The sequence below is a fragment of the Caballeronia sp. ATUFL_M2_KS44 genome, from assembly GCF_023630965.1.
Taxonomy (GTDB): Bacteria; Pseudomonadota; Gammaproteobacteria; order Burkholderiales; family Burkholderiaceae; genus Caballeronia; species Caballeronia concitans.
This window is the reverse complement of sequence record NZ_JALQEA010000051.1, coordinates 342776-399055: the sequence shown is the minus strand read 5'-3', so window position 1 is coordinate 399055 and position 56280 is coordinate 342776. Positions and strand designations below refer to the sequence as shown.

55 protein-coding genes and 1 pseudogene (2 of these 56 only partly in view) are annotated in these 56280 nt (G+C 62.6%); 15 read left to right on the top strand and 41 right to left on the bottom strand.

Annotation, left to right across the window (positions count from 1 at the left end; all coding sequences use genetic code 11):
- The 12 genes from NCR39_RS22545 to NCR39_RS22490 all read right to left on the bottom strand — a co-directional run.
- Positions 1-776, bottom strand: partial view of a dihydroxyacetone kinase subunit DhaK gene (locus NCR39_RS22545; RefSeq protein ID WP_250454285.1) — the 5' portion only. 235 nt of this gene lie to the left of the window's left edge; 776 of the gene's 1011 nt are visible here — the first part of the coding sequence; the start codon lies at positions 774-776; the stop codon falls past the left edge of the window.
- Positions 777-811: 35 nt separating this feature from the next.
- Positions 812-1813: an ABC transporter permease gene (locus NCR39_RS22540; protein WP_250454284.1), complete on the bottom strand. Its 1002-nt coding sequence runs from the start codon at positions 1811-1813 to the stop codon at positions 812-814.
- Complete coding sequence (locus NCR39_RS22535; RefSeq protein ID WP_250454283.1) at positions 1810-3345, bottom strand: sugar ABC transporter ATP-binding protein; 1536 nt, start codon at positions 3343-3345, stop codon at positions 1810-1812. The genes NCR39_RS22540 and NCR39_RS22535 overlap by 4 nt, the downstream gene beginning before the upstream one ends.
- Positions 3346-3400: 55 nt before the next feature.
- Positions 3401-4528 carry a sugar ABC transporter substrate-binding protein gene (locus NCR39_RS22530; RefSeq protein ID WP_250454282.1) on the bottom strand — a complete coding sequence of 376 codons (1128 nt, stop codon included), beginning with the start codon at positions 4526-4528 and terminating at the stop codon, positions 3401-3403.
- A gap of 58 nt (positions 4529-4586) precedes the next feature.
- Positions 4587-5255 carry a class II aldolase/adducin family protein gene (locus tag NCR39_RS22525; protein WP_250454281.1) on the bottom strand — a complete coding sequence of 223 codons (669 nt, stop codon included), beginning with the start codon at positions 5253-5255 and terminating at the stop codon, positions 4587-4589.
- Positions 5252-6331: an S-methyl-5-thioribose-1-phosphate isomerase gene (mtnA, locus tag NCR39_RS22520; protein WP_250454280.1), complete on the bottom strand. Its 1080-nt coding sequence runs from the start codon at positions 6329-6331 to the stop codon at positions 5252-5254. The genes NCR39_RS22525 and mtnA overlap by 4 nt, the downstream gene beginning before the upstream one ends.
- Before the next feature lie 11 nt (positions 6332-6342).
- A complete protein-coding gene (gene mtnK / locus NCR39_RS22515) occupies positions 6343-7611 on the bottom strand; it encodes an S-methyl-5-thioribose kinase (RefSeq protein ID WP_250454279.1) in 1269 nt (422 codons plus the stop codon).
- Positions 7612-7657: 46 nt separating this feature from the next.
- Positions 7658-8353 (bottom strand): GntR family transcriptional regulator, encoded by a 696-nt coding sequence (locus NCR39_RS22510; RefSeq protein ID WP_250454278.1) that lies wholly within the window; start codon positions 8351-8353, stop codon positions 7658-7660.
- 544 nt (positions 8354-8897) lie between these two features.
- Positions 8898-9365 (bottom strand): thioesterase family protein, encoded by a 468-nt coding sequence (locus tag NCR39_RS22505; protein WP_250454277.1) that lies wholly within the window; start codon positions 9363-9365, stop codon positions 8898-8900.
- A gap of 3 nt (positions 9366-9368) precedes the next feature.
- Entirely contained in the window at positions 9369-10316 is a 948-nt protein-coding gene (locus NCR39_RS22500; RefSeq protein WP_250454276.1) for an L-carnitine dehydrogenase, read from the bottom strand.
- A gap of 19 nt (positions 10317-10335) precedes the next feature.
- On the bottom strand, positions 10336-11265 hold the full coding sequence (gene cdhC, locus NCR39_RS22495) for a 3-dehydrocarnitine:acetyl-CoA trimethylamine transferase CdhC (RefSeq protein ID WP_250454275.1): 930 nt from the start codon (positions 11263-11265) through the stop codon (positions 10336-10338).
- 69 nt (positions 11266-11334) lie between these two features.
- On the bottom strand, positions 11335-12273 hold the full coding sequence (locus NCR39_RS22490; protein WP_250454274.1) for a choline ABC transporter substrate-binding protein: 939 nt from the start codon (positions 12271-12273) through the stop codon (positions 11335-11337).
- Between the two features lie 179 nt (positions 12274-12452).
- On the opposite strand from NCR39_RS22490, the gene NCR39_RS22485 reads away from it, so the two are divergent.
- Positions 12453-13424, top strand: a complete 972-nt coding sequence (locus NCR39_RS22485; protein ID WP_250454273.1) for a GlxA family transcriptional regulator — start codon at positions 12453-12455, stop codon at positions 13422-13424.
- Positions 13425-13427: 3 nt separating this feature from the next.
- Here the strand turns inward: NCR39_RS22485 and NCR39_RS22480 are convergent, their stop codons facing one another.
- Entirely contained in the window at positions 13428-14549 is a 1122-nt protein-coding gene (locus NCR39_RS22480) for a porin (protein ID WP_250454272.1), read from the bottom strand.
- Positions 14550-14868: 319 nt separating this feature from the next.
- Between NCR39_RS22480 and betI the strand changes: the two genes are divergently transcribed.
- From betI to NCR39_RS22455, 5 genes and pseudogenes are all read left to right on the top strand, one after another.
- Positions 14869-15456: a transcriptional regulator BetI gene (betI, locus tag NCR39_RS22475; protein ID WP_250454271.1), complete on the top strand. Its 588-nt coding sequence runs from the start codon at positions 14869-14871 to the stop codon at positions 15454-15456.
- Between the two features lie 29 nt (positions 15457-15485).
- Positions 15486-16955 carry a betaine-aldehyde dehydrogenase gene (gene betB, locus NCR39_RS22470; protein WP_250454270.1) on the top strand — a complete coding sequence of 490 codons (1470 nt, stop codon included), beginning with the start codon at positions 15486-15488 and terminating at the stop codon, positions 16953-16955.
- Between the two features lie 11 nt (positions 16956-16966).
- Positions 16967-18694, top strand: a complete 1728-nt coding sequence (betA, locus tag NCR39_RS22465; protein ID WP_250454269.1) for a choline dehydrogenase — start codon at positions 16967-16969, stop codon at positions 18692-18694.
- On the top strand, positions 18691-19641 hold the full coding sequence (locus NCR39_RS22460) for a choline ABC transporter substrate-binding protein (RefSeq protein ID WP_250454268.1): 951 nt from the start codon (positions 18691-18693) through the stop codon (positions 19639-19641). The genes betA and NCR39_RS22460 overlap by 4 nt, the downstream gene beginning before the upstream one ends.
- Positions 19642-19662: 21 nt before the next feature.
- A pseudogene (locus tag NCR39_RS22455) lies at positions 19663-20016 on the top strand (DMT family transporter); the annotation flags it as partial.
- Positions 20017-20061: 45 nt separating this feature from the next.
- On the opposite strand, the gene NCR39_RS22450 reads toward NCR39_RS22455, so the two are convergent.
- From NCR39_RS22450 to NCR39_RS22435, 4 genes are all read right to left on the bottom strand, one after another.
- A complete protein-coding gene (locus tag NCR39_RS22450; RefSeq protein ID WP_250454266.1) occupies positions 20062-20421 on the bottom strand; it encodes a ribbon-helix-helix domain-containing protein in 360 nt (119 codons plus the stop codon).
- A 113-nt stretch (positions 20422-20534) separates the two neighbouring features.
- Positions 20535-22118 (bottom strand): GMC family oxidoreductase, encoded by a 1584-nt coding sequence (locus NCR39_RS22445; protein WP_250454265.1) that lies wholly within the window; start codon positions 22116-22118, stop codon positions 20535-20537.
- Positions 22119-22173: 55 nt separating this feature from the next.
- Positions 22174-22809 (bottom strand): twin-arginine translocation signal domain-containing protein, encoded by a 636-nt coding sequence (locus NCR39_RS22440; RefSeq protein ID WP_250454264.1) that lies wholly within the window; start codon positions 22807-22809, stop codon positions 22174-22176.
- 60 nt (positions 22810-22869) lie between these two features.
- A complete protein-coding gene (locus tag NCR39_RS22435; protein ID WP_250454263.1) occupies positions 22870-23268 on the bottom strand; it encodes a VOC family protein in 399 nt (132 codons plus the stop codon).
- 357 nt (positions 23269-23625) lie between these two features.
- On the opposite strand from NCR39_RS22435, the gene NCR39_RS22430 reads away from it, so the two are divergent.
- Positions 23626-24936, top strand: a complete 1311-nt coding sequence (locus tag NCR39_RS22430; RefSeq protein ID WP_250454262.1) for an SGNH/GDSL hydrolase family protein — start codon at positions 23626-23628, stop codon at positions 24934-24936.
- Positions 24937-25020: 84 nt separating this feature from the next.
- Here NCR39_RS22430 and NCR39_RS22425 read toward each other — a convergent pair whose 3' ends face one another.
- Genes NCR39_RS22425 through NCR39_RS22400 form a run of 6 tightly spaced genes read right to left on the bottom strand, consistent with a single transcriptional unit; the run spans position 25021 to position 30883 of the window.
- A complete protein-coding gene (locus NCR39_RS22425; RefSeq protein WP_250454261.1) occupies positions 25021-25704 on the bottom strand; it encodes an SDR family NAD(P)-dependent oxidoreductase in 684 nt (227 codons plus the stop codon).
- A 13-nt stretch (positions 25705-25717) separates the two neighbouring features.
- Entirely contained in the window at positions 25718-27058 is a 1341-nt protein-coding gene (locus tag NCR39_RS22420) for an NAD(P)/FAD-dependent oxidoreductase (protein ID WP_250454260.1), read from the bottom strand.
- A gap of 23 nt (positions 27059-27081) precedes the next feature.
- A complete protein-coding gene (locus NCR39_RS22415; protein ID WP_250454259.1) occupies positions 27082-27879 on the bottom strand; it encodes an amino acid ABC transporter permease in 798 nt (265 codons plus the stop codon).
- Positions 27880-27933: 54 nt separating this feature from the next.
- Positions 27934-28746: a substrate-binding periplasmic protein gene (locus tag NCR39_RS22410; protein ID WP_250454258.1), complete on the bottom strand. Its 813-nt coding sequence runs from the start codon at positions 28744-28746 to the stop codon at positions 27934-27936.
- A gap of 33 nt (positions 28747-28779) precedes the next feature.
- Positions 28780-29505, bottom strand: coding sequence for an amino acid ABC transporter ATP-binding protein (locus NCR39_RS22405; RefSeq protein WP_250454257.1), 726 nt, complete (start codon positions 29503-29505; stop codon positions 28780-28782).
- A 52-nt stretch (positions 29506-29557) separates the two neighbouring features.
- Complete coding sequence (locus NCR39_RS22400; protein WP_250454256.1) at positions 29558-30883, bottom strand: NAD(P)/FAD-dependent oxidoreductase; 1326 nt, start codon at positions 30881-30883, stop codon at positions 29558-29560.
- A 149-nt stretch (positions 30884-31032) separates the two neighbouring features.
- On the opposite strand from NCR39_RS22400, the gene NCR39_RS22395 reads away from it, so the two are divergent.
- Positions 31033-31935 (top strand): LysR substrate-binding domain-containing protein, encoded by a 903-nt coding sequence (locus tag NCR39_RS22395; RefSeq protein ID WP_250454255.1) that lies wholly within the window; start codon positions 31033-31035, stop codon positions 31933-31935.
- A 10-nt stretch (positions 31936-31945) separates the two neighbouring features.
- Here NCR39_RS22395 and NCR39_RS22390 read toward each other — a convergent pair whose 3' ends face one another.
- Both NCR39_RS22390 and NCR39_RS22385 read right to left on the bottom strand, forming a co-directional pair.
- Positions 31946-32338, bottom strand: a complete 393-nt coding sequence (locus tag NCR39_RS22390) for a cupin domain-containing protein (protein ID WP_250454254.1) — start codon at positions 32336-32338, stop codon at positions 31946-31948.
- A gap of 2 nt (positions 32339-32340) precedes the next feature.
- Complete coding sequence (locus NCR39_RS22385; protein WP_250454253.1) at positions 32341-32934, bottom strand: LysE family translocator; 594 nt, start codon at positions 32932-32934, stop codon at positions 32341-32343.
- Positions 32935-33035: 101 nt separating this feature from the next.
- Here NCR39_RS22385 and NCR39_RS22380 point away from each other — a divergent pair, with 101 nt between their 5' ends.
- Positions 33036-33923: a LysR substrate-binding domain-containing protein gene (locus NCR39_RS22380; RefSeq protein WP_250454252.1), complete on the top strand. Its 888-nt coding sequence runs from the start codon at positions 33036-33038 to the stop codon at positions 33921-33923.
- 161 nt (positions 33924-34084) lie between these two features.
- Positions 34085-36349 (top strand): two-partner secretion domain-containing protein, encoded by a 2265-nt coding sequence (locus NCR39_RS22375; RefSeq protein ID WP_250454251.1) that lies wholly within the window; start codon positions 34085-34087, stop codon positions 36347-36349.
- On the opposite strand, the gene NCR39_RS22370 is transcribed toward NCR39_RS22375, so the two are convergent.
- Genes NCR39_RS22370 through NCR39_RS22360 form a run of 3 tightly spaced genes read right to left on the bottom strand, consistent with a single transcriptional unit; the run spans position 36323 to position 39195 of the window.
- Complete coding sequence (locus NCR39_RS22370; protein ID WP_250454250.1) at positions 36323-36844, bottom strand: ureidoglycolate lyase; 522 nt, start codon at positions 36842-36844, stop codon at positions 36323-36325. The two genes, NCR39_RS22375 and NCR39_RS22370, sit on opposite strands and share 27 nt — an antisense overlap.
- On the bottom strand, positions 36841-37851 hold the full coding sequence (gene alc, locus NCR39_RS22365; protein WP_250454249.1) for an allantoicase: 1011 nt from the start codon (positions 37849-37851) through the stop codon (positions 36841-36843). The genes NCR39_RS22370 and alc overlap by 4 nt, the downstream gene beginning before the upstream one ends.
- 24 nt (positions 37852-37875) lie before the next feature.
- The gene (locus NCR39_RS22360; protein WP_250454248.1) at positions 37876-39195 is read right to left on the bottom strand and encodes a C4-dicarboxylate transporter DctA; all 1320 of its coding nucleotides are present in this window, start codon (positions 39193-39195) and stop codon (positions 37876-37878) included.
- Positions 39196-39422: 227 nt separating this feature from the next.
- On the opposite strand from NCR39_RS22360, the gene NCR39_RS22355 reads away from it, so the two are divergent.
- Positions 39423-40121 carry a FadR/GntR family transcriptional regulator gene (locus NCR39_RS22355; RefSeq protein WP_250454247.1) on the top strand — a complete coding sequence of 233 codons (699 nt, stop codon included), beginning with the start codon at positions 39423-39425 and terminating at the stop codon, positions 40119-40121.
- Positions 40122-40136: 15 nt separating this feature from the next.
- Here the strand turns inward: NCR39_RS22355 and NCR39_RS22350 are convergent, their stop codons facing one another.
- Entirely contained in the window at positions 40137-41033 is an 897-nt protein-coding gene (locus NCR39_RS22350; RefSeq protein WP_250454246.1) for a LysR family transcriptional regulator, read from the bottom strand.
- A gap of 86 nt (positions 41034-41119) precedes the next feature.
- Here NCR39_RS22350 and NCR39_RS22345 point away from each other — a divergent pair, with 86 nt between their 5' ends.
- Positions 41120-41896: an NAD(P)H-dependent oxidoreductase gene (locus tag NCR39_RS22345; protein WP_250454245.1), complete on the top strand. Its 777-nt coding sequence runs from the start codon at positions 41120-41122 to the stop codon at positions 41894-41896.
- A gap of 35 nt (positions 41897-41931) precedes the next feature.
- Here the strand turns inward: NCR39_RS22345 and NCR39_RS22340 are convergent, their stop codons facing one another.
- The 6 genes from NCR39_RS22340 to NCR39_RS22315 all read right to left on the bottom strand — a co-directional run bounded on the left by NCR39_RS22340 (position 41932) and on the right by NCR39_RS22315 (position 47287).
- A complete protein-coding gene (locus NCR39_RS22340; RefSeq protein WP_250454244.1) occupies positions 41932-42588 on the bottom strand; it encodes an HAD family hydrolase in 657 nt (218 codons plus the stop codon).
- Between the two features lie 39 nt (positions 42589-42627).
- On the bottom strand, positions 42628-43569 hold the full coding sequence (locus NCR39_RS22335) for a hypothetical protein (protein ID WP_250454243.1): 942 nt from the start codon (positions 43567-43569) through the stop codon (positions 42628-42630).
- Positions 43570-43622: 53 nt separating this feature from the next.
- Positions 43623-44288: a TerD family protein gene (locus NCR39_RS22330; RefSeq protein ID WP_250454387.1), complete on the bottom strand. Its 666-nt coding sequence runs from the start codon at positions 44286-44288 to the stop codon at positions 43623-43625.
- A gap of 73 nt (positions 44289-44361) precedes the next feature.
- Positions 44362-45372 carry a DUF475 domain-containing protein gene (locus tag NCR39_RS22325; protein WP_250454386.1) on the bottom strand — a complete coding sequence of 337 codons (1011 nt, stop codon included), beginning with the start codon at positions 45370-45372 and terminating at the stop codon, positions 44362-44364.
- Positions 45373-45428: 56 nt separating this feature from the next.
- Positions 45429-46196 (bottom strand): VWA domain-containing protein, encoded by a 768-nt coding sequence (locus NCR39_RS22320; protein ID WP_250454242.1) that lies wholly within the window; start codon positions 46194-46196, stop codon positions 45429-45431.
- Positions 46197-46219: 23 nt separating this feature from the next.
- A complete protein-coding gene (locus NCR39_RS22315; RefSeq protein ID WP_250454241.1) occupies positions 46220-47287 on the bottom strand; it encodes a toxic anion resistance protein in 1068 nt (355 codons plus the stop codon).
- 756 nt (positions 47288-48043) lie between these two features.
- Between NCR39_RS22315 and NCR39_RS22310 the strand changes: the two genes are divergently transcribed.
- The 3 genes from NCR39_RS22310 to NCR39_RS22300 are packed head-to-tail and all read left to right on the top strand — an operon-like array spanning position 48044 to position 50969.
- Positions 48044-49162, top strand: a complete 1119-nt coding sequence (locus NCR39_RS22310; protein WP_250454240.1) for a sugar ABC transporter substrate-binding protein — start codon at positions 48044-48046, stop codon at positions 49160-49162.
- Positions 49162-50172, top strand: a complete 1011-nt coding sequence (locus tag NCR39_RS22305; protein ID WP_250454239.1) for an ABC transporter permease — start codon at positions 49162-49164, stop codon at positions 50170-50172. The genes NCR39_RS22310 and NCR39_RS22305 overlap by 1 nt, the downstream gene beginning before the upstream one ends.
- Positions 50169-50969 (top strand): ATP-binding cassette domain-containing protein, encoded by an 801-nt coding sequence (locus NCR39_RS22300; protein WP_250454238.1) that lies wholly within the window; start codon positions 50169-50171, stop codon positions 50967-50969. The genes NCR39_RS22305 and NCR39_RS22300 overlap by 4 nt, the downstream gene beginning before the upstream one ends.
- A 55-nt stretch (positions 50970-51024) precedes the next feature.
- Here NCR39_RS22300 and NCR39_RS22295 read toward each other — a convergent pair whose 3' ends face one another.
- From NCR39_RS22295 to NCR39_RS22270, 6 genes are all read right to left on the bottom strand, one after another.
- Entirely contained in the window at positions 51025-52413 is a 1389-nt protein-coding gene (locus tag NCR39_RS22295) for an FAD-binding oxidoreductase (protein WP_250454237.1), read from the bottom strand.
- Positions 52414-52582: 169 nt separating this feature from the next.
- The gene (locus NCR39_RS22290) at positions 52583-52885 is read right to left on the bottom strand and encodes a DUF4148 domain-containing protein (protein WP_250454236.1); all 303 of its coding nucleotides are present in this window, start codon (positions 52883-52885) and stop codon (positions 52583-52585) included.
- A 193-nt stretch (positions 52886-53078) separates the two neighbouring features.
- A complete protein-coding gene (locus NCR39_RS22285) occupies positions 53079-54371 on the bottom strand; it encodes an MFS transporter (RefSeq protein WP_250454235.1) in 1293 nt (430 codons plus the stop codon).
- 26 nt (positions 54372-54397) lie between these two features.
- Positions 54398-55234 carry an NAD-dependent epimerase/dehydratase family protein gene (locus NCR39_RS22280; RefSeq protein ID WP_250454234.1) on the bottom strand — a complete coding sequence of 279 codons (837 nt, stop codon included), beginning with the start codon at positions 55232-55234 and terminating at the stop codon, positions 54398-54400.
- Between the two features lie 255 nt (positions 55235-55489).
- Complete coding sequence (locus NCR39_RS22275) at positions 55490-55930, bottom strand: MarR family winged helix-turn-helix transcriptional regulator (RefSeq protein ID WP_250454233.1); 441 nt, start codon at positions 55928-55930, stop codon at positions 55490-55492.
- Positions 55930-56280, bottom strand: partial view of an FAD-binding monooxygenase gene (locus NCR39_RS22270; protein ID WP_250454232.1) — the end only. 1563 nt of this gene lie beyond the right edge of the window; 351 of the gene's 1914 nt are visible here — the last part of the coding sequence; its start codon lies beyond the right edge, outside the window — the gene reads right to left on this strand; its stop codon occupies positions 55930-55932. The genes NCR39_RS22275 and NCR39_RS22270 overlap by 1 nt, the downstream gene beginning before the upstream one ends.

Here is a 56280-nt window from a genome sequence, read left to right as displayed (position 1 = left end):
AGCAGCGCAAGACGCGAACTCTTCGGCGCGGCGAGATCGTCGAGAATCTGGCGCATCAGACTGTCCGCGATGCTATCCGCCGATTGCAGCGCGCCGCGATGCGTGCCCGGTTCGCCGTGAATGCCGATGCCGATCTCCATCTCGCCATCCGGCAACGTGAACGTCGGCTTGCCCGCTGCGGGGAGAATCGTCGGCGAAAGGCCCACGCCCATGGTGCGGCAATTCGCGTTGGCCTTCGCGCAGATGCGCGCCACTTCGTCGAGCGAATCGCCGCGCTCGGCCGCAGCACCGGCGCACTTGAACGCGAACACCATGCCCGCCACGCCGCGACGGTCGGCAGCGCGTTCCTTCGGCGCCGATGCCACGTCGTCGGTCAGCACGACCGTTTTGATGTCGATGCCTTCCGCATCCGCGAGATCGGATGCGAGATCGAAGTTGAGCACGTCGCCGCCATAATTGCCGTACACGTACAGCACGCCCGCGCCGCCGTTCACCGCCTTGGTCGCTTCGAATATCTGTTCGGATGACGGCGACGAGAACACGTTGCCCACCGCCACGCCGCCGCACAAGCCCTCGCCCACATAGCCGAGAAAGCCCGGCATATGCCCCGAGCCGCCGCCCGTCACGATGCCCACGCGGCCTTGCTTCGGCGCATCGGCGCGAACGAGCGCGCGCTTGTCGGCGTTCGCGGCCTTGATCCATTTCGGATGCGCGAGCAACAACGCATCGATGATTTCGTCGACGAAGGTTTCCGGGTTATTGATGATCTTCTTCATTGCCGCGTCTCCTTGTTTTGCGTTGATGGCGTGCGTCACAGCTTTTTGCGCTGGCTCAATGCGTCGAGCAGGACCGCCGCGAAAATCACGCCGCCCTGAATGAATTGCGTCCAGAACGGATTCACGCCGAGCAGCGAGAGACCGACGTTGATGACGCCGATCAGCACCACGCCGATGAACGTGCCGACGATCGATCCGCGTCCGCCCGCGAGCGACGTGCCGCCGATCACGATGGCCGCGATGACCTGAAGCTCCAGTCCGTTCGCCGCCGAAGGCAAGGCGGAGTTCAGCCGCCCCGCGAGCACGATGCCGGCAATGGCGGCCGTCACGCCCGCGAGCATGTACGTGAAGAACACGACGCGCCGCACCGGAATGCCCGCGAGCCGCGCGGCTTCCTGATTGCCGCCGACCGCGAAGACCTGATGCCCGAAGGTCGTCTTGCGCAGCAGCACATGACCGATGACGAACACGACGAGCATCACGATCATCGGCATGGGCAGGCCCGCGATCGCTTTCGCGCCGAACACGGTGAACGCGTTCGGGAAATCGAACTTCGTGCGGCCGTCGGAGATGGCGAGCGTGAGGCCGCGCGCCATGGCCATCGCGGCGAGCGTGACGATGAACGGCACGAGACGCAGCCACGAAATCGCGAAGCCGTTGATGGCCCCGACCGCCGCGCCCGTCGCGAGCGCGATGAAGAGTCCGCCGATGCCGAGACCGACCGCATCCGGGCTCGATCCCGCCATGAAGGTCGCGGCGACCATGCCGCTCAGCGCGACGAGCGATCCCACTGAAAGATCGATGCCCGATGTGATGATCACGAAGGTGCCGCCGACCGCCGCGATGCCGACGACGGACACCTGCACCATGATGTTGGTGAGCGTGCTCGTCGTCAGAAATTCGGGCGATGCGATCGACAACGCCACGCAGATGATGATGAGCGCGGCCAGCAATGGCCCGATGCCCGTTCTCAGTTGACGGATCACGCGGCGCGAGAGCGCTTCGGTGTCCGCCCGGTTGGCTGCGGTGGATGTCATGCGCCTGCTCCTGTCGTTGCCCATTGAATCACCGTTTCGGAGTCCGCCTTGTCGCGCGCGATCTCGGTCACGATGCTGCCGCGATACATCACGAGCACGCGATCCGACATGCCGAGCAGTTCCGGCAACTCCGAACTCACCATGATGACCGCCGCCCCCGCGCGCGCCATCTTCACCATGTGCGCGTAGATCTCGGTCTTCGCGCCCACGTCGATGCCGCGCGTGGGTTCATCGAGCATGATGACGGCGGGATTCGTCGCGGTGGCGCGGCCAAGAATGACCTTCTGCTGATTGCCGCCCGATAGCGTCCCCGTGACCTGAAGCACCGACGAAGCGCGCACGCCGAAACGCGCGCTCGCGTCCTGCGCGAGCTTGCGCTTTCTCGCGCGGCTCACGAAGCCGCCGCTCGCGAGCGCCTTGAGGCTCGACAGCGCGACGTTCTCTTCGATGCTCGCATCGAGCACGAGCCCTTCCAGCTTGCGATCCTCCGACGTATAGACGAGCCCGTGACGCACGCCTTCTGTCGGCGAATGATTCGTGACCTTCCTGCCTTTCACCGCGATCTCGCCGTGCGTCGCGGGCAGCGCGCCGAAGATCGTCTTCAGCAACTCCGTGCGTCCCGCGCCCGCAATTCCCGCAATGCCGACGATCTCGCCCGCGCGCACCGTGAAGCTCGCGTTGCGCAGAATGGGCGCGCTCGCGAGGTCGCGCACGTCGAGCACCACGTCGCCATACTCGCGCGGCTCCCACGGATAGAACGATTCGAGATTGCGCGCGACCATCGCCTGCACGAGTTCCGCTTCGGTCCATTCGGACATCGGGCGTGCGCCGACGGTCGCGCCATCGCGCATCACGACCGCCGAATCGGCCAGCTCGAACACTTCTTCCAGATGATGCGAAATGAAGATGATGCCCATGCCTTCTTCGCGCAATCGACGCACGACCGCATACAGGTTCTCGATGTCGTGGCTTTGCAGCGCGGCGGTCGGCTCGTCCATCACGAGAATGCGGGCATCGCGCGCAATGGCCTTCGCCACTTCCACCAGTTGCCGCTTGTTGAGCGGCAGGTCGCCTAAGCGCATCCACGGCGGCACGTTGTCGAGGCCCACGCGCGCGAGCGCCTCGCGTGCCATCGCATGCGCCTCGCGCTGTCGCACGAAGCCGTTCCGCGCGGGCATGCGCCCGAGGAACAGGTTCTCCGCGACCGTCATGTCGTTGATGAGCGACAGCTCCTGATAGATGACGGCCACGCCTGCATCGATTGCCGCATTCGTGCCGCGCGCGAGCGGCTTGCCGTCGATCTCGATGTCGCCTTCATCCGGCTCGTACGCGCCCGAAAGCGTCTTGACGAGCGAGGACTTGCCCGCGCCGTTCTCCCCGACGATGGCCATCACGTGACCCGCGTGCAGTTCGAGGCTCACGCCGCGCAGCGCCTTCACGCCGGGAAAGCTCTTGACGATGCCCTGCATGCGCAGAAGCGGCGCCTTCCCGCTCGAAGGCTTGCGTGCCTGCGCTTCGGTTTCGACTGTCATGTTCGCATTCCGCTCGCGGCCGCGCGATGCCTGCACACGCGGCCGCCGGTTGGCCTTACTGCTTCACTTCCTCGGACCACAGGCCGTATTGCTTGACCGCATCCGAGTCGATGTTGGACTTGTCGATGAGCATGGTCGGCCACGCATAATTCGCGGGCACGTCCTTCTTCGCGTTGTAGTCCGCGATGAACTGCAGCGACTTCGCCGCCATCTTGATGGGGTTCTGCGAGATGGTCGCGTCCTGCTTGCCTGCGCGAATGGCCGAGAGCGCCTGCGCGGTTCCGTCCGCGCCGATCACCATGATGTGCGCCTTGTCGTCGAGCGGCTTGTAGCGTCCCGCGTTGTCGATGGCCTTTTCCGCGCCCACCGTGTTGTCGTCGTTCGCGCCGAATACCGCGTCGATCTGCGGGTATTTCTGCAGGATGTTGGTCATCGCGTTGAGCGACTTCTCCTGATCGAATGCGCCTTCCTGACGCGCCACGACCTTGATGTCCGGATACTTCGCGATCTCGTCGCTGAAGCCCTTCTCGCGGTCGGTCGCCGCCGTGGTGCCGACGAGACCGATCAGATCGACGACGTTGCCCTTCTCCGATCCGTAGCGCTTCTTCAATTGCTCCGCGATCCACTTCGCCGCCGTCTGCCCGAGCGCGACGTTATCCGACGCGACGAACGACGTCACCTTGCCGCCGTCCGATCCGCGATCCAGCGTGAACACCGGAATGTTCATCTGATTTGCCTTCTCGACCGCCGGAATGATGGCCTTCGAATCGATCGGATTCAGCACGAGCGCGGTCACGCCCTGGCTCAGCAGATTGAGCGCGTCGTTGACCTGCTGTTGCGCATCGCCGTTCGCGTTCGTCTGCACGAGGTCGAAGCCCTGATCCTTCGAGCCGCGCTCGACACCCGCTTTCAGGCCCACGAAGAACGCGTTGTTCAGTGTCGCGATGGAGAAGCCGATCTTCGGCTTCGCACCGTTCGATGCCGCCGCTGCGGGCGCGCTTGCCGGTGCACTCGCCGGTGCGCTTGCGCTCGCGCTGTCGCTTGCGCGCTGGGCGGTGCTGCCGCCCGACGACGCGTTCTCGCTCTTGTTGCATCCCGCGAGCGCCGCTGCGCACAGCAGCAACGCGCCGGTGGACTTGCCAAATGCGCCCCAACTATCGAACCGTGCCGAACTCCAGGCCATGACTGTCTCCTTTGTACGAGTTGTTCATTGCAGTGAGCTTGATGTCTTGTCGCGGATTTCAATCGTCCTTGCTGCGCTTGCCATACGTCTTGAATCTCTCCAGCACTTCATGCATCTGATCGTCTGTGAGGACGGGCGGCGCACCGAATTGCAACGCCAGCAGATACTGCCTCGCGAGCACTTCCACTTCATGCGCGAGCCACACCGCGCGCGAAAGATCCACACCGAGCGCGACGACGCCGTGATGCGCGAGCAGGCACGCACGCCGTCCTTCGAGCGCGGCCAGTGCATGATCCGACAGCGCCTGCGTGCCGAAGAGCGCATACGGCGCGCAGCGAATCGATGTTCCGCCCGCTGCCGCGACCATGTAATGCACGGCCGGAATCTCGCGGCCATGCATGGCGAGCGCCGTTGCCGCCGTCGAATGCGTATGCACGACGGCATGCATGTCCGGGCGCGCGCGCAGCAGGTCGCGATGAATGCGCCATTCCGATGATGGCCGCGCGGTGTGAAGCACGTCGTCGGCGTCGCATACGTCGAGCGGCAAATAGACGATGCTTTCCGCGCTCAACTCGCGCGCGGGCACGCCGCTCGGCGTGATCAGGAAGCCATCACGGAAGCGCGCGCTGACGTTGCCCGACGTGCCCTGATTGATGCCGAGCCGTTCCATGTCGAGCGCCGTATCGACGATGCCCCGGCGCAGCGCGCCCTCATCCGCCGCGCTCATGCCGCGTTGCCCTCGGCGGCGAAGAGACGCTTGAGCGAACGTTCGAACGGCGCCGTGACGATCCCGCGTTCCGTGATGAATCCGGTGACGAGTGCATGCGGCGTCACATCGAATGCGGGATTGCGCGCCTTGATGTTCTCGGGCGCGACACGCTGCCCCGCGAGATGCGTGACTTCGGTGCCGGACCGCTCCTCGATCTCGATGCGCTCGCCCGTCGCCGATGAAAAGTCGAGCGTCGACGACGGACACGCGACATAGAACGGAATGCCGTAATGACGCGCGGCGATGGCGAGTCCCAGCGTGCCGATCTTGTTCGCGAAGTCGCCGTTTGCCGCGACGCGATCCGTGCCGACGATCACGAGATCCACGAGTCCTTGCGACATGATCGACGCCGCCGCGCCATCCATGATGAGCGTGACGTCCACGCCCGCCTGCTGCAACTCGAATGCCGTGAGGCGCGCGCCCTGCAATAGCGGCCGCGTCTCGTCGGCGAAGACGCTGAACGCGATGCCCGCGCGATGCGCCGCATAGATCGGGGCCGTGGCCGTGCCGAGTCCGGTCGTCGCGAGCGCGCCCGCATTGCAGTGCGTGAGCACGCCGTTGCCCGGCGCGATCAGCGACATGCCGTGTTCACCGATGCCTTCGCATAACGCGATGTCTTCTTCGTGGATGCGCCTCGCTTCATCGACGAGCACGTCGTAGAGCGCGGCGGAATCTTGCGCGTTGCATTCACGCGCGCGCCTCGTCATGCGCTTGAGGCTCCAGCTTAGATTCACCGCAGTGGGACGCGCGGTATCGAGCCATGCCGCGCGCCGTTCCAGTTCCGCGCGAAACTCCGCGGCAGGCAACGCGCGCGCATCCTGCATCGCGACGCACAAGCCGTATGCCGCCGCCACGCCGATGGCAGGCGCACCGCGCACGCGCAACTCGTGAATGGCACGCCACACGGCGGCAGCATCGGTGACATGCTCCACGACGATCTCATGCGGCAGGCGCGTCTGATCGAGCAGCAACAGCGTGTCGTCACGCCATTCGATGGTCGGAGCGAGCGTCGGGAACAAGGTCTGCGAATTCATGCGTGCTCCGGTCAGCGTTGTGCGATGGCGTCGTGCTCCACGTCGCGCGCGAGCAGCACGACGTGTTCGATATCAGTCAAGGCGGTTCGCTGCACGAGCAACGCTTCGGCGCAGCGCAGCGCGCGCACTTCGATTTGCGCGCGCAGTTCGGCATCGGGAATGCGCGTGATTTCCGCGACCTTCGCCATGCCGACGATGCGCCGGATCATCTTGCAGCCCGCGAAGCCCAGCGTGTCCGCGAGCAATCGCCGCATGAAGTGCGCGCGATACGCATCGGCCGCGCGGCTATCCGCCGATCCGCCGATGAAAGGCCGACCGCTGCGGCTTTCGTGATCGCGCCACAACGCGAGGAACTTCGCGCTGAAGCCGTTCCAGATGCGCACGGTCTGATCGAGCAGCCATTCCTGATACGCAGCGGGATCGCCGCCATTGAGCCGCCCGTGATAGTCGCGCGAGAAGTACGCGAGCAGCAGATTGGCGATCAGCGCGCCGATGTCGAAGCCCATCGGTCCATAGAAGGCGAACTCGGGATCGATGACATAGGTCTCGCGTTCGTTGACCATGATCGAGCCGGTGTGAAGATCGCCGTGCAGCAGCGTTTCGGCGTGATTCATGAACGCCCACTTCATGTCGGCCGCTGCCATGCGCAACGCGTCGTTGGTACGCAGGCGTTCGAGCGCGGACTTCGGCAATGCGGGACTGTAGACATTCGAAGGATGATCTTCGAACGGAAACGTGAAGACCAGGTCTTCCGTGATCTTGCACAGTTCGGCATTGACCGCGCCGCTCATCGCCTGCTTCTTGATGTCGGGCGCGAGATACAGATCCGAGCCGAAGAAGAGCGTCTGCGCGAGATACGTCGAGAGATGCTCGGCCATCAGCGGATACGTGACGCCATCCATCAGTCCATGCCGCAAGATGCGATGCGACGAGAGATGCTGCATGACCATCAGGAAGCGCTTGCCGTCCGCGTGATAGACCTGCGGCACGTGCTGCGGACACAGCGCGCCGAAGCGGCGCAATGCGGCGACTTCATGGTCCATGCGCTGGCATGACAACGGCCAGTTCTTGCCGACGAGGCGCAAAAATGGCGGCGCCTGCTTGACGACGACGCTGCGCTCGCGCGCCTTCGCATTGGTCACGAAGTACACGAAGTTCAGATTGCCGTCGCCTACTTCGGCGACTTCGAGATCGCCGGGATCGCCCAGACGATTGCGCACCTCAGGAATGCCGCCCAGGTAATCGGCGAGCGCGGATGCGGTGAATGCTTCGAACTCCATCGGTGTCTCCTCCGATGTGTGATAGCGCGCAGCCCATCGAAACGCTTCAGCGACGTTTGCGCACCAGATCGAACCTGAAGATGCTTGCGTTGTAGTAGTCGTTGCTATAACAAAGCGGCTGGCCGCTCTGATCGAAATCCACTTCGTCCAGCAGCAGAAACACACCGAAGCCATCGCCCAGTTCGGGCAGGTCGCGCGGCGTGAGAACGGTCGGCTGTATCGACGTATGCGTGTGCGACAAGCGCCGCCCCGTACGCGCGAACATGCCGAACAGCGATTCCCCTAACTCTCCATCCGCGGCATCGAAGAGCGTCTTCGGAATGGTGTCGATGCAATACGCTGCGATCGCCTCGTTCGCGCGACGCACGCGTTCGATGCGCACACATGCGTCGCCCACCGCGATACCCAACTTCTCCGCAAGACTCTCCGATGCCGCGATGGTGTCCGTCTGAATGCGGCTCGTCGATGGTACTGCGCCCACGCTCTTGATCATGTCGGTCACGGACATCAGATCATCCAGCCCGCCGTGCAGCTTGAGCGAAATTTGTCTGATGAAGGTGCCTCTTCCCTGCACGCGTTCGAGCAGGCCGTGCGAGATCATCTGAGCGACTGCTTCACGCAAGCTGGAGCGTCCGACCCCGAGCAGGTCGCATAGCTCGATTTCCGTGGGAATCTGGTCGCCGGGCTTGAGCTTGCGCTCGCGGATCATCGTGAGAAGCGAGTCCTGAATCTTGTCGCTCATCGACCGTTCGACGCTTAGACGCATAGGGCTCTCGCAGGTGGCCTGGCGTGAAATATACATCCGACGTCTGATGTTTTTTCTAGGGCTTTCCCGTAGGTACTTAGGTTTTTGCCAGTGAGTTTTTCTAACGCGTGCGCAGCAATTTCACTCACGCAGCGAAGCCGCTATTAGTTCGCGCGACTGACGCAATGCAATAAAGCCGACTTTTATCTCTCAGGACAACGCGCGGTAAAACACACTCGCGGACCGTGCATTGAGAAAGCGCATTGCATGGAGCTATATCGACTGGCGCGAACAAGTGGCGAAGTAGCCCTCGTCGCTCCTTTCATTCGAGGCTAAACCTTTGCGCGCGCCTGCCGTAAATCAGGCCAGAACATGCGCGCGATTGCGTGAATAACCTTGCGCCGCTTCATCGCGGCGGCTTTGGAAGGAGAAAGACCGTGAGTGCAATGGACTGGATGGTAGCCGGCGTTTATCTGGCCGCGCTCGTGAGCGGCACGCTGCTCATGAGCGTGCTCGCGCGCCGGAGCCTGAAACAAGGGCACTAACCCGCACGACGCGCCGGCAAGCCGATCACGCACCCCGCATGGCTTGCCTCCGACGCTGCAATGGTCGCCTGCGCGGCGATGTTCGCGGCGATGTCGTCGTCGAACGAAGCGGCTTTCGGCGCGCCGCTCGTGTCGATATGCATCAGCATCTGTTCGCATGCGGATACGGCATCGTCGCTCTCGCCTTCGAACATCTGCAGATACAGGTGGATGCGCTTTCCGTCCCGCGCGATGACGCGTGCATCGACACGCACGGCCGCGCCTTCCTTCAGCTCGCGCAAGTAGCTGATATGCGCCTCCAGCGTGTACAGCGTGCGACGACGCGCGCGCCGCGCTGCATCGCCGAGACCGATGGCGTCCATGAAGGCGTCGGTCGCGAGGCTGTAGATCAGCATGTAGTACGCATCGCGCAAGTGACCGTTGTAGTCGACCCATTCGGGCCTGACCGTGTCGCGGTAGATCATCGTTCAATCCTTTATGCCGTGGCGCGCCTTCGCCTCGGCGATCGCCGCGATGACGCTCGTGATGCAGTCGTCGCGATACCGTTCGAGATCCTTGATGCTACGCCCGTTCGTCTGCTTCGCGGTGCCGTCCACGACACGATCGATGAGTTCGTCCGTCAGCGTCGGTGCGACGAGTTTCGTCCACGGCAATTCGAGCGCCGGCCCGAACTGCTGCATGAAATGCCGCATGCCCGCTTCGCCGCCCGCAAGCGTATAAGTCAGGAACGTGCCCATGAACGACCAGCGAATGCCCGCGCCGTAGCGGATGGCGTCGTCGATCTCGCCGGTCGTCGCGACGCCCTCGTTCACGAGATGCAGCGCCTCGCGCCACAACGCTTCGAGCAATCTGTCGGCGATGAATCCCGGCACTTCCGCACGCACGCGCAACGGCCGCATGCCGATGCTCGAATAAAACGTGATCGCGTTATCGATCGACTCTTCCGACGTATGCCCGCCGCCGAGCACTTCGACGAGCGGCAACAGATAGACCGGATTGAAAGGATGTCCGACGATGCATCGCTCGGGGCGAACCGCGTTCGCATAGAAATCGCTCGGCAAAAGCCCCGATGTCGATGACGCGATGATCGCCTCGGGCTTCGCTGCGCGGCTCACGCGCTCATGCAGCGCGAGCTTGAGTTCCTCGCGTTCCGGCGCGCTTTCCTGAATGAAGTCCGCCTTCGCGACGCATTCCTCGACCGTCGCGGCCACGCGCAGCCTGTCTTGCGATGCACCCTGCGCCAGTCCCACGCGCTCCAGCGCAGGCCACGCATTCGCGACGTTCGCACGCACGATTGCCTCGGCGTCCGGCGACGGATCCCACACGGTGACATCGAGACCATGCGCGAGCGCGCGAGAGACCCATCCGCTACCGATCACGCCCACGCCGAGCGCGGCGAATTGCTTCACTTGCATGTCCTTTCTCCTCTCGCACTCAGGCGAATTGCTCGACTGCACGCTTTTCCAGCGGACGTTCGCCGCGCGGCGGCAAGCCGAGCTTAGTGCGTCCTTCGGCGGGCGTGAGCGCGCGGCCGCCCAGCCGTTCGATGATCTCGATGGCGCGCTGCACCAGCGTTCCGTTGCTCGCATGCACGCCGCGATCGAGCCACAGGTTGTCTTCGAGTCCCACGCGCACATGGCCGCCGAGCAGCATCGCCTGCGCGACCATCGGCATCTGCATCCGGCCAATGCCGAAGCCCGCCCAATGCGCGCCGGGCGGCAGGTTGTCGACCATGGCTTTCATCGTGCCCGTGTCCGGCGGCGCACCCCACGGAATGCCCATGCAAAGCTGAAAGAGCGGCGGCGCATCGAGCAGGCCTTCTTTCAGCAACTGATTCGCGAACCAGAGATGGCCCGTGTCGAATATCTCCAGTTCGGGCTTGACGCCGAGTTCCTGAATGCGCTTCGCACCCGCTCGCAACTGCGCGGGCGTCGATACGTAGATGTAGTCGCCATCGCCGAAATTGAGCGTGCCGCAATCGAGCGTGCAGATCTCGGGAAGCAAGTCTTCGACATGAGCAAGACGCGTGAGGCCGCCGACGAGATCGGTCCCCTTGCCGAAGCGCATCGGCTCTTCGCCTGCGCCAATCTCCAGATCGCCGCCCATGCCGGCCGTCAGATTGATGATGACATCGACATCCGATGAGCGAATGCGATCCACCACTTCGCGATAAAGCGCGGGATCGCGGCTGCCGCGTCCGGTGCGCGGATCGCGCACGTGACAATGCGCGACGGTCGCGCCCGCGCGCGCCGCTTCGATCGCAGCCTCCGCGATCTGCTTCGGCGTGACGGGAATCGCGGGATGGCGGGAGGTAGTGTCGCCCGCGCCGGTGACAGCACAAGTCACGATGACGTCGTAGTTCATGATTTGATTTGGATAGCTAATCGTTTGTTAAGCCGGTAAACGCATCACCGGTCCGGCCATTCTGAGCATTCAGAGTCCGAGATACTGCTTGACGGCGGGCAGGCCGTCCTTTCCATCGACGGTCTTCACGCCCGCAAGCCATGAATCGAGCAATTGCGGATTGCCCTTCAGATAAGCCTTCGCGGCTTCGGCCGGGCGCTCCTTGTTCATCACCGGCTGCATGAGGCGGTTCTCGAGGTCGGTCGTGAAGTGCAGGTTCCTGACCAGCTTGCCCGCATTCGGGCAGCGCGTGAGAAAGTCCGGGTTCGTCAGCGTGTAGACGCGCGCTTCGCCATAGTTGGGACCGAATACGTCGTCGCCGCCGGACAGATAGTTGATCTTCATCTGGATGTTCATCGGATGCGGTTCCCACGCGAGGAACACCACCGGCTTCTTCTCGCGAATCGCGCGCTCGACCGTCACCAGCATGCCCGCCTCGCTCGACTGCACCAGCTTGAAACCGCCGAGACCGAACTGATTCGTGTCGATCATTTTCTGAATCTTCGCGTTGGCACTGCTGCCCGGCTCGATGCCGTAGATCGTGGCGCCAAGTTCGTCCCTGTGCTTCGCGATGTCCGCGAATGTCTTGATGCCGGCGTCGTATGCATAGGCCGGCACGGCGAGCGTCGCCTTCGCGCCCGAAAGATTCGGCGGCTCGATCTTGTCGATGCTCTTCGCATCGAGAAACGGCTGCACCGCTTTTTCCTGCACCGGCCACCAGTAGCCGAGCGAGACATCGATCTGCTTGCTCTTCAGGCCCGCGAGCGAAATGGGCACCGAAGCCACCGTCGTGCGCGGCGTATAGCCGAGCCCTTCGAAGAGGACGGACGCGAGCGCGGTCGTCGAGGTGATGTCGGTCCAGCCGATATCGACGAAACGCACGGTGCGGCAGGACGCGTCTTCGTCGGCGTAAGCGGCGCTGACCGCGCAGACCGATGCAACGAAAATCGAGAGCAGGCGAAGTTTCATGGTGGGTGACCGTCGAAAGAACGTGAGTAGAAAGTACCGCCGCATTAAAACACCCGAACGACCGATTGCGACTGCGAGTTGACTGCCAGCGACGTCAGGGTTTTCAGGGGCATGCCCGATTGCGCACTGTTTTTGCGCTTGCTACCGTGCAGCATCGCCGCCTGGTGCCCATTCCTTCGATGCCCGTCCCTCAAGACTTCCACTTCCTCGTTCTGCCCCAGTTCTCGTCGATCGGCTTCATGTCGGCGATCGAGCCTTTGCGCGTCGCGAATCGCTTCCGGGGCGAGCTTTACCGCTGGCACATTCTGTCGGTCGATGGCGGGCCGGTCATCGCGAGCAACGGCATTTCGCTGAACGCGGACTGTTCGATCGGCGATGCAGCCGATGCGCGCACGGTCATCGTCGTGTCGGGATTCGAGCCGCTTGCACGGTATACGCGCGGCATCGGCGAGTGGTTGCGGCGGCTGGATCGCGCGGGCGCGACGCTCGGCGGCATCGACACCGGCAGCTTCATTCTCGCCGAGGCGGGTCTGCTCGTAGGCAAGCGCGCGACCTTGCACTGGGAGGCACTGGCCGCGTTCTCGGAACGGTATCCGTCGATAGAAACGAGCCAGGAGCTGTTCGAGATCGACGCGCGGCGCATCACGTGTGCGGGCGGCACGGCGTCCATCGACATGATGCTGGACATCATCGCGCGCGATCACGGCGCGGAGCTTGCCGCGCAAGTGTCGGAGCAGTTCGTGCTCGGGCGCATCCGTCAGCGCAGCGACCATCAGCGCATGAAGATCGCGGCGCGTTATGGCATCCACAATCGCAAGCTGATTCAGGTCATCGGCGTGATGGAGCAGCACATGGAGGAACCGCTGGCGCCGGATGCGCTTGCCGAATCGATCGGCGTCACGCGGCGTCAGCTCGAACGATTATTCTGCTCGGCGCTGAAGGACACGCCGACGCATTTCTATCTGGGCTTGCGGCTCACGCGCGCGCGCGAACTGCTTCAGCAAACCGACATGTCCATTCTCGCGGTCTGCGTCGCGTGCGGCTTCGAATCGCCTTCGCACTTTTCGAGGACGTATCGCGCGCGCTTCAATGCGAGTCCGCGACAGGACCGCAGCGCGTTGCGCGCCGTGGTCACCGCGCGGGCTGCATGATCGCTAGAACGAATGCCGCATGCCGACGCGGACATCGGCCTGCGTGTTCGATGTCGAGGGCGTGAAGCTATAGCCGATGACCGCATCGACGGGACCTGACGCACGCAGATAATCGCCGGAGATGTAGACGTCGGTGCGCTTCGATAACAGATAGTGCAGCCCGAGCGATCCCTGATTCCAGTGATTGCCTTCGAAGCGCGTGTGCTGATAGCCGCCATAGAGCGCGATGTCCGGCCTGAAGTTGTAGGACGCGCCTGCCTCATACACTTTCATGTACGAAGTCACGCCCAGTCCCTTGATGCTCGTCCACGTGAAATTGCCCGACAGCATCAGATTGCCGAGGGTCCACGCGCCGCCGACGGCCAGCGCGCCCTGCTTGTCGGTGGGGAACGCGTTGGTGGCATAGAGATCGGTGCGCGCGCCCGTGACCGGATCGATGGTGACCGTCGGCTGCCCGAGGAAAGTGTGAGCGCCGATCATCGCGTAAGGATCGAACGCATAGATGCCATTCGGATTGTTCAGTTGCGTATAGGCGATGCCGAGGTTGAAGGTATTCGCCGAATAGTGCCCGCCCACGCTCCACGCGCTGTTGCGATGGAAATTGCCCGCTACGTTGCCGAACGAATACATGCCGCCGAACGTGAAGCCGCCATAGTCCCTCGACAGGAACTTGACCGAATTCGGCAAGCGGTCGCCGTTCATGCGGTCGAAGTCGCCCTGATGAATCGCATAGCCGCTCGCCCACGCGGAGATGTTGTACAGATACACGAACTCTTCGGTCATATCGAGTTGATTGCCGAACGATACCTGGCCCCACTCATTGCTTTTCAGGCCGACGTAGGCCTGACGTCCGAACTCCGCGCCGCCGAACGCGTAGCTTCCCGTGCCGAGATGGAAGCCCGATTCCAGCACGAATACCGCCTGCAAACCACCGCCCAGATCTTCCGTCCCACGAAAGCCGATACGGTTGCCGTAGGAGATGCCGTCATCGAACTTGAAGACGTGCGAACCGCCGCTGTTGTTCACATAGGTAATGCCTGCATCGAGAATGCCGTAGAGCGTCACGCTGCTTTGTGCGTGCGACGTTCCCGGTGCAATGGCTGCGGCGAGCGCAAACGCTGTCATGAAGGACAGGCGTCGTGGGGCGTATGGTTTCTTGTGCATCAGCGTGTCCTCTTGTTGTGGGCCGACACGTAAAAGTAAGTTGCCATATACGCGACGGCTCGACTGATTGCGACACAAATCTGCCTACGTGCGACTGTCGATTCATCTCGACCATAGGCATGCTAACCATGAGGCTCACATCAAGGGTATCGCCTGATTTTTATTGATTGACCGTTCAATATAAAAACCGTAGCATGGCCTCGAATGCTCGAAACCCATCGCGCATGCGGACGGTCCGCACATGGATTCGTCTGCTGCGTCATTTGCAAAGGCGAAGGTCATGCCAAAAGTCGGAATGCGGGAAGTGCGCCGCGCACAGCTCATCGATGCCACCTTGCTCACCATCGACGAGGTCGGACTGAATGGAGCCACGCTCGCGTCAGTGGCGCAGCGCGCGAGCATTTCCACGGGCATCGTGAGCCATTACTTCGGCGACAAGGACGGTCTGCTCGAAGCCACCATGCGGCACGTGTTGCGGTCGCTGTGGCAGGGCACGTCGCGCAGGCGCAGGTCCGCGAAGGCCGATCCGCGTTCGAAGCTGCGCGCGGTCGTTGCGGCGAACTTCGATGTCGAGCAGGTCAACGGGCCGGTCATGAAAACGTGGCTCGCGTTCTGGTCGGAAAGCATGCACAAAGACAGCCTGCGGCGTTTGCAGTATGTGAACACGCGTCGTCTCTACTCGAATCTCTGCGCCGAATTCTCGCGCGTGCTGAGCCGCGCCGCTGCGCGCCGTGCCGCGACGGGACTCGCTGCATTGATCGACGGCCTCTGGTTGCGCGGCGCGCTTGCAGGCGGACCTTTCGATACGAAGACCGCATTGCGCGTCTCATACGACTACATCGACCTGATGATTCAGCCGCAAAACTGATCGCATTCATACACACTGGGGAGACAGCCATGCCCGCATTCGAAGAGCAACGGCTTCATATCGGCGGTGAATATGTCGATGCGACCAGCGGCGAAACCTTCAACACGCTCAACCCCGCTTCGGGCGAAACGCTCGCACGCGTGCAGCAGGCGTCGCAGGCGGATATCGACCGCGCGGTTCGAGCCGCGCGAGCGGGCCAGCGCGAGTGGGCCGCGATGACCGCGATGCAGCGCTCGCGCATCCTGCGCCGCGCGGTGGACCTGCTGCGCGCGCGTAACGACGAACTCGCCGCGCTCGAAACGCTCGATACCGGCAAGCCGATTGCGGAAACGCGCGCCGTCGATATCGTCACGGGCGCGGATGTCATCGAGTACTACGCGGGCCTCGCGACCGCCATCGAAGGCGAGCAGATACCGCTGCGCGAATCGTCGTTCGTCTATACGCGGCGCGAACCGATCGGCGTGTGCGCGGGCATCGGCGCATGGAACTATCCCATTCAGATTGCATGCTGGAAGTCCGCGCCCGCGCTCGCGGCCGGCAACGCCATGATCTTCAAGCCGAGCGAGATCACGCCGTTGAGCGCGCTCAAGCTCGCGGAGATCTATGTCGAAGCGGGCGTTCCGCGAGGCGTCTTCAACGTCGTGCAGGGCGATGCCCGCGTCGGCGCCATGCTCGCCACGCATCCCGGCATCGACAAGATATCGTTCACGGGCGGCGTCGAAACGGGCAAGAAGGTGATGGCGTGCGCGGGTGGATCGACGCTCAAGGAAGTGACGATGGAACTCGGCGGCAAGTCGCCGCTCATCGTGTTCGACGATTCGAACCTCGAACGCGCCGCCGATATCGCGATGAGCGCGAACTTCTTCAGCTCGGGCCAGGTATGCACGAACGGCACGCGCGTGTTCGTTCAGCGCGGTGTCATCGAAGCGTTCGAAGCCTTGATTGACGAGCGCGTGAAGCGCATTCGCATCGGCGCGCCCGACGATCCCGACACGAACTTCGGCCCGCTCGCCAGCGCGGTGCAATTGCAGAAGGTGCTTGCGTATATCGACAGCGGCAAGCGCGAAGGCGCGCGACTCGTCGCGGGCGGCGCGCGCCTGACCGATGGCGCATTCGCGCGCGGCCATTACGTCGAGCCGACCGTGTTCGCGGATTGCCGCGACGACATGCGCATCGTGCGCGAAGAGATCTTCGGCCCCGTCATGTGCCTGCTCGTTTTCGACGACGAAGACGAGGCCATCGCTCGCGCCAACGATACCGCCTATGGTCTCGCGGCGGGCGTCGTGAGCGAGAACCTGTCGCGTGCGCATCGCGTGATTCATCGGCTGGACGCGGGCATCTGTTGGATCAATACATGGGGCGAGTCGCCGGCCGAGATGCCTGTGGGCGGATACAAGCAGTCGGGCATCGGCCGCGAGAACGGCATCGTGACCTTGAACGCCTATACGCGCATCAAGTCGGTGCAGGTCGAACTCGGACCGTATCGAGCCGTGTTTTAAGGAGCTTTTCGATGAGCGCGAAGGAATACGACTACATCATCGTCGGTGCGGGATCGGCGGGCAATGTGCTCGCGTCGCGCCTGACCGAAGACGAAGACGTGACCGTGCTGCTGCTCGAAGCGGGCGGCCCGGACTATCGCTTCGACTTTCGCACGCAGATGCCGGCGGCGCTCGCGTATCCGCTGCAAGGACGCCGCTATAACTGGGCCTATGAAACCGAGCCCGAGCCGCACATGAACAATCGCCGCATGGAATGCGGGCGCGGCAAGGGGCTGGGTGGATCGTCGCTGATCAACGGCATGTGCTACATACGCGGCAATGCGCTCGACTATGACAACTGGGCATCGATGCCGGGACTCGAAAACTGGAGCTACCTCGATTGCCTGCCGTATTTCCGCAAGGCGGAGACGCGCGATATCGGACCGAACGAATATCACGGCGGCGATGGCCCCGTTCATGTAACGACGAGCAAGCCGGGAAACAATCCCCTCTTCGCCGCGATGGTCGAGGCGGGCGTGCAGGCAGGCTATCCGCGCACAGACGATCTCAACGGTTATCGGCAAGAAGGCTTCGGCCCGATGGACCGCACGGTCACCGCGAACGGACGGCGTGCGAGCACGGCGCGCGGCTATCTGGACCGCGCGAGGCATCGTGCGAATCTGACGATCGTGACGCACGCCACCGCCGACCGCGTGCTGTTCTCGGGCAAGCGCGCGGTAGGCGTCGCGTATCTGGAAGGCGGCCAGCGCGCGACCGCGCATGTTCGGCGCGAAGTGCTCGTGTGCTCGGGCGCGATTGCATCGCCTCAGTTGTTGCAGCGCTCGGGCGTCGGACGGTCATCGTGGCTGAAGGAACTGGAGATTCCGGTCGTGCACGATCTGCCGGGCGTCGGCGAGAACCTGCAGGATCACCTCGAAATGTACATGCAGTATGCGTGCAAGGAACCCGTGTCGCTCTACCCTGCATTGCAGTGGTGGAACCAGCCCGCCATCGGTCTCGAATGGCTGACGAAGGGGACGGGAGTCGGCGCGACGAATCACTTCGAGGCAGGCGGATTTATCCGCACGCGCGACGACGATCTCTGGCCCAACATCCAGTACCACTTCCTGCCGGTCGCGATCAACTACAACGGCTCCAATGCGATAAACATGCATGGCTTCCAGGCGCATGTCGGATCGATGCGTTCGCCGAGCCGCGGGCGCGTGAAGCTCAAGTCGCGCGATCCGAACGCGCATCCCGGCATTCTCTTCAACTACATGGCCGATCCTTTGGACTGGCGCGAGTTCCGCGACGCGATTCGCATCACGCGCGAGATCATGCGGCAGCCCGCACTCGCGCGCTATCGCGGAGAAGAGCTTCATCCCGGCGACGACGCAGCGAGCGATGCCGAACTCGATGCCTTCGTGCGCGCCAAAGCCGAGACCGCTTATCACCCGTCGTGCTCATGCAAGATGGGCTATGACGATATGGCTGTCGTCGATGGCGAAGGCCGCGTTCATGGCATGCAAGGGTTGCGCGTGGTGGATGCGTCGATCATGCCGCAGATCACGACAGGCAATCTCAACGCGCCCACGATCATGCTGGCGGAGAAGATCGCGGATCGCATTCGCGGCATCGACGCGCTCGATAAAGCCGATACGCCCTATTACGTCGCGGGCCGTGCCGGCAGACGAACGGACGCCTCTGCCGCCAAGACGGCAAGCACGCAGAATCAATTCACTCATCTGGAGCAGCGATGAAACACATCTTGGCCTGGACGGCACGTACCCTTGCAATCGCCAGCAGCTTCGTCGTGAGTGCGCACGCGGCAGACCCCGCGACATGCCGCGCCATTCGCATGGCCGACATCGGATGGTCCGACATCGCCGCGACCACGGGACTGGCCACCAACGTCTTGCAGGGCCTGGGCTATGCGCCTTCGAAGATGATCGCGTCCGAACCCATCACGTTTGCAGGCGTGAAATCGAAACAGATCGACGCGTTCCTCGGCTATTGGTCGCCTTCCATGGACCCGGTCATCGAACCGTTCATCAAGGGTGGAACGATCAAGGTGGTGAATCCGCCCAATCTCACTGGCGCCAAATACACGCTCGCCGTTCCCGATTATGTTTATCAGGCGGGCATCCGTAGCTTTGCGGACATCGCCAAGAATGCGGACAAGCTGCATTACAAGATCTACGGCATCGAGCCGGGGAACGAGGCGAATGGCCTGATCGACAAGATGATCAAGACGAATCAGTTCGGCCTCGGCAAATTCAAGCTCGTCGAATCGAGCGAAGCCGGAATGCTCGTGCAGGTGAATCGGGCGGTGCAGAACAAGGAGTGGATTGTCTTTCTCGGCTGGGAGCCTCATCCGATGAACGTGCGGATGAAGATCAATTATTTGTCCGGTGGCGACGATGTCTTCGGGCCGAATTATGGCGAAGCGAAGGTGTACACGGTGCAGCCGACCGACTACGCTGCGCGATGCCCGAATGCGGCGAAACTATTCGCCAATCTGCGATTCACCACGTCAATGGAGAATCAGATCATGACTCACATCATGGACAAGGAAGACCCGAACAAGGCCACGCTCGACTGGCTGAAAGCGAATCCGTCTGTGCTCGACAGTTGGCTCGCCGGTGTGACGACGCTCGATGGAAAGCCGGGACTGCCCGCGGTGAAAGCCTATCTGGCGGACCACTGAGCGTGTGACAAGCACGTTCCCGCTACCATGACCAACGAAAAGATGTCGGCATATGGAGCGCTCTTCGTAGCGATCCTGCTTGAGATTGCGGGAACGACTTGCCTGCAGAAGTCGGATCAGTTCACGAAACTCGCGCCTACATTCGCCATGGCCGCGTGTTATCTCGGCGCGTTCTACTTCCTCTCCATCGTTCTAAAGACGATTCCCGTCGGACTCGCTTACGCGATATGGAGCGGACTCGGCATCGTTCTGATTTCAACCGTGAGCTTCTTCGTCTTCCGTCAGCGGTTGGACGCGCCTGCCGTTCTCGGTCTCGGCTTCATCGTGGTGGGCGTGGTCATCATCAATGTATTTTCCACTGCGAAAGTGCATTGAACGCGCGTCCGTCTGCTTCGCAAGCTGAAGCTATTCACGCAACGCTTATCCCGCCTTTAGCACGTGCAGATTGGAATCACTGCAGGAGACCGCCGAAGCCGAAGCGACACGCGCATCCGGCTTCGCGACAGGCTTTTTTGCTTCACGCATCGAAAGATAACGCAGACAGCACACGCGCAGAAACGATGCGAAGTTCGTCGGCATCTCACCGCGCAACGCGACGAGTTCGTCATAGAGTTTCGCGGCAAACTGACTGGTCGTCAGATTCTCGAGACCGGCAATTTCCTGCAGCACGTCCCAGAACAGATTCTCGAGCCGGACCGTGGTGATCACGCCGTGAATACGCAGCGAACGAGTGCGCGATTCGTAGAGAATCGGGTCCGCGTTGATATAAACCCCACACATGGCGTCGTCTCCGTGCGTTCAGGTGCCGGGCCCGCGCGGACCCGGCGTCGATTTTCAAAGCTAGCGCAACATGCGGCTCCTAACAATCGGGCATAGTCCGGAGCACGCCGAACCTACACCCGCCGCGCCTTCATTTGCTGCGCGATGTAATCCGCCTGCCGTATCGCCAGCGTGACGATGGTGAGCGTCGGATTCTCGGCTGCGCCGGTGGTGAACTGACTGCCATCGGAAATGAAGAGGTTCGCCACTTCATGCGTCTGACCGTGCGAATTGCACACGCCGTCTTCGGCCTTCGCACTCATGCGCGCCGTGCCCAGATTGTGCGTCGAAGGATACGGCGGCACGATATAAGTCGCCTTCGCGCCCGCCGCCTCGTACACGGCGCTGCCCTGCTTGTAGGCGTGAGCGCGCATCGCTTCGTCGTTCGGATGATCGTCGAAATGCACGTTCGGCACCGGCATGCCGTACTGGTCCTTGACGTCGCTATTCAGCGTGATGCGATTGCTCTCGCGCGGCATGTCCTCGCCGACGATCCACATGCCCGCCGTGTACGCGTATTCGTCCATGACCTGCGTGAAGCTCGGACCCCACGCGCCCGGATCGACGAACGCGGCATAGAACGGCAAGCCGAGCGAAATGGTCTCCATGTGATAGCCGCCCGCGAAGCCGCGCTTCGGGTCGAACTTCGCCTCGTCTTCGATGATGCCCGCCATCGTCGTGCCCTTGAACATCTCGACCTTGTCGTTGAACACGCCGTACACCGAGCCTGTCGTATGCCGCATGTAGTTGCGGCCCACTTGCCCTGAACCGTTGGCGAGGCCATCGGGGAACCTGCTCGAATTCGAGTTGAGCAAGAGACGCGGCGTCTCGATCGAATTGCCCGCCACCGCGACGATGCGCGCCTTCTGCCGCTGTATCTTGCCGTCCTTGTCGAAATAGACGACGCCTGTTGCCTTGCCGCGCGCGTCATGCTCGATCTTCACCACATGCGATTGCGGACGCAGTTCCATGCGGCCTGTCGTCTGCGCGCGCGGAATCTCGGTGTAGAGCGTGGACCACTTCGCGCCCATGCGACAGCCCTGAAAGCAGAAGCCGCGCTGAAAGCAGTGCGTGCGATCGTCGCGCACGGTGCTGTTGATCGCCATGTGGCCCGTGTTGCACTCCTTGTAGCCGACCTTCATCGCGCCTGCCGACATTACCTTGAAGTTGTTGTTGCCGGGAAGGCCCGGCAAGCCGTTGGTGCGCGTGACGCCCATTTTCTTCTCGGCGCGATCGTAGTACGGATCGAGTTCCGCTCGCGTCACGGGCCAGTCGAGCAGGTTGGCGTCCTTGATGTCGCCATACGTGCTTTTGGCCTTGAATTCATAGGGCTGAATGCGCAGGCTCGCGCCCGCCCAGTGCACCGTCGTGCCGCCGACCGTCTTGCAGATCCACGCGGGCAGATTCGGAAAGTCCTTCGCGACGCGCCACGTACCCGATGTCGTGCGCTTGTCGAGCCATGAGAGCTGCTTGAACGCGTTCCATTCTTCCGTCGAAAAATCGCCTTGCGTATGCATCGCGCCGGCTTCGAGCACGACCACGTCGATGCCCTTCTGCGCGAGTTCGTTGGCAAGCGTGCCGCCGCCCGCGCCCGATCCGATGATCACCACGACATGATCGTCGCTGTGTCTGAACTGCACCTTGTTCTCTGCGTACATGAGTGTCTCCCTCATCCGTTGTCCGTTTCCGTTCGATGCCGCGCGAGTCGCGCCTTTAGCCATCTTTCGGGATCGGACCGCTGTCGCCAGCGGGCGGGTCAGGCAGCCACGACAGGTTATTGAAGCCTTGATAGAGATATCCGCCATCGCCCTGCGATGCGCCGTATCCGAAGTGCGCGTAGGCCATCGCGTTGCTGTAGAGCGAAACGACACCCGTGCTTCGCACCGTCTCGAAGAACGGCGTGCCGGCGAGCGCCGCGACGTCCTTTGCCTGCTGATCGGGCGCGCGCTTGCTCCAGTCGGAACCGGCGCCTGCATCGAGCTTCGCGATGGCATCGGCGATTTGCTGGCGCACTGCGGGATCGGCCTTGGCCTTCGCGTCGATGTCCTTCACGGCGAGCGCATACACGGCATCGTCGAGCGTCTTGTGCGGGAAGACCTGCTTCGTGAACGCGAGCAGCACTTCGCCCTGATGCGTATCGAGTCCCTGCAGTTCCAGCGCCCATACGCGGCTCGGCGCGAGGCTCGCGAATATCGACGTGAACGCAAGCGTCCCGACGAGAACGCCCGACCCGCGCAGGAATTCGCGGCGCGTCAGTGCGATTCTCGGCGACGCGGATGGTTGGGCATGACTGTGCTGACCGTCGTGCGCGCGAGCCGGCGCAACGATCGGGATGATCGTGTCTCGCATGTCTCTCTCCTTGTGGGGTAACGCTCCAGCTTATGTATGGCGTCTCTTTTTTAGCGTGTTTTATTCGTAATGCCCGTGACGCTCGAGCACTTCGATCTTGTATCCGTCGGGGTCAAGAATGAAGAAGAAGCGCGCGATGAGTTGCCCATCGTCGCCCTTGAATTCCTTCAGGTCGAGCGGCTCCATGCCGAGACCGATCAATCGTTCGCGTTCCGCCTTCGCATCCTCCACGCTCACGGCGATATGACCGTAACCGTCGCCGTGCGTATAAGGCTCGCTGCGCCCTTTGTTCCAGGTGAGTTCGAGTTCGGTCGCGGTTTCATCGTTGCGCAGATACGCGAGCGTGAAGTCCGGAAAGTCCAGCCGATGCGCGACGCCCAGTTGCAACGCGTCCTGATAGAAGCCCAGCGACTTGTCGAGGTCGCGCACGCGGATCATCGTGTGAATCAGTTTCGACATGGGTTCGTTCCTCCTTTCGCTGCCAAGTGTAGGAGCGCGCCCACGCGCCGGGTAATGGCCGGTTAAATAGGGACTAGGGCTTGTACTAGGGACGGTGTAATCCCTACCGGATCGGGCAGCGCGTTGCGTCGCCGCATGAAAATTACAAGGCTTTCACTCGTGTATATGGTTGAAGCGAAGGCGGCTTCTCTTTCGAGTGGCTCGACACACGCTTGCAAGGACATATTTTCCGCCCCGTGTTCGTCAGGCAATCGCATGCGGGTAAACGATCTTTGTGGAAGTAAGTCCGTCATCCATATTTTCATTCGGTGTCCGACCGATTCCCGGCGCGACCGACAACGAGTCTGGAGAACACGAATGCGAAACCGTTCACTACCGAGGCTGTTTGCGCGCGCCGTCGCACCGCTGTTCGCGATTGCCGCGCTGCTCGCCGCGCCCGCTTCCTTCGCGCGCGATCAGGGAGACCGCGATCCGAGCGATGGATGGCTATCGACGTGGACCGCAAGCGCGGACCGCAACAACAACGCCACGACGCCGCAGAACTTCGATGCCGCGACCACCATCCGGCAGATCGTGCACACGAGCGTCGGAGGCAATCAGGTGCGCGTGCGGCTGACCAATGAGTTCGGCCAGTCGCCGGTCACCGTTGGCCCCGTGCATATCGCGGTATCGGCGGGCGGATCGAAGATCTATCCGAACACGGACAGAACGCTGACCTTCGGCGGCAAGACCTCGGTCACGCTCTATGCCGGCGCACCGATACTTAGTGATCCTTTGGATATCACCGTGGGTCCGTTCGCCAATCTCGCGATCAGCCTGTTCCTGCCGCAGGCGACGAAACTCGAGACCGTCCACCAGCTTGCGGTGCAGAACGCCTATGTATCGAGCGGCGACAACACGGCATCGCCCGACCAGCCATCGCCGAAGAAGTACACGAACCGCTTCTACCTGTCGGGCGTGCTCGTCAACACGCGTGGACGCACCGATGCCATCGTCGCATTCGGCGATTCCATCACGGATGGCTACGCCTCGACGGTCGATGCGAATCGCCGCTGGCCGGATAATCTCTCGCAGCGGCTCAACAGCGGACAGTCGCGCCACGGCACGGCCATTCTCAACGAAGCGATCAGCGGGAACAGAGTGCTGAGCGATGGCGCCGGCATCAGCGCGCTTGCACGCTACGACCGCGACGTACTGAGTCAGCAAAACGTCAAGTGGGTGATCATGCTGGAAGGCATCAACGATATCGGCTGGCCGGGCACGGCGCTCGATCCATCGGCGCCTCAGGCCACGGCGGAAGGGATCATCGACGGCTATAGGCAGATCATCGCGCGCACGCATTTGCGGGGCATTCGCATCATGGGCGGCACGCTCACGCCGTTCCGCAATGCACTGCAGGGTACGCCGAACGAAGGCTATTACACGTCTCAGAAGGAAGCGGTGCGGCAGGCCGTCAACAACTGGATTCGCAATAGCCGCGAGTTCGATGCCATCGTGGATTTCGATGCCGTGATTCGCGATCCCGCGCACCCGATCTCGATGCAGGCGCAATACGATAGCGGCGATCATCTGCATCCGAACGACGCCGGCTACGTTGCAATGGCGAACGCAATCGACCTGTCGGTGCTGCGCGCGTGGGACAGAGACAGGGACAACGACGGACATTGATCCGCTCTTGCATCGTCCGCGATGAGAAGAAGGCCGTGCGATGAGCGCGGCCTTTGTCTTCGCCCGATATAGCGAAAGCCCCCGCTATAACGTCTCCTCATACCGGCAATTGACGAGCAGTTCCGCCACGCTCGCCGTATTCGGCAACTCGATGGTATTCGCCACCAAAAGCGCCAGGTCTTGCGGCTGCGTCATCGCCATCGGTTCGATATCGGCGATGCCGGCGGCCATGTCGGTATTCACGAAGCCGGGACATACCGCGGTCGCGCGCACGCCATCGTCCCAGCCCGCGCGGCGCACCGCATGGGTGAGCGCCACCATCGCGTGCTTCGACATCTGATAGCCGACGTTCAGGTTCTTCACGCGCTTGCCGGAAAGCGACGCAAGCTGCACGAAGCGTCCGGCTCCCGCGCGGCGCAGATGCGGCAGCGCCGCCTGCACGAGCCGGAAAGGCGCGTTCACGTTGATCTCGAAGGTCTCGGTCAGAAGCGCATCGGTGCCGGTATCGAAGTCGATCATGCGGCAGATGCCCGCGTAGCTCACCAGCACGTCGATGCGGCCGAAGCGCGCGATCGTCGCATCCACCCATGCGCGGGCGGCGTCGGGATCGCGCGCCTCGTAGCGATGCAGGAATGCATCGGGCACGCCATCGCAGGTGCTCGTATCGCGCAAACCGAGCGACAGCCTGTAGCCGCGCCTCGCCAGTTCCAGCGCAATCTCACGTCCGATGCCGCGGCTCGCGCCCGACACCATCGCCACTTTATCCATATGCCCTCGCGTATCAGAAGCCCGCGTCGATGGTGATCTTCGAGCCGTCGCTGAAGCGCTCGAGACGGAACGCGTGCGGATCGACGAGCGGTGCGTCGCCGTTCACGAGGTCGGCCATCAGTCGGCCCGCGCCCGGACCGATGCCGAAGCCGTGTCCCGAGAACCCGGTGCCGATGAACATGCCCGGCACGCGCGCCACGCCGGAGATGACGGGAATCGCGTCCGGCGTCACGTCGATATATCCGGCCCAACGCTGCGCGATGCGCGCGCCCGACAACTGCGGAAACGCTTCGGTAAAGGCCTTGAGACCTTTGTCGACGTAGGGCACCACAGGGTCCGGATCGAGCGTGCGGACATGCTCGAAAACCGTCGATTCGTTCAGCGCCCAGCGGCGCGGCCGCTTGAGTTCGTCGAAGAAACGCTTGCCGATGTGAATCTGCAGCGCGCCCATCTGGCTCTTCAATGCTTCGATGTATTTGAAGAAGAGGCGGAAGGAATCGGGCGTGAGATCAGCGTGCGTGCGCATGCCATACGCGACCGTGTAGCCGCCGTCCGCGCGCTTGCGAAACGCGAATTCCTCGTTATTGGCGCTGCATGTGGGACCGCCTTCGAGCGGCTCGGTGCGCAGCACGGACGCACGCGTGAGCAGTTGCGGCAGTTCCACGCCGAGATTGCCGCAGAAATAGCGCGTCCATGCGCCGCCCGCCACGACCACCGCATCGCAGCGAATCGTTCCGTGTTCGGTGACGACCGCGCTCGCGCGACCGCCGCTCGTCTCGATGCCGCGCACCGCGCACGGCGTGAGAATGCTGACGCCTTTGCGACGCAGCGCATTGGCGATGGCGGGCGCGGCTTTTTGCGGTTCCGCGCGCGCATCGCCCGGCGTGAAGATGCCGCCCTTGCACGTCTGCGTCGCGCCGGGCAGCAGCCGCGAGATGTCATGCGTGTCCACTTCGCGCGTGTCGAAGGCATCGTCGCCGGCTATCTCGCGAGCGCGCTTCAACCAGTCACGATGACGTTCGAGCACGGCGTCATCGTTCGATACATACAGGATGCCGCACTGGTTGAAGCCCGTGTCGATGCCGAGCTTCTTGTCGAGCGTGCGCCAGATCTTGAGGCTTTCTATGCTGAGCAGGAATTCGCGGGGATCGCGCCTCGTCACGCGCACCCAGCCCCAGTTGCGGCTCGACTGCTCGCCCGCGATATGCCCCTTCTCGCACAACGCGACGGACAGCCCTTTTTCATGCAGCGCAAGCGCCGTCGATACGCCGATGATGCCGCCGCCGATCACGACCACATCGGCGCGTTCGGGCAGCTTGATATCGTCGGCGACGGTGTCGACTTTAGGACCCATGGTTTTCTTTGTCGAAGTGAGAGTTACGGACGACGCTCGGCCACGGCCGCCGTCTGCGATTGCAGCGCTTCTTCAGCGCGCACGTTGCGTGCGGCGCGCGATGTCTTCTGCTGGCGCGCGGCGGGATTGATGAAGCGGTTGGTCCAGCGGTCCAGATGATTGATCGCGTGCGTGAGCGGCACGGTGATGAGCAGATACACGGCGCCTGCCGCGACGAGCGGCGACAGGTTGGCCGTGTTGACCGCCGCGTTCTGCCCGATGGTGAACAGGTCGCGCTGCGAAGTGAGCAGCCCGAGAAAGTACACGAGGCTCGAATCCTTGACGATGGAAATGAACTGATTCGCGAGCGCGGGCAGAATGCGCCGCACGCCCTGCGGCACGATCACATGACGCATGCCGCTCCAGTACGTCATGCCGAGCGCCTGACATGCCGACATCTGTCCGCGTCCGACGCTCTGAATGCCGGAGCGAAAAATCTCCGCGATATACGCCGACGAAACGAGCGCCAGCGCGACGATTGCAAGCGGATATGGATTCGGCCCGAACAGCGAGAGTCCGACCGGCGCGAGCCCCTGCCCGACCACGAGGATGACCAGCGCGGCGGGCAGGCCGCGGAAGACATCCACGAAGACGCGCACGGGCCAGGTCAGCCAGCGCGTATGCGATACGGCGCACAGCGCCAGCGCCATGCCTGCCACGATGCCGAGCGCAGTCGAGATCACCGACAGGATCAGCGTGTTGACGAGACCGGTGCCGATCAGCGACGGCAGCGATTCGACGAGCAGCGGCCAATCCAGGAAGTTCTGCAGGAATGCATTCATGAGGACTCTCTCCTTGCGCGTGACGAGGCGTGACGAAGCAACAATGGCGGGCGGTTACTTCATCGCATACGGCGGCATCGGATCAGGCTTCGGATAGCCGGGATTGAACTGCTGATAGAGCTTGAGCCACGTGCCGTCCGCCACCAGTTCGCCGATGGCCTTGTTCACCGCCGCTTCGAGCTTCGCGTTGCCCTTGCGGATAGGGAAACCGGCGGGCAGATTCGAAGCGGAGATGTCGAGCTTGTCGGCGAGCTTCAGGTCCGGATACTTCCCTTGCAGCCCTTCGAGCAAGGTCTTGTCGATGAAGTAGCCGTCGATGTACTTGTTGCGCAGCGCGAGAAAACCCGCGTTGATATTCGGAAAGCGGACGATCTGCGCGCCCGGCAGATAGCTCTGCGAATACGTGTCCTCGATGGTCCCCTGCACCACGCCGATGCGCTTGTCCTTCACCGACGCCATGTCCGCGCCGATCGTGCTGTCCGGCAGCGTGCCGACGCTCAATAGACCCGTCAGATAGCCTTCCGAGAAATCGACCATCTTCAGGCGTTCCTTCGTGATCGAGATCGAACCCGCCGCAAGATCCACCTGTTGATTCGCCACGCTCGGCAAGAGACCCGCGAAGTCCTGCGCGCGAAAGTCGGCGGTGAGCCCGAGCTTCGCGGCGATGGCGCGCACCAGCTCAACGTCGAAGCCCGTCATCTTGCCGTTGTCGATATACGAGTACGGCTTGTTGTTCGCATCGACTCCGGCGACGATCTTGCCCAGCGTCAATGTGCCGACATCATCGGCGGCGTGCGCGGCGGTCGTCGCGCCGACCAGGAACGACGCGGCCACCGCGAGATGGCGTGCGAGACGAAGTAATCGCATGGTGAGGCTCCCTTGTATTGGACAGCGGTTGGATCAATGCAGGATGCGCGAGAGAAAGTCTCTCGCGCGTTCTGAGCGCGGACGCTCGAAGAAGGCTTCGCGCGTATCGTCTTCCACGATGACGCCGCGGTCCATGAACAACACGCGGTCGGCCACGCGCTTCGCGAAGCCCATCTCGTGCGTGACGCACAGCATGGTCATGCCGTCCTGCGCGAGCGTGGTCATCACGTCGAGGACTTCGTTGACCATCTCGGGATCGAGCGCGGAAGTCGGCTCGTCGAACAGCATGGCGACGGGGTCCATCGAAAGCGCCCGCGCAATCGCCACGCGCTGTTGCTGCCCGCCCGACAATTGCGCCGGATATTTGTCCTCGTGACCGCTCAAGCCCACGCGACGCAACAGCGAGCGTGCGCGCTCGGCGGCCTCGTCGCGCGCGCGGCCGAGCACGTTCATCTGCGCGAGCATCAGGTTGCGTTGCACCGAGAGATGCGGAAAGAGTTCGAAATGCTGAAACACCATGCCGACGCGCGCCCGTAGCCGCGAAAGATTCGCGCGCTTCGCCGTCACGTCGATGCCGTCCACGACGATCTGCCCGCTCTGCACCGCTTCCAGCCCGTTGACGGATTTGATGAGCGTGGACTTGCCGGACCCGGACGGCCCGCAGATCACGACCACTTCACCGCGCGCGATGCTCGCCGTGCAGTCGTTCAACACGCGATTGCCGCCATACCATTTCGACACCTTGTTCAGCTCGATCATCACGGCTCCTTTCAATACTTCGACATCCTAACTGCATGCGCTTGCGATCGCTTCAAGAAAGCGCTGCTCGCACACGGCCGTGCCACATATCGCCGATGCGGTACAGCGCACTGCCGACAGGCACCGCGAGCGTGCTGGCCATTCCCGCGCCGGAAAGAGGAAACGCGCCTTCGCCGAACGCACCGACATCCTGCTCGACGCCGACCATGTGCTTGCCGATGCGATGCCCGAGGTAACTCATCAGCGCCACGCCGTTGCCGTTGCAGCCGAGCGCGTAATGCACGCCGTCGTGCTGGCCGACGTGTGCGAGCCTGTCGCCGGTCATCGCGACGAAGCCTTTCCACGCATGCGTGACGCGCACATCGCGCAGCGCGGGCCACAACTGCACGAGCTTCGCGTACAGCCGCCGCGCGGCCTCGCGTTCGTCGATCTCGCGGATGGCGGGCCGCGACCCGAAGATCATGCGCGTTCCGTCCGGCGACGGGCGCGTGTAGAAGAGATTGCGCTTCGAATCGCTGATCATGCGGCGGCCCGGATTGAGCACGTTCATGAGGCCTTCGGGCAGCGGCTCGGTGGCGATCTGATAGCTCGCGACCGGCAACACGCGGCGCGAAAAGAACGGCAGCAGCGGACCGGTATAGCCGTTGGTGGCGACCAGCACCTGCCGTGCATCGAAGACGCCGCGCGCTGTATGCACGCGAAAGCGCGCATTTCCCGTTCGTTCGATGCGCTGCACCGCTGCGTGCGAATGCAGCGTCGCGCCGCGCCGCCGCGCGAGATCGCGCAACGCACGATGATATTTCGCGGTATGCAGCCCGCCGTATTCATCGACGAGAATGCCGCCGTAGTAATAGTCGGAACCGATGATGCCGCGCTGCGCATCCCGCTCGATCACATGCACCGTGACGCCGGTCTTGTCGCGCAACAACTGACCCTGGCGGCGCAGCACGTTGAAATGCGCGGGCGTATACGCGCCGAAGAAGCGGCCGGTGATACGCAGGTCCGCGTCGAGCGATTCGTCGGCGATGATGCCTTTGAGATAGTCGAAGCTCGCCATCGACTCCTGCATGAGCCGCGTGAGACGTTCGGCGGACACGCCGCGAATGGCGTTGGTCAGCGCGAGCTTCTGGCCGCTCGACACCATGCCGCCGCTGCGCGTGCTGCCGCCCGCGCCGATCTCGGCGGCATCCAGCACCGCGACGCGCGCGCCATGCTTCGCGGCCTCCGCCGCCGCCGACAGCCCGCAATATCCGCTGCCGACGATCGCCAGGTCCACGTTCGCGGGCAAAGGCTCGGGCGCGGCCTCGGGCGGTGCAGCATCCCACCAGTACGGGGTGCAGCGGAAGGTTTCGTGAAACAGCAACGCATCGGGACGCATGGACTCAACCCTGTTCGCTTGATTCGAGTCCAGTGTCGCCCTCGCAAATCATCCGGTCAAATAGCGCCAAAAACGGCTTCTATTCATTTCTGATATGGCAAGCTGACGGCTTCGGCCGATGTTTGCGCGGCCCACGCCCGGAGAAAACGATGAATCTCAGGCAGGTCGAGGCGTTTCGGCTGGTCATGTTGCGCGGTTCGATGACGGCCGCCGCCGAAGAACTCGGCACATCGCAACCGAGCATCAGCCGGTTGATCGCGGAGCTGGAAGCCGCGACGGGATTGACACTGTTCGTGCGCAACGGCGGACGCATTCACGCCACCGATGCGGGCAGCGCGTTCTATCGCGAGGTGGATCGCAGCTTCGTGGGCCTCGAGAAGCTGCAGCATTCGGCGCGCGAGATTCTCGAACTCGGCAGTGGACGGCTGCGCATCGTGGCGGCGCCGGTGCTCGCGCTGTCGTTTCTGCCTGCCGTGATCGCGCGTTTCGCGGACGCCCATCCGCGCGTCGCGGTATCGCTCGAAATGCGCAGCGAGAGCACGATCCAGCGCTGGGTGTCGTCGGGACATTGCGACGTAGGCTTCGCGACCACCACGCCCGATGCGTTCGGCGTGACGAGCGTGGAACTCTACGAACTCGCGGGGCTATGCGCGTTGCCCGCACATCATGCGCTCGCGTCGCGCACGCGGATTCGCGCGGCGGACTTGCGCGGCGAGCGGCTCATCCTGCCTTCCTATGCGGACGATACGCGCGCAGCGCTCGATCGCGCGCTGCGTCCGGCGGGCGCGGATCAGGTGCCGGCAATCGAGACGCCGTATGGCGCGACCATCTGCGCGCTCGTGACCCGCGGCGCGGGCGTGGGCATCGTCAATCCGCTCGCGACCGTGGATGCCGATCCGGCGCGCATCGTGTTCCGGCCGTTCGCGCCGGAGATTTGGTTTCGCGGCTTCACGCTTTATCCGCAGACGCCGCGCGGCAATCCGGTGGTCGGCGCGTTTCTCGAACTCGTGCATGAAGAGATGGCGGCGTTGAAGCCGGGCAAGCGCATTTGAGCCGCCATCCTCATCGCGATTGACGCAACTGCTCCTCGATCGACTTCGTGAGCGGCGACTCGGCGTCTCCCGTGTGCTTCGTCTGCACGGGCTCGATGAGCACGATCCAGCATTCCTCGTCCGCGACCGGATTATGCAGCGTGCCGCGCGGCACGACGTGCATGGAACCGGCAGGCAGATCGACGACGCGGCCGCCTTCGTACTCGATCGCAAGATGCCCGCGCACGACGAAGAACAGCTCGTCTTCATGCGCGTGGTCGTGCCACACGAGCTGGCCGCGCACCTTCGCGACCTTCACGTACTGATCGTTGACCTGCGCGACGACTTTGGGCGACCAGTAATCGGAGACATCGCTGAATGCGGCTTCGAGATTGAACGATTCGGCAAACGGAAAAACGGACATGATCAACTCCAGATAGACACGATGGATGCCGCGAGCAGCGCGCCCATCGCAAGATTGAGAATGCGCCAGTGACGCGGCGTTCGAAGCGTTTGCGCAAGCAGTGCGCCGAGCGCGCACCACAGCGCGAGCGATGCGCACGCCGACACGCCGAAGGCCGCGCCGAGCAGCATCGCGAGCCGATGCGGACTGTCCGCGATGAGCGCGAACGACGCCGCCGCGCCGACGGTCATCGCCCAGCTTTTGGGATTGAGCCACAAGAGCAGCATGCCATTGACGAACGTGACCGGCTGCGCGGGACCGCCCGCCGCGTTGGGCGGGCCGCTTCGCGCCACGCGCCATGCGAGCCACAGCAGGTACGCGGACCCGAGCGCCTTCACGATGGTTTGCAGCGCGGGCATCGCCAGCAGAATGCCGCCGAGTCCCAGTGCGGCGACGGCTGCAAGCAAGGCCAGCGCGATCGCGATACCGAGCATCAGCGGAATCGAGCGGCCGAAGCCGAAGCGAGCGCCCGATGCAGTGGCGAGCGTGGTCGCGCCGCCGGGCGTGATCGTCGCGACGACTGCAAAGAGAAAGAGCGGAAGGTTCGGCGATGCCATCGGTGCGCAAGCGAGTACGGGAGACATGCACTGTACTGATGGCCGCCGCATCAGCAAAACCAATAATATTGATGCCACGCATTACGCTGCATAATGCGTGCATGCCTCGAAACCTCGACCTCGATCTGATCCGCACGTTCGTCACCGTCGCCGATAGCGGCAGCATGACGGTGGCCGCGAATCGGCTGCACATGACGCAAGGCGCCGTGAGTCAGCAAGTCAAACGCCTCGAAGACGTGCTCGACTGTCTCCTCTTCGTGCGCAAGACACGCAAGCTGGAACTCTCGCGTCAAGGCGAAACGTTCCTCGTCAAGGCACGCCAGTTGATGCGCCTCAACGACGAAATATGGGCCGACATGACCGGGCAGTCCTTGAGCGGCAGCCTTCGCGTCGGTGTGCCCTACGACCTCGTGACACCGCTCGCGCCGGCGATGAAGGCGTTCGCCGAAGCGCATCCGCATGTCGAGATTTCGCTGGTGTGCGGTGCATCGCCGGAGTTGCGCGAAGCGCTGAATAACGGACACGTCGATGTATCGCTGATCGAATACGTCGCGAGCGAGGCCGAAGGCGAAGTGATTCGCGTCGAGCCGCTCGTCTGGGTGACGGGTCGCGGCAGCGACGCGCGGCTCAAACGGCCGTTGCCGCTTTCGATGGTCGATGAACGCTGCGCATTCCGTCCCGTCGTGCTCGGCGCGCTCGCGGACGAAGGCATCGCGTGGCGCACGGTGTTCGAGAGCGGCAACATCGAAGCCACCGCCGCCACGGTGCGCGCCGGCCTCGCCATCACCGCATGGCTCGTCTCGACGGTGCCGGCAGACCTCGAAACGCTCGCGCCTCATGCAGCCGGCTTGCCCGCGCTGCCGCCCTTCGCCATCTGCCTGCAATTGCCGAAGTCGGTACAACCCGCCGCGATGGAGTTCGCACGCTGCGTGCGCGAGTCGATGTCGGACGGCGCTGGTGCTCTCGGCCAGTTCGCAAAAGTCGCGTGACGTGGCTTTGGGCCAATTGCACTGCAGCATCGAAATACTCATATCCCGCTTTCGTTTTGTTCTAAAAATGTAAGTAACGGCACAGCGAATTCGGAGCGGGTATGCGTGGCGCCAAGGCAAACATTCACTTTGATGCGGCGTTCGTTGCTCTCGTCTCGGCGATGATTCAACATGCCGCGCTCGCTGCGGGACCGCTTCCGCAAGATGGCCGCTTCGTCGCCGGCGCGGGGTCCATCACCACGTTCAGCAATGGCGTCAACATCGCGCAGACCACGCCGCGCGGCGTCATCGACTGGCGCAGCTTTTCCATCGGCAACGGCAACACGGTCAGCGTGTTCAACGGCACGGGCGCCACATTGAGCCGCGTGAGCGGCACCGAGCGTTCGTTCATCGACGGCAAGCTCACCGCGACGGGCAGTCTCTATCTCATCAATCCTCAAGGCGTGGTGATCGGATCGAACGGTGTCGTCACCACGGGAGGGCGCTTCGTCGCTTCCGCGCTCGATACCGACAACGCCAGCTTCATGAACGGCGCATCGCTAAATATGACCGGATCGAGCGATGCCGTGGTCGTCAATCTCGGCAAGATCGCATCCACTGGCGGCGATGTCTTTCTCATTTCGCGCAAGCTCGTGGAAAACCGGGGCGATATCGATGCGCCGAAGGGGTCCGCCGAACTCGCGACCGGCTCTCGAATGCTGCTGAAGGACTCCGCGACGGGCCCGCAAGTCTTCGTCCAGGCGGGCACGCGTGGCGATGTGGTGAACAAGGGCGTCATCGAAGCGGCGCAGATCGATCTTCGCGCGGCGGACGGCAACGTATTCGCGCTTGCCGGAGAACATGCCGATCTCCGCGCCACCGGCACGGCAATACGCAACGGCAAGATATGGCTCATCGCGGATCGCGGCACGGCGCATATTCATTCGGATGCCGAAGCATCTAACGCGGACGGCACAGGAGGCACGGTCATCACGACCGGCGACACGCTTCATCTCGACGATGCCGCGATCACCGCGGCATCGTGGAACATCAGCGCGCCTGTCTTCAACGCGGGGCCGCTCAATTCGGCGACGCTCGCGCGCAATCTGTCGAAGGGCACGTCCATTACCGTCAACGCGACGGGCGCACACGGCACCACCGGCGACATCGATATGCAAGGCCCGGTGCGCTGGAACGGCAATGCATCGCTCACGCTGAACGCGCTGCATAGCGTGACGCTCGAACCGCTCGCCGTGCTTGCCAACACGGGCGCGGGCAAGCTCACGTTGCGCGCGGATTCCAACGCAAACGATAACGGCGGCAGCGTGACGAATCGCGGCGTCATCGACTGGTCGAAGGGAACGGGCATCGTCTCGGTGTTTTATGACATGAACGGCACCTACACCGCAGGCAAGGTGATGCAAAACGCCGCGTGGAAGGCAGCGCCGTTCAGCGGCCTCGTCACGCAATACACGCCTTACTATCTCGTCAATTCGAACGCGGACCTGATGAAGATGGGCGACAACCTCGTCGCCAACTACGCGCTCGGGCGCGATCTGGATCTTTCCGCCGATGCAGGCAAGATCAACGTGATCGGCGGCGGCGTCGCGCTATCCGGACAGTTCGACGGCATGGGCCACACCATCAGCCATTTCAACGGCTATCAATCGGGAACGGAGCCCACGTATGTGGGCCTATTCGGTGCGATCTGGTACTCAGGCGTCGTGCGCAATCTCGGCCTTATCGATTCGAGCGCGACGGGGTCGTTCAACACACCTGCGGGCATTCTCGCCGGACTCAATCGCGGAATTGTTTCGCACGTATACACAACTGGATCGGCGGGTTCGCCCGACGTGCCGGGACCGGCTGGCGGCGGACTCGTCGCGCAGAACGACGGCACCATCGAGCGATCGTGGAGCAGCGCCACCGTCGGCAGTCAGGGCGACTTCGGCGGCCTCGCCGGCATCAATAACGGCAAGATCGTGCAGTCCTATGCAACCGGCGTCGTGTATGGCGGATCGCATTCGGAAGGCGGCGGTCTCGTCTCGCAGAACAACGGTTCGATCACGCAGTCGTACGCAGCGGGCAGCGCGCAGATGTATTACGCAGGCGGTCTCGTGCTGGACAACAATGCCACCGGCACCATCGGCGAATCGTTCGCGACGACGCAGATCGTTCCGCAAGGCCCGCCCGATCTGAAAGGCGGCGTGGCGTTCTCGAATGCGGGCAGCATCGCGAACAACGTCTACTGGGACACGACGATGACCACGGCCACAAACTCCGTCTACGGCGGCACCGCGCTGCCCGCCGCGAACGGGCTGGCCACCGTGCAGATGCGCACGGCATCGAGCTTCGACGCAAGCTGGGACTTCGGTCCGAACGGAACGTGGGTCATTCCGGCGGGCGCGCAGCATCCGGTCCTACGCTGGCAACTCGACGGCCAATGAAGCCGATGCCACAAGCTGGAATGCGTCCGGCAACGCGATCTCATCGCAATTCGGCTGTTCGCCGCCGCGATCCACGACGATGAAATCGCCCGGCGTATCGAGCACGATCAACGGGTGATGCCACACGCCGCGCGCATAGTTCACGCCTTGCCAGCCGCGCACGTAGAAAGCGCGCATGTTCGCCGCATCGAATTCGCCCGCAGGCGCGACGACCACGAGATACCGCACGTCGCCGAGCGGCACGAACGCCTGACTGCCGAGCGGATGCCGCTCCATCATCGTGATCACGACGGGCTGCGCACGCGGCTGTCCGCGAAACACGTTGATGAGCGGACGCCCGCCGCTCTCGAAGCCGATGTCCACGTTGGCGAGATCGTGAAAGCGCTCGGTCGTGCCCGCGTTGATCGGAAAATGGCGTGCGCCTTCGAGCGCGATGACGTCGCCGAACGGAGCGAACGCCTCGCGCGTGAGCGGCTCCAGCGTGAGCGATTTCATTCGATCTCTCCAAAGATGCGCAGCCGCGACACGCCGCCGTCCGGATACATGTTGAAGCGCACGTGCGTCACGGGACCGAGCACGGCGATGTCCTTCTCGAAGCGATGCACGCTGTCCATCGAGAGCTTCTGTTCATCGAGCAGCACGGGCCAGAACATGGCCTGCGTCACGAGCGATTCGTCCGTGCCGCCCTCGACGCGCGCCGCCTGCAGCGAGCAGCCGTCCGGATAATTGCCCTTGAAGTGCGCGGTATCGACTTCGATTGCGCGGATGACGCCGGGATGCGCCAGCGCGACGATCGCCCAGTCGTTGCCCGGCTCGCGTCGGCGGCGCGTTTCCCAGCCGTCGCCCATGTTCACGCCGCGCCCCGGCATCAGCATTTGCGACGCCGGACCGAAGTGCTGATTGTTCGCCGCGACGAGATACGCGCCGTTTTCGATGGCCGCGAGATCGAGCAGCGTGCCGCGTTCGACGCGCGAGAAATCCGTCTTCGGCTGGCCATACACACGCAGCCGCGCGATGCCGCCATCGGGATAAATGTTCACGCGCAGATGCGTGTACGCGCGCGTATCGGCGAGTTCGAGATAGTGATGACGATTGCCCTGCAACGTCGTCGAAGGCACGATCGCGCGCCAGTCGCCATCGTGTTGCGGATCGGCGCTTTCGCTGAAGCATGCGTCGATGGAAGCGGCCGGCGGAAAGTTGCCCGTGAAGTGACTCGTATCGATATCGATGCCGTGAATCACGCCCGCGCGCGCCAGCTTGACGATGCAGTAGTCGTAGCCCGTCGTGCGCTTGCGGCGCGTCTCCCAGCCGTCCATCCACTTGCCGTGTTCATCGTATTTGCCGGGAATGAACACCGCCGGCTGCGGTTCCAGCATGCGGTCTTTAGGCGCGAAGAATTCGTCGGTGGCGAAGATCGCTTGCGCGCCGAGACGCGGGTCCGCGAGATTCATGTAGCGGCGGGTGAAAGCGGGAGCGTCTGCGTCGAGAATGGGATTGGCCATGTTACGTCTCTCTCAGAGTGAGTTTTAGATTGCGTGAGCGTGCTCGCCGCCATGCGTGGGTTCGGGCGCGGCAGGCACGAAGCGGTATTCCGCGTCTTGATCGAGCACGCGTTTGGCGCGCGCCCGGTCAATGTCGTTCTCCCATACGGCGACCACCACCGTCGCCACGCAGTTGCCGATGAGATTCGTCACCGCGCGCGCAATGCCGACGAACCAGTCGACCGGCAGAATCAGCACGAGACCGAGCACGGGAATCGCGGGAATGGCGGAGAGCGTCGCGGCGAGAATGACGATGGCCGAGCCGGGAATGCCGTGCGCGCCCTTCGAGGTCACGAGCGACACGAGCACCACGACGATCAGGTCATGCAGCGAGAGCGGCGTGTTGGTCGCTTGCGCGATGAAGATGACGGCGAGCGTGAGATAGATCGAGAAGCCGTCGAGGTTGAACGAGTAGCCCGTCGGAATCACGAGGCCGACGGTCGAATCCTTCACGCCCATCCATTCGAGCTTGCGCATGATTTGCGGCAGCACGGCATCGGACGAAGCGGTGCCGAGCACGATCGACAACTCTTCGCGCAGATAGCGCACGAGCTTGAAGATGGAGAAGCCCGCGAGGCGCATCACCACCGCCAGCACGACGAACACGAAGATGAAACAGCTCGCGTAGAACACGACCACGAGCATGCCCAACTGCTTGAGCGACGCGACGCCGTACTGGCCGGTCGTGAACGCAATCGCGCCGAGCACGCCGAGCGGCGCGAGCTTGATGATGAACGCCATGATGCGAAAGAACACGCCCGACAGTTCTTCGATGAAGTCCGTCACGCGTTGCGCCTTGTCGCCGAGCATCGAGAGCGCCGCGCCGAAGAGAATCGCGAAGACGAGCACTTGCAGGATGTCGCCTTTCGCGAAGGCATCCACGGCGGTATCGGGAATGATCTTCAGCAGGAAGCCCGCGGTGTCCTTCAGGCTCTTCGCATGCTCGGTGTACGTGCTGAGCGACGCGGCATCGAGCGTATGCAGATCGATGTTCATGCCGACGCCCGGACGCGTGACCCACGCGAGAATCGCGCCGATCACGAGCGCGAGCGTGGTCATGATCTCGAAGTACACGACCGCCTTCAGCCCGACGCGCCCGACCTTCTTGAGATCGCCCGCGCTCGCCATGCCGCTCACGACGACGCAGAAGACGATCGGTCCGATCACCATCTTGATGAGCTTGAGGAAACCATCGCCCAATGGCCGCAACGACTGGCCGAAGTGCGGAAACAGCGCGCCCACCACGACGCCGATGACCAGCGCGATCATCACCCTGCCGAACAGCGAATTCAGGAATCTCAACACGACCGTCTCCTCGTGTAATGTCTCGGGAACCGAGCAACTGTTCCGACTGGTCGGACCAGTGCCGTGATGACGAATATTAGAAAGCCGATATGAGGCCGTCAAGCAACACGTCGTGGCGGTTTACCCTGCTTTTCGCGGGCACGAAAGCGCAATCGCACGATCGTTTCACCCGGCCTCGAAACGCTCGCATACAATGAGCGGTCAGACCGGCCAAATCGCCTCAGCCCATGAAAAACGTCCCGCACACCGTGACCGATGCCGCCATCGCGACCATCCGCGAGCGCATCGAATCGAGCCTGTATCCGGTCGGAAGCCTGCTGCCGGCGCAGCGGCAATTGTCGGAAGAACTGGCGATCAGCCGGGCGTCGCTGCGCGAGGCGCTTTCCACGCTGGAAGCGCTCGGCATGCTGCATATTCGTCCGGGCAAGGGCGTGTACGTGAGCAGCGCGCAGGCGAACCAGCCGCACGGCTGGCGCTTCGCCGATCAGGCTACGTTGCCCGATACCTATCAGATGCGCTTCGCGCTCGAAGGATTCGTCGCGCGGCTGGCGGCGCATTCCATCGGCGATTCGGACATCGACTGGCTCGACGACAACCTCGCGTCATTGCGCGGCGCGCTTGAAGAATCGGCGCTGGAGGAAGCGGCGCAGCTCGACTTCGCGTTTCACATGCGCATCGTGAGTCTCGCGGGGAACGCCGCGATCGAATCGATTCTGCGCGGCAGCGCGGACATCATGAAGGAAAGTCAGCGCTTGCCGTTTTATCGACGGGAACTGGTGCTGTCCACGTATCACGAGCATGCGAGCATCGTCGAAGCGCTCAAGGCGCGCGACGGCGACAAGGCCGGCAACGCGATCGAAACGCATATCGTGAGAGCCGCGCAGCGTGCGGGCGTGCACTTTCCCTTGCCCGCGCGCAGTGCCTAGCAACGCAGAGATCGTCTACGCCGACGCCGCGATGACGTCGCGCAACCATCGATGCCCTGCATCGCGATGCACACGTTCATGCCACGCCATGACCATCCTGAAGCCTTGAACATCGAGGGGCGGCTGCACGACGCATAGCGCAGCGCGGTCGCCGACGAGACGCGAGGGCAACAGGCCGACGAGATCGGTCTCTTCGATCAATCTGCGCATGAAGCCGAAATGCGGCACCGACAACACGACGCGACGCGTCAGGCCTCGCTCGGCGAGCGCGGCGTCGGTCGGTCCCGCGAATCCGCCGCCGTCCGGCGAAACGATCACATGTTCGAGCGCGCGAAACTGCGCGAGAGTCGGCTTGCGCTTCAGGCGCGGATGATTCTTGCGCCCGACCAGCACATAACGTTCGTCGAATAGCGGCTGCTGATGCAGGTTCGGCGGCGCGTCGTCGGTGGTGTGAAACGAGAGATCGATATCGCCCTGCTCCGCCTGCTTCGCCGTGCGTGCCGGGACCATTTGCAGCACCGCGATGCGCGTGCCCGGCGCTTTTGCGCGCAAGCGATCGAGCGCGGGCATGAGCACGGTCGTTTCGCTGTAATCGGTCGCAGCGATGCGCCATGTCTGCGAGGCCGTGGCGGGATCGAATGCGGCTTCCGGCGATACGGCGAGCGCAAGCGCCGCGAGCGCATCGCGCAACGGTTCGCGCAAACTCTCCGCGCGCGCCGTCGGCCGCATGCCGCGCGGACCGGGCAAGAGCAGCGGATCGTCGAAGATATCGCGCAGCCTGGACAGATGCACGCTCACGGACGGCTGCGAGAAATGCAACCGTTGCGCTGCGCGCGTGACGTTTTGCTCGGCGAGCAGCACGTCGAGCGTGACGAGCAGGTTGAGATCGAGTCGGCGCAGGATATTATTCATCGCAATGGCTGGGATATCGGATATTCATTTCCAATATACCGCGACGCGTCCTAAGCTGCGATTTTCCGAGCTGATGGAGCCGCATCATGAATGTCCTGATCGTTTATGCACATCCCGAACGCCGTTCGCTGAACGGTGCGCTCAATGATTTCGCCGTCGAACGCCTGCGCGCGAACGGGCACACGGTGCAAGTGTCCGATCTCTACGCGATGGAGTGGAAAGCCACGCTTGATGCGCGCGATGTCCGCGAGCGCGAAACGCATGCGCCCTTTCATCCGAGCCTCGATTCGAAGCACGCATTCGAGAACGGCCTGCAAAGCCGCGACATCGAGATAGAACAAGACAAGCTGCGCTGGGCCGACGCGCTGATCCTGCAATTCCCGATGTGGTGGTTCTCGATGCCCGCGATCATGAAAGGCTGGATCGAGCGCGTCTATGCGTATGGCTTCGGCTATGGCAATGGCGAGCATTCGGACACGCACTGGGGCGACCGCTACGGCGAAGGTCTCATGCAAGGCAAGCGCGCGATGATTATCACGACGACGGGCGGATGGGAGACGCACTACGCACCGCGCGGCATCAACGGTCCCATCGACGATCTGCTATTTCACATTCAGCACGGCATGCTGTTTTATCCGGGCTTCGATGTGCTGGCGCCGGTGGTCGTGTATCGAACGAGCCGCATGGATGAAGCGCGCATGCGCTCGCTTCGTGAGACGCTCGGCGCACGGCTGGACTCGCTCTTTAGCGATGAGCCGATTCGTTATCGCAAACAGAATGCAGGCGACTATGCGATTCCCGCGCTTACCTTGCGCGATGAAGTCGCGGAAGGTGAGTCGGGGTTCGGGGCGCATATTGCGTGATCCAACGCTCATCGCGCGCGTCAGGCATCGACTGTTCAACACACCTCTGTATTAGACGGCACTTCCCAGCGTTCGAGGGGCGGGAGTGCACCCTTTCCCCTGATCCATGCGTGATTCGAGGCGGCCGCCATTTCCCGGTCCCCTCGACTATCACCGTATGCGTAAAGAAAAGCGGGTGGATGGGCGCCCCACCAGTTCTTCAATCGTCGAACCTTTTCCGGTCCCCAGCAGTTGGTGCCGACGAAGCGCCCCGTGAAGCCCGTGTTATCCAGTTCGAGTTCCGTGCAAAGAACCGTCTCGATGCCCGCCGAGCCGGCCCAAATCCGCAGATACAGTGAAGGCGATGCACTGACCAACACCACGTCGTGTCCGCGCGCCTGATGCTGACGTATCCGCTCGATCATCTCCGGACGGATCATCGTTTGAAGGCGCGCAGAACAAAACCGTTGTGCGGCACTTTCGAGGCTTGGCTTCGACTCGCCTTTCAACGCATGACGGAGAAACGTCGCCTTCGCGCGCGCTCGACTGCAAAGGCCGATGTACATGCCGAGCACATACGGCAACGCAAGAAGCCCTGCAATAGCGAATCGGCGGACGCCAACCGTCGAAAACACGAACGCCTTGAGGCTGTCACCGGTCGTGATGGTGCCGTCGAAATCGAATGCCGCAACAACGGATGTTCGCTGAGTCATATGTGTTCTCCACGCTCGACGTAAGCGCGTTTCGCGCTCTTATCCGCGCTGCGCCTTCGCAGCCAGCGCTGCCGGCAGTGTAACGCTCATCAGTTGGTCGACTCTCGAAAGCAAGTTGAAGAGTTCCGCTTCGAAACCGTCCAATTGCAGTGACAGAAGCTCCAGTTGTTGAAACGCTTGCCTCACCACGCCCCGACGATCATGCAGTGCGCCTTTCTCCGACGCGCCTCCCGGTAACGCGTCGACATCGGCCGCGGCCGACAGCGCCGCCAGCGCGATACCCAAGCCCTCATGAGCATGCGCGATCGTCCCTCGCAACGCCGTCATACGCGGCGCGAATGATTGCAGTGACGCTTTCAGCGTCGTCAGCACGCCCTTGAAGTCGGGTTCCGGCGCTTTCTTGCCAAGGTAGCGATCTGTCACTCGCTCTAGGAGGCTTTCTCTGCGCGTGGCCTTATCGAGCAGATCGGTCATCAAGCCTGCGGCGTTGAGATCCGCGAAGTCGCGTGTCATGCGCGTGTGCGTTTCCACGGCTTCCCCGCAAATGCTCAGCGGCACCTGCGCGATCATGACGATCGACTCGTATTGCGGCGGAATCAACTGCCGGATTGCACGCTCGATGCGCGGCCCATGCTTTGGATAGAGCGCGGGAAACGTCTGTCGTGCCAGGTCGAAACTTCGGCTCAGCAACGGGTGTTTCTGCTCACCGAAGATTGCCTTGCCGGGCTCATCGGAGCTTCCGGGCTTTTGCGCTACGTCCCTATCGAAGAGCGGACCCGGCGACGGCGCGTTGCGCGCCCCGCGCGTGACACCGCCGGGAGGCGAAGCGGAGATGTCGATGGGACCGCTGTCGAACGCAGTGACTTTGATTTGGCGCGTGGGGCGCGCCTGGTTGTTGGCATCGTCGAATTGCAACGCGCGGGGTTCAGAGCAAACAGGCCCGGAACGCGGCGATTCGGGTGGCGACTGATCGCGAGACACGTGGGTTCTCTTTTGGGGAGCGCGCATCGCGATGCGTACTCCCACTTCATGGTTCATGCGCGGTCTACACGGCCGCCATATGCGACCACGAAATCGGACAAGCCACGGTTGTAGCCCATGCCGACAGCCTTGAACATGAACTGCCCGTCGCGTCGATAAAAGCTGCCCACCTGCACGGCGGTTTCCATCGAGAAGTCTTCTTCCAGCGGATAACGTGCCAACACTTTCCCGGTCTCTTCCTCGGAAATCTCGATGTAGCTGTTGCGAACCTGCCCGAAGTTCTGCTTGCGTTCATCGGCACGATCGATGGTCACGACCACCGAAATCTCATCGACGGCGGGATCGAGCTTTTTGCTGTCGATGAAGATGACTTCGTCGTCACCATCCCCGCTGCCGGTCTGGTTATCACCGCTATGGACCACGCCCAGGCATTCGGATGCCGACATTCCCTTGCGCGGCCATTCATCGCCCGGCTGAAAGAACGTCGTTTCGCGGTCGAGCGTGCGAATCTCCGTGTTGTAGAAGATGAAGTGCTTTTGAGAGATGAGTCTCGGATTGCTCTGGCTGTCGTACTTGCACAGGAACACAGAGACATCCAGATCGAAGTCGTCGCCGGTATCGGTCGAGTTCGCGTCCCAGCCAAGGCCTATCCGGAACTTGTTCGCATGCGGCGCTTCCTTGGACAGGTTGATGCGACCGCCTTTGGAAAGATTGATCATTGACATGATGTGTTGCTCGTGAAGATGCTTGTAATGAGACGCACTGAGGACAGGAGTTCGTCAGGCACACGAATCAAGGGATTGCCTTGTCGATCGACGCTTCACGCCGGTCCGCGACGATCGAGCTCACGACTGCCGCACAGATGGTGAACGCGCCGATCAGCCCGGTGATGACCTCGGGTACATCGATCATGACGCTCAACATGATGACGGCCAGCGCGCCGATCGCCCAGAATGCGCCGTGCTCGAGGAAGCGATATTGAGCGAACGTCCCCTTCTCCAGCAGGACCAGGGTCATCTGACGGATATATGCTGCGCCGACGCCCAGCCCCAGCGCGATCAGCAAAACGTTGTTGGTGAGCGCGAACGCGCCGATCACGCCGTCGAAGCTGAACGACGAATCCAGAAGTTCGAGATACAGGAAGCCGGCCACGCCTTCGCGTACCACACGCGTCCCCGTTTCTTCGCCGCCTACGAGATCTCCGATGCCATGTGCAATGACGAAGGCGATGACACCTCCCACACCCGCCACCAGAAACGAGGCGCGATCCGCGTCGCGCACACAGGTGGAGACGAGCGCCGTCACGCCGAGCGTCAGCGCCACTTCCACCATCGTTAGCCGCCCGAGTCGCGCGAGCGGCCGTTCGACGAAGCTGATCCAGTGTTGATCCTTCTCGCTATCGAGCATGAACTTGAAAAACACCATGAGAAGGAAAGCACCGCCGAACGCCGCGACTTGCTGATGCGCCGACGTCAGGATCTCGGCGTAGCGCCGCGGTTCTTCGATGGCGAGCCGCGCCGCCTCGAAGAAACCGAGATGCCCTGCAATGGCGACGATCAACAACGGAAAAACAAGTCGCATGCCGAAGACCGCGACAGGAAGCCCCCACGTCATGAAGCGGTTACGCCACGCGTGCGACCAGTTCTTCAGCACTGCCGCGTTGGCCACGGCATTGTCGAGCGACAGTGAGATTTCCAGAATGCACAGCACGGCGACAAGGACCATGTCCTTCACGCCGCCCAAAAAGAAGGCCGCTGCCAACGCGATCAACGTGAAGGCAAACGGAATTTTGAAGAGTTTCATCGGTTCTATGGTTTCCAGCACAACGCCAGCGCTTATCACGCTCCAGAGATTTGCGCTTACTTGGCGCGCACCCAGTCGCAGAATTCTTCGGTGATCAGCTGTTCATAAATTTGCTGATCGCTGATGTCGAGAGACTCGAGATGCAGGAACCCCACGTTGGGCAGTTCCTTTGCCACCTGTCGCAGGAAGGCGAACTCGCGCGGATCGCCCACGCCTATCAGTGACCAGTAGATTGGAAACTTCCGCGAATCGCGCAACAGCTTCTCGACGTGTTGCCGGTCGGGTTCCGGATTCTGTCCGTCGGTCACGAACAGCACCCATGCGGGCATGTCGTTGGCGGGCGCGGACGGCAGCGGAGCGGGTTCTTCCGATCCCGTGCCGAACAGACGGCTAAAGAACCCTCGCTTTTCCTTCTGTGCCTGCGGCTTTTCCGCGGACGCGAAGAAGAAGTTGACGATATCCGCCATCACCGGCGCGTACTTCGTGCCGCCCCACTTGCGCAAGGAGGCATTGTTCAACACGTTATCGGTGATGTAGCTGCCGTAGTTGTCCGGTGTAGCAGTCGGCAGACGGTCGAAGCCCTCGGTGAAAGTCCAGGTGTCGATCTCGCCGTTATCGTCGAACTTCATCGCAATGCCGAGCATGCGGTCATGCGTTTCCTGGATGATGCCCGACTCGTACAGCTCCTTGGCCGAGCCGGAAATATCGAGCGCCGCCGCGACGCGCACGATTGGCGGACGAGGCAAGCGGCGCTTGCTGAGGACGATGGAAACATTGTCCGCGCGAGTGGCAAGCGCGGGCTTATGAAGGTTGATTGCGGACATGCGGGATTATCGAGTGAGTATTCTTAGCGTTGACGATCGTTGAAGCGGGCCACGAGATCGCTTTCGAGTTGCCGTAACTTGGGTTCGTCGGCCTTGCGTTGACGCTGACCGTCCTCGACGATCTTTGCAATCTCGTCCAGTGCGTCGAACAGCTTCTGCTGCGTATAAGCGAACGTCTCGGTCGCGATGACGGATCGTTGCCCGAGCGCGGCCACCTTGCTTGCGTTCGCCTGCAACTGATCGGCTTGCGCGCGCAAGGCGTGATCGGCAGCGTCGAATGTGGCGTTGACCAGGTCAGCGGCCTTTTTCGTACTCAATTGCTTGATGTAGAGCGAAAAGGCGTTGGTCCACGCCGGAATCAGCACGGTCTTTGCGGTCGCAAACTTCGAGATCAGCGTGCGTTTGAAGTCCTGCTCCATGCGAATCTGCGGCGCGAGTTGTTCGGACATCAACATGGCGCGCGCTAAATCGTCGATTTTCTGCTCGAGCGCGTTCGCACAGCGCCGAAGGTCCATCACGCGCTGAGCGGCGAAGGCATCGTCGGCCGGATGCGGGGCTTCGAGCGTCATGCGATACGCTTTAAGCGATTCCTCGCCGAGTTTCTTCGCCGCCTCGAATTGCCGGAAGGTTTCGTAGTTGTCGGTGTACATCGCGTCCAGTTCGGCGATATCTCGCTTCTGCCGGTTCGCATTGCTCTCGAGTTCGATGACGAGGGTGCCGATGCGCTTCTCGATAGAGTCGAACTGCGCAAAGAGATGTTCGCGGGATGCCTGAAACATCGACGTGATCTTGCCGAGTAGCCCGCGCTTCTGAATGGACGCAGGGTCCAAACCCTTCGCTACGACAATAAGTTCGTTGAGCTTGTGCCCGAATTCATCCGCATCGGATGCGCGCACCTCGGACAAAACGCGCTGCGAGAGAGACGCGGCCCGCTCGCCGGCGCCGGACCCCAGGTTGTGAATTTCGTCTTCCGGCAGAAGCGTGGCCGCGAGTGGTGCGACGAGCTTGGATGGGTCGTCCTTTGAGAGGCTGCTGGATGGTCGAACGGAATCGGCGTCTTGGCTGTCGTCGAACAGTGGCTTGATGAACATTATCTCGTTATTCTAACTATCAATGACTGCCTGCCTGGTTGACCAGGAATTGCGCGAAAGCGAATTGAACTCGTGGAGAAACGAATACGCAATAGAAAGTCTGCGTAAGTGACACTTTTAACCAGAAGTGCGTAATTGATTTGCAGATTTGTTCTGCCATGTTCGGCGTAAGCTGGTCGGGCACTTGACGCGGCACTTGACGCAGACTCGTCACGACGCTCGCCCGTCGTGCAGACTGCGCGCTCCAAGAAATCAGCAGTGAACTTGTTGCCGGCACAGGAGTTTCGAGTATCTCTGCCTTACCTGACCGGAAGCGACCGAGCTTTGTCCCGCCACAACTCATGTTGCGCTTCGATGCGGCAGTCGAACGCGCTTTGTAGTGACCGACGCGTTCATTAGCCCGTCCCCCCCCCGCACCGCACCAACCCCAAACCACATCGCCATATCAAGCGTTTAAATAGAAAGACTATTCCCACCCCGATCACCGGGAAAACGCTAATCGAAACCCGAAAAGACCCTGCATATAGTTTGCCTAATTCAAAAAGAGCGCCGCTTCGAAGCGAAATCCGAAATGTGGGATTTAGTGAATTTAGCTAAACGTCCGCACTAATTTTTTTAAGCGCGCCTCGCGTGCTAAATGCAAGCCGCTGCAAGCCTTCGCTAAGCAGCGCCGAACACCAGCCAGCATCCGAACGAGATCGACGACGAGTCGACCGATCGACCAACGACTAACCAAGAACAGGACCGGAGGAAGACATGGCGCAGAAACGGGACGACTCGCAAGAGGACAACACGAACGGCAGCGGCATCGTCAATGCAGGCCGGCGTGGCCTGATGCAAGGCGCGGGACTCGGCGCCGCGCTGTCGCTGCTCGGCGCGGCCGGCGGCGCAGGCGGCTTGATCTCCAGCGCGCAGGCCGCCGAAGCGGCATTCCCGCAGCACAAGCGCTGGAAGATCGTCTTCGTGAACCACGTCACCACGAATCCGTTCTTCGTCCCGACGCAATACGGCATTCAGGACGCGTGCTCGCTGCTCGGCATGGACTATCAGTGGACAGGATCGGCGACATCGGATGCGGGCGAAATGGTGCGCGCCGTGAATTCGGCCATCGCCGCGAAAGCCGATGCCATCGCCGTGCCTATCGTCGATCCGAACGCGTTCGACAAGCCGATCCAGGCCGCGCTCGACGCAGGCATCCCCGTGTTCGCTTACAACGCCGATGCGCCGCGCGGAAAGACAAGCCCGCGCCTCGCGTACATCGGGCAGGACCTGTATCTGTCCGGCTATCAGATGGGCGAGCGTATCGCGAGTCTCATCGACAGCGGCCTCGTCGCGCTCTTCATCGCGACGCCGGGTCAGCTCAACATCCAGCCGCGTCTCGATGGCGCGAGCGACGCCATCAAGAAGTCCGGCAAGAAGATCGACGTTCAAACGGTGGCGACAGGTGCGACCGTCAACGAGGAACTCTCGAAGATCAAGGCGTTTTATCTCGGCCATCAGGATCTCAAAGGCATGTTCGCCGTCGATGCCGGCAGCACGCAGGGCGTCGCGCAAGTGATGAAGGAATCGAATCTGCCGTCGAAGGGCGTGCATGGCGGCGGCTTCGACTTGCTGCCGCAGACCATCCAGCTCATTCAGGAAGGATTCCTCGATTTCACCATCGACCAGCAGCCGTATGTGCAAGGCTTCTACACGGTGATGGAAGCGTTCACGTTCCTCGCGTCGGGCGGGCTGGTCGGGCCGGCCAACATCAACACCGGCCTCAAGTTCGTGACGAAGAGCACCGTCGAGCCGTATCTCAACACCTCGACGCGTTATGAAGGCAAGACCACCAAGCCGCAGATCGTTCCGATGCACGGCGCCATCAAATCGTAATGAACACGGTCAATCAATCCGGCAAGACAGAGACGCCCGCGCGGCTTCAACGGCCGCGCGGCGCCTGGACGTCGCACTGGGCGGCGGAGTTGCGCATCCTGCTCGTGGCGATTCTGCTCGCTGCGTACTTCCAGATCGTCAATCACGACTTCCTGCTGTCCAACGCGAGCCTCGTGAACCTGTCGCAGTTCATCGCGCCAGTGGCGATCATCGCGTTCGGCGAGATCATGCTGATGATCGGCGGCGACATCGATCTCTCGGCGGGCATGGTGTTCGCGTTCGCGCCGTTCATCATGGTGTTCGCGAACGAAGCAGGCGCGCCGATGTGGCTCGCGGTCATCGCGGGACTCGTCGCCGCCGCGATCATCGGCTTCGTGAACGGCGCGGTGACGGTGTTTCTGCGCTTGCCCTCTTTCGTCACGACGCTCGGCACGCTGTTCCTCATCAACGGCATCACGCTCACGATGTCGCGCGGCACGCCCGCCGCCACGCCGGGGTCGCCCGAGTTCGCCGCGATCATGGGTTCGTGGGGCTATAGCGAGATCATCTGGACCATCGCGCTCGCGTTCATCATGCATGTGCTGCTGCGCCATACGCGATGGGGCTTGCACACGCAAGCGGCCGGCGCGAATGCACTCGGCGCGAGCGAGGCTGGCATTCATGTGAACCGCCTTCGCCTCGGGAACTTCGTGCTGGCCGCCGTGCTTGCGGGATTGACCGGCATTCTCGAAGGCTTTCGCATCACGTCCATCGATCCTCAAGCGGGCGGCAACCAGATCATGTTTCTTGCCGTGGCTGCAGCGGTGATCGGCGGCACGCCTCTGACGGGCGGCTCGGGCACCATCGTCGGCGGTCTGCTGGGCGCGGCGGTGCTCGGCATTCTGAGCGACGGCTTCACGCTCATCGGCATCAACGCCTTCACGTTCAACATCATTCTCGGAGCTGCGATTCTCGCCGCGATGATCTTCAATATCCACGTCGGACGCATCCGGCGCAAAGGGGCACGATGATGGATGCATCGCAAGTCGCGCCCGCCGGTCTCGCGCTACGCGGCGATTCGCTCGTCAAGCGCTTTGGCGCCGTGACCGCGCTCGACGGCGTATCGCTCACGCTCGGCAAGGGCGAAATTCTCGGCATACTCGGCGACAACGGCGCGGGCAAGTCCACGCTCGTCAAGATACTCACGGGCTTTCATCAGCAGACGACCGGCACGCTGCATGTGCACGGCCAGGAGACGCTGCTGCGCAACGTCGATCATGCGCGCGCGCTCGGCATCGAATGCGTGTATCAGGATCTCGCGCTCGCAAACTCGCTGTCGATCTATCACAACATGTTCCTGAACCGCGAGATCGTGCGGAACGGGCCCGCGCGTCTGTTGCGTCTCGTCGATCACAAGCAGATGCGCGAACGCGCGGCGCAGTGTCTCGACGATATCGGCGTGCACGTGCCTTCCGTCGATCTGCCGGTCGAACGCTTGTCGGGCGGGCAGCGTCAAGCGATCGCGGTAGCGCGCGCGGTCAATTCGAACGCGAAGATCCTGCTGCTCGACGAACCGCTCGCCGCCATGGGCGCACGCGAAGCGGCGCTCATCATCGATCTCGTCATGCGGCTGAAAGAGAAAGGCGGCCTGTCGATCATCATGATCATGCACAACTATGCGCAGACGCTCGACATCGCGGATCGCATCATGCTGATGCAGCGCGGACGCGTGACCTATGAACAGCGCAGCGCGAATACTTCGGTGGCCGAACTAATGGATATCGTGCGGCGCGAGTATCGGGCGATGCGCGCGACGACCGCGAACTAGGCGAAGCGCTTTTCGCCGCCGCATCGCGCGTATCGCGCGCATCGTCGAAGCCGCGTCACACGATCTTGCCGGGGTTGAGCAGGCCGAGCGGATCGAGTGCGCTCTTGATCGCGCGCATTGCATCGATGTCGGCCTCGCGGCGGCTTTGCGGCAGGAAGTGCCGCTTCTTCACGCCGATGCCGTGCTCCGCCGAAATCGATCCGTCAAGCTCGCGCGTGACGTCGTAAATGACGCGGTCGATATCGTCGTGATCGTGCTTGCCCAGGCCCGGCACGTCGACGACGATATGGATGTTCCCGTCGCCCAGATGCCCGTAGATGAGGATGAGCGCTTGCGGCCAGCGTTCGCGCAGCCGCGCTTCGCAACGCGCGGCCGCATCGCCCACTTGCGCGATGGAAAAGCTGACGTCGTAAGCCGCGTGGTTCGGAATGAAGCGCTGATATTCGCCGGGCGCATCGCGGATGGCCCAGAACGCGAGCGCATGCGCTTCGGACGACGCGATCGCCGCATCGGTCACGACGCCCTCTTCCAGCATCGCGCCGAGAAACTCTTCGAACGCCTCGTTGTGCCGGACGGGATCGGTGCCGACGCTTTCCAGCAGCACGTAAAACGGATGCGACGACCCGAGCGGCGCGCGAAGATTCGGCAGATTGCCGAGAACGGCATCGTGATAGCCGGCCCACATGACTTCGAACGCCGATACGCCCGGCGCAAGACCGGCCTGCGCGCGCGAGAGCAGCGTGGTCACGGCCTTGAAGTCCGGCAGGCCGCACCATGCGGTCGCGGTCGCCGTGGGCTTCGGACGCAGCCGCAGCACGACGCGCGTGATGACCGCGAGCGTGCCTTCGCTGCCGATCAATAGATGGCGCAGATCGTAGCCGCTGTTGTTCTTGATCATCTTCGAGAGACCGCCGACGACCGCGCCGCTCGCGAGCACCGCTTCGAGGCCGAGCACCTGGTCGCGCATCATGCCGTACTTGATGACGCGATTGCCGCCCGCGTTCGTCGCGAGATTGCCGCCGATGGTGCAACTGCCGCGCGCGCCGAGATCGAGCGGAAAGTAGAAACCCGCCGCGCTCGCCGCTTCCTGCACGTTCTGCAGCACCGCGCCGGCTTCGACGGTCATGGTGCCCGACACTTCATCTATTTCGACGATGCGGTTCATGCGGTCCAGACTCAGCGCCACTTCGCCGCCGCGCGCGTTCGCGCCACCGACGAGGCCCGTCAACCCGCCCTGCGTGACCACGGGCTGCCGATAGCGCGTGCAGATGGCGAGCGCCTGCGCCACTTCTTCCGTGTTGCGCGGCCGAATGACCGCGAGCGGCACTTCGCCCGGCAAGCCGCTCCAGTCAACCACGCGCCGGTCGCCGAATTCATCGGGCAGCGCGACCACGTCCGCGCCGAGGGTTTCGCGCAATGCGCTTACAGCTTCGCCTGCCGTCATGTGCTGCGTGTCTCCATGTCGATGTCGATGGTTCGCCGGATCGCATGAACGCGACCCTTCATCGCGGCCTATGCCGCGTGGCGCCATGACACGAATAGAACACGCCGTCGCGATTGATGGCAAGCGTTTCCGCCAGCGAAATACTGGCAGGCGTGAGCAGGCCGAAACGCTACTGCGCCGCACTCGCTCCTATGCCTGCCTTCTTCTGCGCGTTCTGCAGGTTCTGCGGATAGTCGGGATCGTTCCCCCTCGACGGGTTGTAGCCCGCATCCTCCAGCTTCTTGAGCTCGGCGTTCTTCTTCGCGCGCGCCTGCTTGCGCGCGGCCTTCTTCTGTTCCTTCGTCATGGGCGCGGCCTGCGTCGTTGCTGTCGCACCGGAAGCGCTGGTCTGAGCGTAAGCAGGCAACACGGCGAGCGCGCCCGCAGCCGGCACGATGAACGACAAGGCAAGAATGGCGATTCTGTTTTTCATGACGACCCCGTTTTCGGATGAGATGTTGCGTCCGAGTATAGAAGCAAAAAGCGCCCTTCGCTGCCGTATGCGGCGTCTGGTCGTACAAGGGTGTTCGTCCGCAGTGAACAGTCGCAATTAAAAAAGCCGTCGTTCCTGCAAAGGAATCGACGGCTTGAAACAATAGGCCGATACGTCACGCAACGGCGCAACGTTATTTTGCTGCCGCGCCCGCTGTGACCCACTGCGCTTGCGCGGACTTGTCGTCGCGTCTGGCGAGCAGACACACGACGCCCGCCGCGATGATGTCGAACACGGCCAGCACCACGAACAGCGGGCTATAGCCGATCTGCGTGACCAGCACACCGAACAGCGCAGTGAACGCCGCCGCGCCGAGATAGCCGGCCATGCCGCCCATGCCCGTCGCGGTCGCGACTTCGTTCTTGCCGAACATGTCGGATGTGATCGCATACAACGCGCCCGACAAGGTCTGATGCGCGAAACCGCCGACGCACAACAATGCCACCGCGGCATACGGGCTCGCCACGAGGCCGACGCACGCCGGTCCGATCATGCACAACGCGCCGACCACGAACACCATCTTGCGCGACGTGAACAGCGAGACCTTCGCGTACTTGTGAAACAGCGGGCTCAGATAGCCGCCCAGCACGCAGCCGATATCCGCCGCGAGGAACGGCATCCATGCGTACATCGCGACTTCCTTCAGATTCATGTGACGCTCGGTCATCATGTAGAGCGGAATCCACGCGTTGAACGTCTGCCACGCCGGCTCGGAAAGAATGCGCGGAATGCCGATCGCCCAGAAGTCGCGGGTGCGCAGCATCGCAAGCCGGCTGCGCTTCACCCCGCCCGCATCGGCATGGATCGCTTCCTGGCCGCTCAGGATGTAGTCGCGCTCGCCGTCGCCCAGCATCTTCTGCTTGCGCGGATGCTGATACAGCGCCATCCACAGCACGCACCAGATCACGCCCGCCACGCCGACCATCACGAACGCGAGTTGCCATTCGCCGTGCATCAGCGCCCACACGACGAGCGGCGGCGCGAGCAGTGCGCCGATGGACGAGCCGATGTTGAACCAGCCGATCGCCACCGAGCGCTCCTTGGCCGGAAACCACTCGCTCGTCGCCTTGACGCCGGCCGGAATGCCCGCCGCCTCGGCCACGCCGAGCAGGCCGCGGAAGAACGCGAGGCTGCGCCAGCCCGTCGACCACGCCGCCGCCGCGCAGGCGAGCGACCACGCGAGCGCGAACGCCACGAAGCCGAGCTTGGTGCCGATGGTATCGAGCACGAAGCCCGCCACCGGCTGCATGAACGCGTAACAAAGCTGCCACGCCACCACGACGTGCGCATACTGCTCGGTGGTGATGTGCAGGTCCTTCATGAGGCTCGGCGCCGCGACCGACAGCGTATTGCGAGCCAGATAGTTGATGATGAGACCAGCCGCGACGAGGCTGACCATCCACCAGCGAATGCCTTTGATTTTCATGTGAAGTCTCCTCCGACCCTGACCGGTCAGGACTGTGCTGCCGACGAAGCGGACCGGCCGCTTGCGGTCGTATCGTTACGCGAATAGTCGATGCCGACGAAGCTGCCGCCCTGGAAGCGCTGACCGAGCGCATCGAGCGGATTCGGACGCGCGAGGATGGCGTCGGCGTAGTCCTCGGCGTTCTGCATCGGCTGGTAACCGAGGCGCGCGGCGCCGCTGTTGTCCCACCAGCCGCGCGCGTTCGCGGACACGCCCCACACGGTCAGAAAGCCGATGTCCTCCGCTTCGATGCAGCGGTCGAGGAAATGCATGAGATCGCGATGACCGAACCACGTGCTCAGATGCCGCGGCTCGGTCGGCCGCTCGAGGCAACTGCCGATCCGCACGCATACGCTCTCGATGCCGTGCTTGTCCCAGTACATGCGCGCGAGCGACTCGCCCCACACCTTGCTCAGACCGTAGAAGCCGTCCGGACGCAGTTCGCAATCGAGGCCGAGGCGCTCCGTGACCGGATACATGCCGATCGCGTGATTGGAGCTTGCGAACACGATGCGCTTCACGCCGTGGCGGCGCGCGCCTTCGTACACTTCGACGAGGCCGCGCAAGTTGTTCTCGATGATTTCGGGCAACGGACGCTCGACGCTCGTGCCGGCGAAGTGGATCAGCACATCGACGCCGTCGAGCAGGCGGTCCACCACGGCGGGATCGCGGAGATCGCCGTGCATGACGTCTTCACCTTCGACGAGCGGCGTGAGCGCGCGGGAGCCCGCGGCTGAACGTAACGGAATGCCACGTTCGATGAACGCAGCGCGGACGACGCAGCCAAGCTGCCCTCCGGCGCCGCTGAGGGCAATCTTCTTCATGCTTACCTTCGGGAGAAGGACGATGGCCGGTGCATCGCCATCGTCGTGTTCGGATAGTCGTACGATGACATACTATCCGGGCCGGGAAACTAGGCGAATACCCGTAGTTGTTAAGCGTTTAACCTCGTTCTGTCACAAAGACCAAAAGAGTCGATTGCCGGATTTATCATGAGATGTCATATCTCTTACGACGGCGTTGCGACGAGCTTTCGTATTCATCTTGTCGTCGTCGCGATGGCGCACTGCCGCTTCGTGCTACTCCGCAGCCGGCAAAAGCGCCGACAACAGCCGACGCAATTCCCTGCCCTCGGCCGGCGTCAGCTTCGCCGTGAGAATGCGCTCCACCTGCTCCACGCGCGGACGCAGCGTCGAAAGCTGGTTCTTGCCCGCCGGCGTCAGAAACAGCACGTAACTGCGCTTGTCGACGGGATCGTCGGAACGTTCGACGAGTTCATTGCGCACCATCCGCGCGACGAGATCGGCGATGGTCGAGCGGTCCACGTCGAGTTCGTCGCCGAGCTGCCGCTGATTGACGCCCGGCGTCCGATGCAGAATCTCGAGCGCCGCATACTGCACGCTCGTGATCTCCGTGGACACCTCGCTTTGCCACACAGCCAGATGGCGCTGCTGCGCGCGGCGCACGAGGCTGCCGGTGAATTTCGAAAGCTCGTCGGGATGGTCGATTTTGGCCGGCACTATCTGGCGGTTCCGCAAGTGGAATGGGTTCGAAAAGCGGGCCGCAGGAACGCGTTCAATTCGGCGAAGGCGTCGAGCGGAAGCACATGCGCGACGTACTGGTCCGGACGAACGACGACCAGCGCGCCGCGCTCGCGGTCAATACCGCGCTCATCGAAGATATTAGACGATGCGTCGCTCGAAAACGCCTTCTCGTAATCGATCAAACCGTGACGCCCCTTGCGCGGCAGCAACGCCGCGTGCAGATCTTCGAGCCGCACGTCGCGATGCGGCGTCTGCAACACGGCGCGCAAATCGATGACGCTGTCCGCATCGGCATCGTTCGGCGTGACGAGACGCATGATGGATTC

Coding starts and splice junctions, on each gene's coding strand:
- NCR39_RS22400 (WP_250454256.1), bottom strand. CDS start 30,883: ATGCGTCCCGATGCGTTGCTGTTTCACGAAACCTTCCGCTGCACCCCG.
- NCR39_RS22380 (WP_250454252.1), top strand. CDS start 33,036: ATGCCTCGAAACCTCGACCTCGATCTGATCCGCACGTTCGTCACCGTC.
- NCR39_RS22480 (WP_250454272.1), bottom strand. CDS start 14,549: ATGACAGCGTTTGCGCTCGCCGCAGCCATTGCACCGGGAACGTCGCAC.
- NCR39_RS22305 (WP_250454239.1), top strand. CDS start 49,162: ATGAACACGGTCAATCAATCCGGCAAGACAGAGACGCCCGCGCGGCTT.
- NCR39_RS22340 (WP_250454244.1), bottom strand. CDS start 42,588: ATGACTCAGCGAACATCCGTTGTTGCGGCATTCGATTTCGACGGCACC.
- NCR39_RS22510 (WP_250454278.1), bottom strand. CDS start 8,353: ATGAGCGACAAGATTCAGGACTCGCTTCTCACGATGATCCGCGAGCGC.
- NCR39_RS22310 (WP_250454240.1), top strand. CDS start 48,044: ATGGCGCAGAAACGGGACGACTCGCAAGAGGACAACACGAACGGCAGC.
- NCR39_RS22370 (WP_250454250.1), bottom strand. CDS start 36,844: ATGAAATCGCTCACGCTGGAGCCGCTCACGCGCGAGGCGTTCGCTCCG.
- NCR39_RS22450 (WP_250454266.1), bottom strand. CDS start 20,421: ATGTGTGGGGTTTATATCAACGCGGACCCGATTCTCTACGAATCGCGC.
- NCR39_RS22445 (WP_250454265.1), bottom strand. CDS start 22,118: ATGTACGCAGAGAACAAGGTGCAGTTCAGACACAGCGACGATCATGTC.
- NCR39_RS22525 (WP_250454281.1), bottom strand. CDS start 5,255: ATGAGCGCGGCGGATGAGGGCGCGCTGCGCCGGGGCATCGTCGATACG.
- NCR39_RS22410 (WP_250454258.1), bottom strand. CDS start 28,746: ATGCGATTACTTCGTCTCGCACGCCATCTCGCGGTGGCCGCGTCGTTC.
- betB (WP_250454270.1), top strand. CDS start 15,486: ATGCCCGCATTCGAAGAGCAACGGCTTCATATCGGCGGTGAATATGTC.
- betA (WP_250454269.1), top strand. CDS start 16,967: ATGAGCGCGAAGGAATACGACTACATCATCGTCGGTGCGGGATCGGCG.
- NCR39_RS22285 (WP_250454235.1), bottom strand. CDS start 54,371: ATGAAAATCAAAGGCATTCGCTGGTGGATGGTCAGCCTCGTCGCGGCT.
- NCR39_RS22540 (WP_250454284.1), bottom strand. CDS start 1,813: ATGACATCCACCGCAGCCAACCGGGCGGACACCGAAGCGCTCTCGCGC.
- NCR39_RS22355 (WP_250454247.1), top strand. CDS start 39,423: ATGAAAAACGTCCCGCACACCGTGACCGATGCCGCCATCGCGACCATC.
- NCR39_RS22505 (WP_250454277.1), bottom strand. CDS start 9,365: ATGATCTACCGCGACACGGTCAGGCCCGAATGGGTCGACTACAACGGT.
- mtnK (WP_250454279.1), bottom strand. CDS start 7,611: ATGGAGTTCGAAGCATTCACCGCATCCGCGCTCGCCGATTACCTGGGC.
- NCR39_RS22320 (WP_250454242.1), bottom strand. CDS start 46,196: ATGTCCGCAATCAACCTTCATAAGCCCGCGCTTGCCACTCGCGCGGAC.
- NCR39_RS22500 (WP_250454276.1), bottom strand. CDS start 10,316: ATGCAAGTGAAGCAATTCGCCGCGCTCGGCGTGGGCGTGATCGGTAGC.
- NCR39_RS22405 (WP_250454257.1), bottom strand. CDS start 29,505: ATGATCGAGCTGAACAAGGTGTCGAAATGGTATGGCGGCAATCGCGTG.
- NCR39_RS22330 (WP_250454387.1), bottom strand. CDS start 44,288: ATGATCAATCTTTCCAAAGGCGGTCGCATCAACCTGTCCAAGGAAGCG.
- NCR39_RS22315 (WP_250454241.1), bottom strand. CDS start 47,287: ATGTTCATCAAGCCACTGTTCGACGACAGCCAAGACGCCGATTCCGTT.
- NCR39_RS22530 (WP_250454282.1), bottom strand. CDS start 4,528: ATGGCCTGGAGTTCGGCACGGTTCGATAGTTGGGGCGCATTTGGCAAG.
- NCR39_RS22280 (WP_250454234.1), bottom strand. CDS start 55,234: ATGAAGAAGATTGCCCTCAGCGGCGCCGGAGGGCAGCTTGGCTGCGTC.
- NCR39_RS22490 (WP_250454274.1), bottom strand. CDS start 12,273: ATGAAACTTCGCCTGCTCTCGATTTTCGTTGCATCGGTCTGCGCGGTC.
- NCR39_RS22395 (WP_250454255.1), top strand. CDS start 31,033: ATGAATCTCAGGCAGGTCGAGGCGTTTCGGCTGGTCATGTTGCGCGGT.
- NCR39_RS22430 (WP_250454262.1), top strand. CDS start 23,626: ATGCGAAACCGTTCACTACCGAGGCTGTTTGCGCGCGCCGTCGCACCG.
- NCR39_RS22435 (WP_250454263.1), bottom strand. CDS start 23,268: ATGTCGAAACTGATTCACACGATGATCCGCGTGCGCGACCTCGACAAG.
- NCR39_RS22290 (WP_250454236.1), bottom strand. CDS start 52,885: ATGAAAAACAGAATCGCCATTCTTGCCTTGTCGTTCATCGTGCCGGCT.
- mtnA (WP_250454280.1), bottom strand. CDS start 6,331: ATGAATTCGCAGACCTTGTTCCCGACGCTCGCTCCGACCATCGAATGG.
- NCR39_RS22460 (WP_250454268.1), top strand. CDS start 18,691: ATGAAACACATCTTGGCCTGGACGGCACGTACCCTTGCAATCGCCAGC.
- NCR39_RS22440 (WP_250454264.1), bottom strand. CDS start 22,809: ATGCGAGACACGATCATCCCGATCGTTGCGCCGGCTCGCGCGCACGAC.
- NCR39_RS22415 (WP_250454259.1), bottom strand. CDS start 27,879: ATGAATGCATTCCTGCAGAACTTCCTGGATTGGCCGCTGCTCGTCGAA.
- NCR39_RS22385 (WP_250454253.1), bottom strand. CDS start 32,934: ATGGCATCGCCGAACCTTCCGCTCTTTCTCTTTGCAGTCGTCGCGACG.
- NCR39_RS22390 (WP_250454254.1), bottom strand. CDS start 32,338: ATGTCCGTTTTTCCGTTTGCCGAATCGTTCAATCTCGAAGCCGCATTC.
- NCR39_RS22325 (WP_250454386.1), bottom strand. CDS start 45,372: ATGAAACTCTTCAAAATTCCGTTTGCCTTCACGTTGATCGCGTTGGCA.
- NCR39_RS22485 (WP_250454273.1), top strand. CDS start 12,453: ATGCCCGTCCCTCAAGACTTCCACTTCCTCGTTCTGCCCCAGTTCTCG.
- betI (WP_250454271.1), top strand. CDS start 14,869: ATGCCAAAAGTCGGAATGCGGGAAGTGCGCCGCGCACAGCTCATCGAT.
- NCR39_RS22300 (WP_250454238.1), top strand. CDS start 50,169: ATGATGGATGCATCGCAAGTCGCGCCCGCCGGTCTCGCGCTACGCGGC.
- NCR39_RS22350 (WP_250454246.1), bottom strand. CDS start 41,033: ATGAATAATATCCTGCGCCGACTCGATCTCAACCTGCTCGTCACGCTC.
- NCR39_RS22420 (WP_250454260.1), bottom strand. CDS start 27,058: ATGGGTCCTAAAGTCGACACCGTCGCCGACGATATCAAGCTGCCCGAA.
- alc (WP_250454249.1), bottom strand. CDS start 37,851: ATGGCCAATCCCATTCTCGACGCAGACGCTCCCGCTTTCACCCGCCGC.
- NCR39_RS22375 (WP_250454251.1), top strand. CDS start 34,085: ATGATTCAACATGCCGCGCTCGCTGCGGGACCGCTTCCGCAAGATGGC.
- NCR39_RS22295 (WP_250454237.1), bottom strand. CDS start 52,413: ATGACGGCAGGCGAAGCTGTAAGCGCATTGCGCGAAACCCTCGGCGCG.
- cdhC (WP_250454275.1), bottom strand. CDS start 11,265: ATGAACTACGACGTCATCGTGACTTGTGCTGTCACCGGCGCGGGCGAC.
- NCR39_RS22535 (WP_250454283.1), bottom strand. CDS start 3,345: ATGACAGTCGAAACCGAAGCGCAGGCACGCAAGCCTTCGAGCGGGAAG.
- NCR39_RS22345 (WP_250454245.1), top strand. CDS start 41,120: ATGAATGTCCTGATCGTTTATGCACATCCCGAACGCCGTTCGCTGAAC.
- NCR39_RS22425 (WP_250454261.1), bottom strand. CDS start 25,704: ATGGATAAAGTGGCGATGGTGTCGGGCGCGAGCCGCGGCATCGGACGT.